Raw genomic sequence first — 57671 nt, forward strand, 5'->3', positions numbered from 1 at the left:
AAAATGCTAAGGTTTTGCGGGAAAAAATAACAACTTTAAACGGAAGCTGAGGAAAACAATGAAGAAGATTAGCACACTGGCGCTGGGGATTGCCCTGAGCCTAGGTTTAGCCGCTTGCAGCAGCGAGCCTAAAACTGAAGTCGCCGCGGTTTCTGGCATTGAATTACAAAACTTTGATGCCTCAGTTCGCCATCAAGACGATTTCTACTACAGCGTGAACGGCAAATGGTTAGCGAATACGCCCATTCCTGCCGACAAATCTAACTATGGCGCATTCTCTGTGCTGTACGATCAAAGCCAAGATGCATTGAAGAAAATCATCGATGCCGCCGCTGCGCAAAAAGATGCCGCCCCTGGCTCGAATAATCAAAAAATCGGTGACTTTAACGCCAGCTTTATGAACACCGATTTGCTCGAAACCTTAGGCGTGACCCCGCTTAATCCACTATTGGCCGATATCGCAGCGGTGAAAACCCATGGCGAATTACCTGCAGTAATGGGCAAATTACTCACCAGCGGTTCAGGCATTCCCTTTGGTTTTTACGTGAACAACGACGCTAAAAACTCTACCCAATATGCGGTGTATTTAAGCCAGTCAGGCTTAACCTTGCCAGACCGTGATTACTACTTAAAAGATGACGCTAAGTTTGTCGCTAATCGCCAAGCAATGGCGAAATATGTGACCGATATTTTGACCGAAGCGGGCTACAAGAATGCCAAGCGCGCGGCGAAAAACGTGGCCGACATCGAGATGATGATCGCTAAGAGCCAGTGGAGCCGTGTTGAATCTCGCGATGCGAACAAGGCCTACAACAAGCTGAGCCGTGCTGAGCTGCAAAAGCTAACCGGCAAGTTTGATATCGATGCCTTTGCGACCAGTGCGGGCCTTGGCGATAAAGTGACTGACATCATCGTGCGTCAGCCATCTTATTTCGAAAAATTAGGCGCTAACTTTGACGCCTTCCCCGTTTCTGCTTGGCAGGATTACTTAACGTTCCACTTAGTGGATAGCTATGCCGAGCTACTCAGCAAAAACTTTGTTGACCTAAACTTTGCCTTCAAGAGCAAAACCTTGATGGGTATCGAAGAGCAACAACCACGCTGGAAAAAGGCTGTGGATGGCGCCGACCAAGTGATTGGCGAGTTAGTGGGTGAAGAGTATGTGAAGCAATACTTCAAGCCAGAAGCGAAGGCTCGTATGGAAACCATGATCAAAAACCTGATCAAGGGCTTTGAAGTCAGCATCAATGAACTCGAGTGGATGACGCCTGAAACTAAGGTCGCCGCACAGGAAAAACTGTCTAAATTTACCTATAAAATCGGCTATCCAGACAAATGGAAAGACTACACTGCGCTAGAGATCAAGCCTGATGAGCTGGTGGGCAACTATATGCGTTATGCCCAGTTTGAATATCAAGACATGATCAACAAGCTTGGTAAGCCTATCGATCGTACCGAGTGGCATATGACGCCACAAACAGTGAACGCCTATTACAGCCCTGTAAGTAATGAAATCGTGTTCCCAGCCGCGATTCTGCAGCCACCATTCTTCAATATGGATGCCGATGATGCGGTGAACTACGGTGGTATCGGTGCTGTGATTGGCCACGAAATCAGCCATGGTTTCGACGACCAAGGCGCTAAGTACGATGGCGATGGCAACCTGCGTGACTGGTGGTCGGATAAAGACCGTGAAGAGTTCCAAAAACGTGGTAAGCAACTGTCTGCGCAGTATTCTGGCTATGAAGCCCTGCCAGGTAAGTTTGTAAACGGTGATTTAACCTTAGGCGAAAACATCGGTGACTTAGGCGGTTTAACGGTAGCGGCGCGTGCCTACGCGATGAGCTTAAATGGTAAGCCTGCACCTGTGCTGGATGGTTTAACGGGCGAGCAGCGTTTCTTCGTTGGTTGGTCACAGGTATGGCGCCGCAATTACCGTGATGAAGAGTTAGGTCGTCGTCTGTTGACTGACCCGCATTCACCTAGCCACTATCGCGCTATGGGGACGCCTCGCAATATCGAAGCCTTCTACAAAGCCTTCGAGATGAAAGAGGGCGACAAGATGTACTTAAAACCAGATGAGCGCGTTAAAATCTGGTAATCCATAGGATGAAAACGAAAAAGCCAGACGGATGTCTGGCTTTTTTTATTTGCGTCAATTGTTGCTGTGATTAGCCCAAGATAGCCGGTAAATCTAACAAGCTGTCGGCTTGGTGATGGGCTACAACCCATTTGGCCTCGCCGCGTTGCTCCGGTGCGGGAATGGCGACGGTCTGCATATTGGCGGCGCGGGCGGCGATAAGACCATTGAAAGAGTCTTCAATCGCGAGGCAATAACGCGGGTCGACTCCTAACGCGGCGGCGCAATTTAAGTAAACCTCGGGATGGGGTTTGCCATAGGTGAGGCCTTCGGCGGATTGTACCGCCATAAACTTATCACTTAGGCCGAGTTTACTGAGTACGGCTTCGATAATGGTGTAAAAAGAAGAGGTGGCTAGGCCTATCTTTAAGCCTTTGGCTTGACAGTAATCAATGGCTTGTTGAACGCCTTGCATGGCTTCGCCCGTTCGCAGGATTTCCTCTGCGACTTTATCGACGATGGCGGTGCTCACCTTGGCATTGTCGTAATCGGCCCAAGGTGCTTTGTGATACCAATAGTCGACACATTGGTCGATACGTAAACCCGTGGTTTGTTGAATCGTTTCGATAGTGACGGGCACGCCAAGTGCCGATAAGACTTCATACTCAACCCGTTGCCAAAGGGGTTCAGAATCGATTAACACACCATCCATATCAAAAATAACAGCTTGAATACTAAGGGATGTCATTACTACTCCAAGGGATGGGAAGGATTACTAAGCGCTATGCTCTGGGAACTTGAGTGTATGGTTAAGCTCGGCATCTTCAAAGTCTAAAAGCACAAAGTTTAAAAATATTTACGCTTAACCTGAGGTTGTGAGCAAAAAAATATTCGTTCGATTTTAAATTGATTAACTTATGTTAACTATTTGTCGCTTATGGTTTTTTGTCTGTTTTCAAACTATTGTCTAATTTCCCTTGTTTTATTCTTGCCGTAAGTTGAGCTGCACCTCCGGATTTAGCCCTTATTTCGTCTTTCGCCGAGTGTGACCTGATTCATACTTTTGCAAAGCTGTAGTATACTGCTGGCCGGAAATACGGGTCGATCATGTCGGACTGTCAGCTTCAATTGAGAAGACGTGCAGTTTCGTTGTTAGAGCGCCAAACAAAGAGGAATGTTGCCGTGCTAGAAGCATATCGTAAACACGTCGCAGAACGTGCTGCAGAGGGCGTAGTCCCTAAGCCATTAGATGCACATCAAGTGGCTGAACTGGTTAAATTGGTTCAAAATCCCCCCGCTGGTGAAGAAGCCGTTATTCTTGACCTGCTAGAAAATCGAATTCCCCCAGGTGTTGACGAAGCTGCTTACGTAAAAGCCGCTTTCTTAGATGCGGTTGCCAAAGGCGCTGCAACTTCACCTATCCTGTCTGCCGAACGTGCGACTGAGTTATTAGGCACTATGCAAGGTGGCTATAACATCGAGCCGCTGATCGCTCAGCTAGATAACCCAGCTCTGGCGCCTTTAGCCGCTAAAGCCTTATCTCACACGCTACTGATGTTTGATTCTTTCCACGATGTGGTTGAGAAAATGGAAGCGGGTAATGCCTATGCTAAACAAGTCGTTGAAGCTTGGGCAAATGCAGACTGGTACTTAAGCCGTCCAAAATTAGCGGACAAAGTGACCCTGACCGTATTCAAAGTCTCAGGTGAAACCAACACCGACGACCTGTCACCAGCACCTGACGCTTGGTCACGTCCAGATATCCCATTGCACGCTTTAGCTATGCTGAAAAACGCGCGTGATGGTATCGAGCCAGACGTAGCGGGCAGCGTAGGTCCAATCAAGAAATTAGAAGAGCTGAAAACCAAAGGTTTCCCATTAGTTTACGTGGGTGACGTTGTGGGTACAGGTTCATCACGTAAGTCTGCGACTAACTCAGTACTGTGGTTCATGGGCGATGATATCCCATTCGTACCTAACAAACGTGCTGGTGGTTTCTGCTTAGGTGGCAAGATTGCGCCGATTTTCTTCAACACTATGGAAGATGCGGGCGCGCTGCCAATCGAACTTGACGTCAGCAAAATGGAAATGGGCGATGTGATCGACATTTATCCATACGCTGGCCAAGTGAAGCGTCACGGCTCAGACGAAGTGATTTCTGAGTTCAGCCTGAAAACCGACGTACTGTTAGACGAAGTACGTGCTGGTGGTCGTATTCCATTGATCATCGGTCGTGGTTTAACTGACAAAGCGCGCGCAGTATTAGGTTTACCCGCTTCTGACGTATTCGTACGTCCTCAAGACGTCGCTGATAATGGCAAAGGTTATACGCTTGCACAGAAGATGGTTGGTAAAGCCTGTGGTGTTGCTGGCGTACGTCCTGGCCAATACTGTGAGCCTAAGATGACTTCTGTGGGTTCTCAGGACACGACCGGCCCTATGACCCGTGATGAGCTGAAAGACTTAGCCTGTTTAGGCTTCAGTGCTGATTTGACTATGCAGTCATTCTGCCACACTGCCGCTTATCCAAAACCAGTAGACGTTAACACTCACCACACTCTGCCAGACTTCATCATGAACCGTGGCGGTGTGTCTCTGCGTCCAGGTGACGGTGTTATCCACTCTTGGTTAAACCGTATGTTATTACCAGACACAGTTGGTACTGGTGGTGACTCACATACGCGTTTCCCAATCGGTATTTCATTCCCAGCAGGTTCTGGTCTAGTGGCATTCGCTGCCGCGACCGGTGTGATGCCTCTGGACATGCCAGAATCAGTTCTAGTGCGCTTCAAGGGCAAGATGCAACCTGGCATCACTCTACGTGACTTAGTACACGCGATTCCATTAAAAGCGATTGAAATGGGTCTGCTGACCGTTGAGAAGAAAGGCAAAGTGAACATCTTCTCTGGTCGCGTACTGGAAATCGAAGGCTTAGAAACCCTGAAAGTAGAACAGGCATTCGAACTGTCTGACGCTTCTGCAGAACGCTCTGCAGCGGGTTGTACTATCAAGTTAGACAAAGAGCCAATCATCGAGTATCTGAACTCTAACATCACTATGCTGAAGTGGATGATCGCCGAAGGTTACGGTGACCGTCGCACGATAGAGCGTCGTATCAAAGGCATGGAAGAGTGGTTAGCGAATCCTGAGCTGATGAGCGCAGACGCCGATGCTGAGTACGCTGCGGTGATTGAAATCGATCTGAACGAGATCAAAGAGCCAATCCTGTGTGCGCCAAACGATCCAGACGATGCAGTATTACTGTCATCTGTTGCGCAAACTAAGATTGACGAAGTTTTCGTAGGTTCTTGTATGACTAACATCGGCCACTTCCGTGCGACCGGTAAGATGTTAGACAAGTTCGCTAAGACACTGCCAACTCGTCTGTGGATTGCACCACCGACTAAGATGGACAAAGACCAGCTGACCGAAGAAGGTTACTACGGTATTTTCGGTCGCGTGGGTGCGCGTATCGAGATCCCAGGCTGTTCACTGTGTATGGGTAACCAAGCACGTGTGGCTGAAGGTTCTACTGTGGTATCGACTTCTACCCGTAACTTCCCGAACCGTTTAGGTACAGGCGCTAACGTTTACTTAGCCTCTGCGGAATTAGCGGCAGTAGCAGCCCTGTTAGGTCGTCTGCCATCGGTTGAAGAATACCAAGAATACGCGAAAGAGTTAGATGCAACTGCAGCTGATACTTACCGTTACTTGAACTTCGATCAAATCGATTCTTACACTCAGAAAGCATCACAAGTGATCTTTCAATCAGCTGTATAATCGATTGATATGATAATGAAAAAGCCAGCGAAAGCTGGCTTTTTTGTTTGTAAATTCTATCGCTAATAAGCTGTTGATTAAGAAGTGACTGCCAATCTCAAAAACTATCTATCAAGGGTGGCGACTTGCCCCCATTGACGCGCAATCATGCGATTCGCGGCACATAACGGTTAGCGCTAATTAGGCTTGCTGGGCGTGCTCTGAATACTGGTTATGTAACACTTCGAGCAATTTATCTTCTAACTCGAAACGGGTTTCCATGGTGTGGGCCAGTTCGGAAAGATCTTTATCGAGCTGGTATAACACTTGATCATCCTGCGCTTCGGCGTACTTATCATTAAAGTCTAACGCCGCGTTGGTCGTTGGGGTGATCTTTGGCAGTACTTGCTGGGCTAAGGTTTTGCTCGAGGCACCAAACTTTTCACAGGCATTGACCACTTGGTCATAGACTTCGAAATGGCCTTCGGAGACGTAATCGACTAATAAATCACAAAAGGATTTCACATGATCGAAGGAGGGAAGGGATTTTTCGGCTTTCCCATAGGGAGGAAGGCCTGCTATCTGGCAGTAATGCACCAAGAGTTTACGACGATTTTCTAGCCATTGATCTATAAGCTTATTTGAACCGCCCCACTTTTGTTCTGCTTTTTCGAGTTCTCTCAGCATGATGCATTCCATTTAAGTGCCAGGACATGACTCTAATGTAGGGGAGAAATAGCCCTTGGATCAACCCTTTTTATCGGGATTTGCGAGAATTGGCAGATGGACAAACCAGCTGTTTTGTATAAAAAAATGCGGAAATAAAAAGCCCAACGATAGAAACCTATCGTTGGGCGAGTAATGTATATAGCAGGCTCGATGCGACGAGCTTCTTGATTGTTCTTGCTAGCGCAAACTTTTTATACCAAAGGCAGGAAACCAGCGCAACTTTTTTCTGTCTTAGTGTGACTTTGGGTTCGATTACTAAACAGTATGTTATCTGGCTAGCATTTTGACGATAAGTGCTTAAATGGACAGCAATGATGGGGAATAGCTCACATAAATTTGCACTTAAAGGTTACATTATCCGCGTAAATGCTAAACTACCGACCCAGCGGATCTCAATAAGTCTAGGAATCAAGCCAAATGGCAGAATTAAAGAATGATCGTTATTTACGCGCCCTACTAAAACAGCCTGTTGATATGACCCCAGTGTGGATGATGCGTCAAGCTGGCCGTTATCTTCCTGAATACAAAGCGACTCGCGCTCAAGCGGGTGACTTCATGTCTTTATGTAAAAACCATGAACTGGCCTGTGAAGTAACGCTACAACCGCTGCGTCGTTACGAGCTGGATGCGGCGATTCTGTTTTCCGATATTCTGACTGTTCCCGATGCGATGGGATTAGGTCTGTATTTTGAGGCGGGCGAAGGCCCACGTTTTGAGCGCCCAACAGACACTATCGATGCCATCAAAAAATTAGCCGTTCCCGATCCAGAAGATGATCTGGGTTATGTGATGAAAGCGGTTAGCACTATTCGCCGTGAACTGAATGGTCAAGTGCCATTGATTGGTTTCTCTGGCTCTCCTTGGACACTCGCGACTTACATGGTTGAAGGTGGTTCGAGCAAAACCTTCGAAAAAATTAAGAAGATGGCCTACGCAGAGCCTGCGGCGCTGCATATGTTACTCGACAAGTTAGCCGATTCTGTGACTTTGTACCTGAATGCGCAGGTTGCTAACGGCGCTCAATCGCTGATGATCTTCGACTCATGGGGCGGCGCGTTATCGCACACGGCTTACCGTGAATTCTCACTGCGTTATATGCAGAAGATTGTCGATGGTCTGACTCGCTTTGCCGATGGCCGCCAAGTCCCTGTGACCTTATTCACTAAGGGCGGTGGCTTATGGTTAGAAGCCATGGCTGAAACTGGCTGTGATGCTTTAGGTTTAGACTGGACTGTCGATATTGCCGATGCCCGTCGCCGTGTCGGTCACAAAGTGGCGCTTCAGGGTAACATGGATCCTTCTATGCTGTATGCGCCAATCCCACGTATCGAAGAAGAAGTTGCTCAAATTCTGGCGGGTTACGGTGAAGGTACAGGCCACGTGTTTAACTTAGGCCACGGTATTCACCAGCACGTTGACCCAGAGCATGCGGGTGCCTTTATCAAGGCGGTTCATGCTCAATCTAAGCAGTATCATAAGTAAGCGATACTGAAGAAAAAACGGACCTAAGGGTCCGTTTTTTTATGCTGTAACTCCATGCTAAACAGTGCGAGCTTAACGTCAACTCGGCTCGGATTATGCCTTTCTCCCCAAACGTAAAGCCGAGGCATTACAAGGTGTTTACAAGCGGCTTTAGAACATAGGATATTGATTAACATCTAACTTTTTAAAACTTATTTAGCGAATAGCTGCGCTAAATCAAAGGCGTTTAACACAATTAAATGCATGCTATTGCTTACTTTAGCAACGGATAAAGCAAAGTGATATTTAATACTATTTGCAAATGAGATATGTTGCATGACGCTATAAGGGACTATGTAAAGCCGTTTATCTATTCAATGACAAAAGCCGTGGTAAGAGATGCGCATTGGCAACAAAATATTGGTATTTATTGCAGGATTCTGTTTACCAGCGGTTGTGCTCGTGTCCTATTGCCTCGGCTATTGGTTCGATCATAGGGTCGAATTGCTGCGCCAAGATAATGTGCAGCATGAGCTGACCAATATCCAGCAACAGTTTCTCATCGATATCGACCGTTTAAATTTTCTCACTAATATCTATGCCTCCCCGCTGTCTCGGGTCGATGGCGAACTGCTGCAATCCATCGAATCATCATGGCTTGAGAGCGCCATGTCCGCCAATTTGCATTGGTTTATTCTGCAGGGCGGGCAGCTTCAAAGTGTCCTCGCCAATACCTCCAGTATTGCCTTAGCGACACAACAGCAAATTGCCGATGCGGTACTTGCCGCTGGTAAACCTAAAGTGGCTGGGGTGTATCTTGCGGGGGATGTTGGGCTTGTTGTCACCGCCGCAGCCGTCGCCCCCGAAGAATACGTGCTCTTGGTGCGCCAGTTATCGGCGCAGGATTTATTAGAATATGCCCAAGCGCCATTAGTCACTCAGGTGCAGATGAGTCGCAGCAACACTGCGGCCGCGAAAGATCGCCTCAGCTTTGTGCCAGTCCCGAGTTTGCAGGAAAACTCGCCATTGTATCTGCAGGTACAGTTCTCCTCTGAACCCTTCCAAGAAGTAAAGCTCGACCTCGATTGGGTTTCGGTGGGGATTATTCTACTCGGCGTGTTAATTGTGGCGCTGGGGTACATTTGGCTGCGCGCAGGCCTGTTAAAACCCTTTAAAAGCATGATGAAGCAGTTGGCATTGGTCGACCCCGCGGCCAGCGTGTATCGCCCTGTGAGCGGTGAAGGTAACGTCGAGTTAGAAGTGTTAGCCAGCCGGGTTAACAGCTTACTTGCCCGTATATACCAGCAGAAAGAACGCGGTAAGACTACCCTAGAGTCGATTGCCGAGGCGGTGATCCTGACCGATATCGACGCCAAAGTGATCTATATGAATCCCAAGGCCGAATCTTTGCTCGATGTTGCCAGTTGTTACGCCGTTGGCCAGAGCCTAGCGTCGTTATTAAAAGCGGGGGAGCAGTTAAATCAAGCGGTATTCCATTGTATGCGTTTGGGGGAGACCACGCCGCAAGTCGCCAAAATCAAGCTATTAACCGCCACGCCACGGATTATTGAGCGCAGCATCAGTAACGTGTTGAATCATGATAAAGAAATTACCGGCACTGTGGTGGTGCTACGGGATATTACCCAGGAAGAGCTGCTTAAGCACCAGCTGCAAAAACGCGCCAACTTCGATAGCGTGACTGGTTTGCTCAATCGGCAAGCCTTCGAGGAGCGGTTGCCGCAGTTTGCCAGCCAGGCTAAGCGCCTCGCGGTATGTTACATGGATTTAGAGCAGTTTAAGCTGATTAACGACAGCTGTGGTCATGCCGCTGGCGATCGCATGTTGGCTATAGTGGCGCGGACGATTCAATCGTGCCTTGGGCCGCAGGCATTATTGGCTCGCTTAGGTGGCGATGAATTTGGCTTAGTTATTTGCGATAGCACTGCGTTGGCCGTGGCCCAGCAGTTAAAACAAATTATCGCTCAGGTTTCGCTGCAGGTACTGCACGATAAAAACAGTAGCTATAAAGTCGGCTTGAGTATTGGAGTCGCCTTTGGCCGTGCGCCCTATATCAATGCCTTGGAGCTACTTAAGGATGCGGATATTGCCTGTATTGCCGCTAAGGCCAAGGGAACAAACCAAATCCATTTTTATGATGATAAAGATAAAGAGCTGACCTACCAGCGCAACGCGCCCAAGTGGGCGGTGCGTATCGCGCAAGCGATTGAGGAAAATGAACTGCTGCTCTATTACCAACCGATCCGCGGTTTAGGGGCGAGTTCTAAACGGCAACGGATGGAAATCCTGCTCAGGATCCAAGAACCCTGCGGCCGTATTTTAGCGCCAGCACAGTTTATCGCAGCGGCGGAGCGTTTTAAGCTCATGCCTGAAATCGATAAAGAAGTGATACGTAAAGCCTTCTTATGGCTATCCTTAAATCCACAGTTGTGGCCAGATCACTGTATTTCAATCAACCTTTCAGGCAATAGCTTAGGTGCCGAAGGCATGGTGGAATATATCGCTTTGCAGCAACAGATTTTTGAAATCCCAAGTCAATGTGTGTGCTTTGAAATCACCGAAACCACGGCGATTCAAAATCGTCACCGTGGCATGGAAATGCTCCGGCAGCTGCGTAAACTCGGGTTCTCTTTTGCGTTGGATGATTTTGGCAGTGGCTTTGCGTCCTATGGTTATCTGCGTGAACTGCCGGTGGACTATGTCAAAATTGACGGCTGTTTCGTGAAGAACCTCGCGGTCAACGCCAAGGATTACGCCATCGTCAAATCGATTCAGGACGTATGCCGCGTCATGGGGATTGAGACTGTGGCCGAGTTTGTCGAAAACCAAGAGATTATCGATAGATTACAGGTAATTGGGATTAATTACGCGCAAGGTTATGCGATAGGACGACCGCAACCCCTGAGCAGTTATTGCGAGCCGCTTGGCGTGCCGCACGCACAACGCGCATAGGGGATTGCGCTTTTAAGATGATTATGCCAATTTACTTCGGAGCATAATTAACACATTGGTAACAAGGGAATAGTTATGGATGGACTGACGGGTAAAGTGGTCATTATTACGGGCGCTTCGGAGGGAATAGGCCGTGCGCTTGCCATCGCCATGGCACGGGTGGGTTGCCAACTGGTGCTCAGTGCCCGCAATGAAACACGTTTAGCCTCCCTTGCCCTCGAAATCGCGAACTATGGTCCGACTCCCTTTGTATTTGCCGCCGATGTCAGTAGCGCCTCCCAATGCGAAGCCTTAATTCAAGCCACTATTGCCCATTATGGTCGCCTCGATATTCTAGTGAATAACGCGGGCATGACCATGTGGTCGCGTTTCGATGAGCTTAATCAGTTGTCTGTGCTCGAAGATATCATGCGAGTCAACTACTTAGGGCCAGCGTATTTAACTCATGCCGCCTTACCCTATTTAAAGTCGAGCCAAGGTCAGGTGGTGGTGGTGGCCTCGGTAGCTGGGTTAACGGGCGTGCCGACGCGCAGTGGCTATGCTGCCTCTAAGCACGCCGTTATCGGCTTTTTTGATTCGCTGCGGATTGAACTGGCGGATGATAACGTTGCCGTGACTGTGATTTGTCCCGATTTTGTCGTATCACAAATTCATAAGCGTGCCCTCGACGGTGAGGGTAAGCCTCTGGGGAAATCTCCAATGCAGGAAGCCAAAATTATCACCGCCGAGCAATGTGCGAACATGATGCTCCCTGTGATAGCGACCCGAGGTCGGCAGCTTATTACGTCGCTACGTGGCCGACTCGGGCGCTGGCTAAAGCTGATTGCACCGGGATTAATCGATAAAATTGCCCGCAAGGCGATTGCATCGGGCCATTAATGCTTATTTGCCGCGATTAAGGTGTTTCACAATAGCTTGCTCTGCCTCGCTTTGGGTCGCCTTATCGCCATCGGCCTGAATATGGGCGGTGGCTTTGTGGCCAGTGAGATCCTCTGCGATATGTAACCAGTCTGGATGCCAGTAAAAATTCTGTCCCGATAGCGTCTGCCAATTGTGCACGCCAGACTTTTCCCCTTGATAAATAATGTCTTTGATTGAATATCCCATAAATAACCCCTGATATTTTTGTTGGGTCTAGATAGTGCGCCCGCCAAAGGGGGACTTGTGTGCGTTAGCTCACGCTTTGTAGCAAAAATAAACCCCGCATAAGCGAGGTTTATTGGGATTAGGTTGAGGCTATCGACATCTATGACCCATTAGGGTTTAGCGCATTGGCTAGGTGAGCCTGTGCCTTTCCACAGAGTGCTGCCATCGCTAACTGACAGAGGGATAAAGCTTAAGCCTTGGCTCATGTTCGCTGGCGGCAAATCGGTTTCAAGCTCATACATACCCATAGGGACCGCACCTTGGCTGGCGTTTGACGCTACCTGCGCCGCGGCGAGGCTTGAGTAACGCAGGCCCAACATATCAAAATGGCTGCGCCAATCTTTGCCTGTGAGCTTACTCAGGGATACCAGCATAAAGTCATTGCCCGGAATATCCCTCACTGTTTTGCCGCCGTAAACGCTATGGCCCTCATATGGGAAGAGTTCAAAGCCCAGTTTACTGCGGTTAGCCTCCCAATCGCTGGTATTATTGGCATATTTACCAAAGATGCGGCTGTGCTGATATAGCAGGGTGAAGATATTGAAACCATTGCTTAGGCTGGTACCGTCGTTAAGCGTCATGTCATGGGCTTTTAGCGCCATTTGGATGTAAAAGGCCATGCGATAACCGTTGTGTACCGCGTAGGCATTGCTGGCCCAAGGGGCTGTGTATCTGTCTTCGCCCACATCGAGCACTTTACAGTTGGCACCGAAGACCACGCGTTTGCCACTGGTATCCGTGGTGCCTGCCGCATCGGACATAAATACATAGAAGAGATCTTTGTGATTCATATGACCATCGGTGATGCTGCTCGTGTTGCCGTCACGCAGATAATGGGTCTTCCACAACACCACATAGGGGAAAATATTGTTGGAGTTTTCCCCCGCGCGGCTGCCATAACCAGCCCAATTATCGCGATTGGCGGCAGTAGCGTATTGCACGTTTAGGCGGTTGGTTTGCAGATTGTGGCCGAGTTCGTGGTTATCTCCCCAACCCGTGGGCGAAATATTCCAAGCCGCATCCCATGGATTACCGCTACAACCCGAGCCGCAGTGGGCGTTTTGGTCATAGTTAGCATGTTGGATGATGCTGCGGGTATGCAGGCTAGCATCGGTACAGTCTGCGCCAAACAGTGCCTGACAGCTTGCAAGCACATCCGAGGGGAGAGATTCACTTAAGCTCTTACCTTGGATTTTCAGCCCAGCGAGGGTATACACGCTGTTGATATGATCCTCGACAATGCTCTTGAGCAACGCATTGACATCCGGGATCTTACCGCCAATCGCATTCATAAAACGGTCGCGGCGCAAATGCTGTTCGGCGCCATCGGTACGAAGATCCACATGGGGTAACTCGGTATTTTGGATCTTATCGTTAAAGGTCGTGATTTCAGTAGGATTGGAAAAATCCATGATGCTGGGGTGCTTGGCCACATTCTTGGCTTGCACATCGACACTGAGCGCACCTTCGCCACCACTGATATAGAGATAAATAGGGCCGCCATAGGGGGTTGAGAATTCAAGACTTTGCCCTTTGGCGAGCTTGAGGCGTTGCTGGGCAAGTTCCAATGGCGCGCGATAAACCTTTTGCTCATAGGCGCGGTTAGTATTACGTCTATGATAATTCAGCTTAATTTCGACATTCGCATTCGTGTTATCTAAGCGGCTGAGGGTGATGGTTTGCCCAGGTAGGGCGTACCAGCCCGTAATTGTCCACTGGCCAGAGTATGGCACTGTGATTGTCTTACGTTCCGTCACTGTGGCAGGGTAAGCGTAATGGGCGTTGCAGCCCTTGCTCAGATTGGTCCTGTCGGTGACATACTCACCTAAGTCAGGTTGGGCGAGGTTGTGGGCGCGGGCGTAGCTGACAGTCCAATCGGCAAACAGGGCTTGCTGCCACTGGGCGGATTCGCTGTAGGCGATGGGATAATCGATTTCACTGCGATACTTATCGGCGAGGAGTAATCCTGCTTTCATCAAGCTAAAATTAGGGCTGTTAAAAGCATCGATATCATTGTTATCTAAGGTTTCGGCATTGCCACGATACCAATCCGCGCCCGCCTTAAAGGCCTCGACAAAGGCGCTACTGTTACAGCTTAAATAGTTGCCGCTGCAGTCATTGAGCACTTGCGTATCGAAGCGTTGTTCACGCAAATTTGCCAGCAGGGTGTCGACATCCGCGAGCGCCTTATCTTGCGCTAGGATAGTGTCGACACTCAGGTTATTGGCATTGAGTTTCGACCAGTAGTTTCCTGCAGTAGAGAGCCCCATCTCAAGGTAGAGCGGTGAGAGCATAGCGCTTTGTTCGCGTCGATAATTAGAGAGCAGCAGCGGGATCCCTGCCGCCTTGGCTTTAGTGATGGCCGCTTGAATGCCCGCGTAACCTAGGTTATCGCGGTCAATATCGCTGATAACGATTAAATCGGGTTTTAAGGTATCGATACAGCTGGCAAGGGCGGTGTAATCACAGCTATTGGCGTCGTTGATGCTGTGGGCATCGGGGTAGTACTTACTTAGCCAAGTGCGGATCCCTTCGTTATGGGGGAAATACCAACTGTCGGCGCGACTTGGCATCTGTGCCGTGACTATGCTCAAGCCATTCTGCTGATCGCCGCCTTTGGTCAGCCATCCAATGAGGTTTTTCAGCAGCTTATCACTCTGATCCGAATTATTAACCGCAAACAGGTTGCTACCCATGGCGGCATAACGCTGGCCTTGTTGTTCGCCCGCCATCACTAAACCGCGTACGGCGCTGGCGCCGCTGCCATCAACATTGGATGGCAGTAAGGTAAAAGTGTTTTCCGGCATAAAGCTCGAAAAGGTGATGGAATCGTGGGTCGGATGCCAACTGATGCTGTTACCCACACCTTGATAGAGTTCGGTGATTTTCGCTTTGCGGGCGGTCTCTATGCTCGCCAGTTCGGTGGTGCTGAAATCAATCAGTTCGTTGGCGCTGGCAAGGGTATGGTCTTGATGGCGAATGGCATTTTCAGCATTGCTGATAAAGCTTGGGGTAATTGTGCAATCGGCGCTTATCGTCGCAGTGATATAGGTCTGTTCGGTCAGCGCACCGCCACAGCCGCTAATGCTATCCAGCACGAAACCGTTGTCGGCTTGAACGCTAAAGCTGGCACTTTTACCCGCATCTACCTTCTGGCTGCTAGGGATGAGCTTGCCACCCAAGACTGAACTGGTACTCGCAGTATATTGAGTCACCGCGGGAGGTTGGACTGGCGGCTCCGGCGGGGGTGTTGTGCTACCCGAGTCCTCCGAGCCTCCGCCACAACCCGCGAGTATTAAGGCGATGGCGGCAGAAATGAGTCTAATCTCCATGGAGAATCCTTAGCATTTGTAGGTAGTTAACATTTGCGTAGCATTGTATAGGAATAATGCGGGTGAAAGTAGGTTTTGATTGTTTAAATTGATATAAATCATTAACTTAAAATTGACGTTCGTCAAATTTAAGGCATAAAAAAACCGGCGCATGGCCGGTTTTTTAAATGAATTAAAGCTTAGCCCTGTTGTTCGCGGGCAATGGCGCGATAGCCGATATCGGTGCGGAAATACACGTCATCCCAGTGGATTTCATCAACCAGCAGATAAGCAGCTTTTTGTGCTTCGGTCACAGTGTGTCCTAGGGCTGTAGCGCATAATACGCGGCCGCCGTTAGTAACTACATGACCGTCTTTCATCTCAGTGCCTGCGTGGAACACTTTGGCATCGTGATTACCTAGGCTTAAACCTTGGATCACATCGCCCTTGCGGTAGTCGTCTGGGTAACCGCCAGCGGCTAATACAACACCGACTGCGGCGCGCGAATCGTACTCGGCGGTAACTTTATCCAGCTCGCCACGGGTCGCGGCTAAACACAGCTCAACCAGATCTGACTTGAGGCGCATCATAATAGGTTGGGTTTCTGGGTCGCCAAAGCGGCAGTTGTATTCCAGTACTTTGGCGCTGCCGTCTGGTGCGATCATCAGACCCGCATACAGGAAGCCAGTGTAAACATTGCCTTCAGCGGCCATGCCATCAACCGTTGGGCGGATAACGTTAGCGATTGTCCAATCGTGCACGCTTTGGGTAACGACTGGTGCAGGGGAGTAAGCGCCCATGCCGCCAGTGTTAGGACCGTGGTCGGCATTATCACGGGCTTTATGGTCTTGGCTAGTTGCCATGGCGAGGATATTTTTACCATCGACCATAACGATAAAGCTGGCTTCTTCGCCTTTTAAGAATTCTTCGATAACCACGCGAGAACCGGCATCGCCAAACTTGTTGCCCGCGAGCATATCTTCGATGGCTGCGTCAGCTTCAGCTTGATCTTGGGCGATGATTACGCCTTTACCTGCGGCTAAACCGTCGGCCTTGATTACGACTGGGTAACCTGTCTTGCCCGTCAGTTCACGCACGAAGGCTTTAGCGTCTTGGATTTCGGTACAGTTTTTATAACCCGCCGTTGGGATATTGTGGCGTGCTAAGAAGTCTTTAGTGAACGCCTTAGAGCCTTCTAACTGTGCAGCCGCTTTGGTTGGGCCAAAAATGGGTAGACCCGCAGCGTTAAAGGCATCGACCACGCCCAATACCAGCGGCGCTTCCGGGCCAACGATGGTGAGTTCGATCTGATTGGTTTGAGCAAAATCGAGCAGGGCAGGAATGTCCGTCGCGCTGATGTTGAGGTTTTCTAACTTTGGCTCGAGGGCCGTGCCCGCGTTACCCGGTGCAACATAAACTAGCTCTACCTGGGGGGATTGTGCCGCTTTCCAAGCTAGGGCATGTTCGCGGCCGCCGCCACCAATAACTAATACTTTCATGTTAAGTCATCCCTTTGAGTTTTAAATTCTTGTGGTTAGATTTTTAGCGCTACAGAGTGCGATAAACGAAACAGCCAGCACATGGCGTGCTGGCTGTAGGTGGCATTAGTGACGGAAGTGGCGCATGCCCGTCATTACCATGGCCATGCCGTGCTCGTCGGCAGCAGCGATGATTTCAGCATCGCGCATTGAGCCACCAGGCTGGATTATGCAGCTGATGCCCGCCGCCGCTGCGGCATCGATACCGTCGCGGAATGGGAAGAAGGCATCGGACGCCATCACAGAGTTAACCACTTCTAAGCCTTCATCGGCAGCCTTGATACCCGCAATCTTAGCGCTGTAGACGCGACTCATTTGGCCGGCGCCGACACCGATTGTCATGCCGTCTTTAGCGTAAACAATGGCGTTAGATTTAACGAACTTAGCCACTTTCCAGCAGAACATTAAGTCCTTCAGCTCGCTCTCGGTCGGTTGACGCTTAGTCACGACTTTAATGTCATCTAAGCCAACCATGCCTTGGTCGCGGTCTTGCACCAGCAGACCACCGTTCACGCGCTTATAGTCTAAGGTCTTGGTCTTAGTATCCCATTGACCGCACTCTAACAGACGCACGTTGGTTTTCTTGGCCACTACATCGCGGGCACCTTGGCTCACGACTGGCGCAATAATTACTTCAACGAATTGACGCTCAACGATAGCGCTAGCGGTTGCTGCATCTAACTCGCCGTTGAAGGCGATAATGCCGCCAAAGGCTGACGTTGGGTCAGTTTGATAGGCGCGGTTATAGGCATCGAGCAGATCTTTACCCAGTGCAACACCACATGGGTTAGCGTGTTTAACGATAACGCAAGCGGGTTCGCTGAACTCTTTCACGCACTCAAGGGCGGCATCGGTATCGGCGATGTTGTTGTAAGACAGTGCTTTACCTTGCAGTTGAACTGCCGTTGCGACTGAGGCTTCGTCGATCTTAGTGTCAACATAGAAGGCTGCAGTTTGGTGGCTGTTTTCACCGTAACGCAGATCTTGCTTCTTCACTAATTGAGTGTTGAAGGTGCGTGGGAACTTTGAATCTTCGAAGCACTCATCAGTGCTATGCGCAGGAACCATAGTGCCGAAGTAATTGGCGATCATGCCATCGTAACCGGCAGTGTGTTCGAAGGCTGCAATCGCTAAATCGAAACGGGTCGCGTGAGTTGTGCTGCCATTGTTGGCGGCCATTTCGGCTAATACGCGGTTATAGTCGGCCGCATTTACCACGATAGTCACGTCTTTATGGTTTTTCGCCGCAGCGCGCACCATAGTTGGGCCACCGATGTCGATGTTTTCAATCGCATCTTCTAAGGTGCAACCGGCTTTAGCAACGGTATCGGCAAAGGGGTAGAGGTTAACCGCAACCAGATCGATTGCATTGATGTTGTTGGCAGCCATGACATTTTCATCAAGACCGCGACGCGCCAAAATGCCGCCATGCACTTTAGGGTGCAGGGTTTTAACGCGACCATCCATGATCTCAGGGTGTCCTGTATAGTCAGATACTTCGATAACAGGCACGCCGTTATCCGCTAACAAGCGAGCGGTGCCGCCCGTTGACAGCAGTTCAACGCCTTGGGCGTGTAATGCTTTGGCGAATTCGAGAATTCCGGTTTTATCTGAAACGCTTAACAGCGCGCGACGAATGGGTCTGGCATTATTTGCAACAGTCATTTGGGTACAGGGTCCAGTTATTTTAGTTTCAAGGATCTTTCGGAAAACAGAACAACTTCTATCGGATTCTGCTTTCCAAAAGCCCCTTGGTCCTACTTATATTTTTTGTCCCAGCGTCAGGCGCGCGTATTCTACCGTAAAACTGGATTTACGGGTGTTTTTTCTGCGCGATTTCACAATATTGATATCAGAACAAAGTGCCGTGGTTTTTGACTGAGGGATAAATTTAAAAATAGCCCTTGACCTTGGAGTAGGCTCTAAGGTTTATACTCGCCCTATGATGTTGATTGTCAGCGAAGGTTGGCATGGGGCAAGCTAAGCTGCAAAGGATAGAACTATGTACCGCATTGGTGAGTTAGCCGATTTATGCGAAGTGAAAGCCGATACCCTCAGATTTTATGAGAAACACGGCCTGCTTTCGCCTTCGAGCCGCACCGACTCTGGCTATCGGGTCTATACCGATGCCGATGCCGCACGGCTGCGTTTTATTCTACGGGCGAAGGCGGTGGGTTTTAGCTTGAGTGAAATTAGCGAGCTGCTTTCTATCGAGTTGGATAAATCCAATTGGGCCTGTGCCGATGTGAAGGGCATGGTCGACGTTAAGTTGGCTCAGGTGCAGACTAAGATTGCCGAGTTACTGCATTTTCAAACCAGTTTGCAAAAACTGTCGGATGCCTGCTGCGGCGGGCCGCGCAGCGCCGAACATTGCTCGATTTTAGAAGCGCTGGAGTCGAGCACAGAGCGAGTGCGTGTGGAGCACGACCATGGCCAAACTCCAGATGCGACAACCCTAGATAAGTCAGGGAATTAACTATGTTATTGAAGAATTTTATCGATATGTTTTTAGATTCCGCCCCTTGGCTGTTGCTCGGCTTGATTCTGGCGGGTCTACTCAAAGTGTTTGTGCCCATGGCTTGGATGCAAAAGCAGCTCGGCGGGCATGGCTTTAAAACCGTGGTGAAGGCGGCGTTATTGGGCGCGCCATTACCTCTGTGTTCCTGCGGGGTGATCCCCGCGGCCGTTGGGCTGCGCCGCTCTGGCGCATCGAAAGCGGCAACCACCTCCTTTTTAGTCTCGACTCCTGAAACTGGAGTCGACTCTGTAACGGTTTCCTACGTTTTGCTCGGCCCTTTTATGGCGATAGTACGGCCGATTGCGGCGATCACCAGTGCTATTGTTGCGGGCCTTTTAGTTGGGCGTGATGATGACGATGGCAAAGCTGCGGCTAAGGCCGAGGTTCTGTTAGACAAGGCCCAGTTAGACACGGCTCAGTCAGACAAGGCATTCGCTAGCGCAGCGCCTGTCACTTCATGCAGTGCTTCAAAATCTTTGTCGGCGGAGAGAGTGCTCAAAGCCGAAGCGGTAAAAAGCTGCTGTTCATCGACTAAGTCGCCCGCAATCACGCCAGTTAAGTCTTCCTGCAGCGGCAGTGAAAACGCGAAAGCGCCAGCAGCCGAGCCAAAAATCAAAATGACGCCGATGGCTACGCCAAGTCTAATGGCAACTGGCGGCTCAAGCATGGGCGCTGTCACTATGGTTCATGCTGCTAAAGCCCATTCCGTAAATGCAGAGAGTGCGGGATCATGCTGTGGCACTCAAACTGCCGCGCCTGAAAAAATAGTCGTAGTGAAGAAGGGCGCTTGTTGTGGTAGCTCAAGCGCGAAAACGGCTGATAGCCATCAAGCCGAAGGCGAGAGCTGCTGCGCATCTACACAGGATATGGCGACCGAGCTTAAGTCTGAGTCTGTGATTGCACGTGTAGGCATAGGGCTTAAATATGCGGCGACGGATCTGGTGCGTGACACCACACTCTGGTTGCTGGTGGGTTTATTCTTCGCAGCCATAGTACAAACCTATGTTCCTGCTGACTTTTTAGCTAAGTGGGGCGATGGATTGCTGGCTATGTTGGTGATGGTGCTAGTGTCTGTGCCTATGTATATCTGCGCTACAGCTTCAACGCCGATTGCAGCCGGCTTGCTACTAGCGGGTGTCTCCCCCGGCGCCGTGCTGGTGTTTATGATGGCAGGTCCTGCAACCAATATCGCGACTTTAGGCGTGGTGACTAAGGAGCTGGGTAAGCGTGCGCTCTATGGTTATCTTGGCGGCGTCTTGGGTGTTGCCTTAGTCGCTGGCGCTTTAGTGAACTATCTGGTTGCTAACTTTGGTTTTGAGGTGATGCCACAGATTGGTGAGCAACATCAAATGTTGCCAGAGTGGCTAGTCGCTACCTCAGGCATAGTGCTCGCATTGCTGATGGCGAAAGTGGTATTCGAGAAAATCCCAAGAAGTTGGCTGCGCCGCAGCGACTGCTGCTCATAGTGCTAACGCTAACTAAAAATCCCCAGCAATGACTGGGGATTTTTTTATTGTGTCACTTTAATGGTACCGCTCACGCGGCAGAGCGACGCGTGATGCTCAGTCGTTTATTAGTTCGACTTTTTAGCATCGATAAACGGCAGGGTGCCCGTCGGTAGCACTGTGGTGGGCAGCTTGCCATCCCATTTCTCTGCCTTAGTTAGTTCGACAAGGTTTTGATTTTGTGCCAGAGCCTCGGCGCGGCTCTTAATGGCAGACGCCTCTGCATCCCCTTTAATCCGAATACTTTCGGCCTCTGCCTTAGCGCGGGCGAGTTGCGAGTCGGCTTCTGCCTGGGCTTGGGTCACGGCGATTTGTGCGCTGACTCTTTCTTTCTCGAGGTTTTGCAGCTGGGTTTGTACCTCAACTTCGGCGCGCATTCTGTCTTCTACCGACTTTTCATAGGCATTGGAAAAGTCGATATTTTCAATCTGCACTGAGGTGATTTCGATGGGGCCTTTGACCGAGTTAGTGATGGCGCTGGTGACATCGATACCGAATTTGATCCGCTCCTGTACGACCGAAATCGCAGTGTATTTACCAAAAATGTTCTCAACTTGCGTTGGCACTTGGCGGTCGAGCAGACGAGCCACCATGGCATCGATACTCTTAAAGTTGGCATAGACTTCTTCGACACGATCCGGCGGCACGTTGAAGGTGACCGAAGCGTTAAGGGTCGCGGGTTGCTGATCGCGGCTATAGGCTTGTAATGAGCTGTAGCTGGTGGTGTGGGTTTGGGTTGAGATTTTCACTACTGTATCGAACAGTGGCATTTTAAATCCGAGCCCTGGCTCGGCGGTGCCGATGATCTTACCGTTACGCAGAATCACTCCGCGCTCACCTTGGTCGACCGTGTACCAACTGCCAAAGAGTGAAATAAAGAGGATCAGTAAAATCACTAGGGGGATGATTTTAGAGAGGCCAATAGAGCTTGGCAGGTTAAGTTCAGTTTTTATCATGTCGCTTCCTTTGCTGATATGTTGCGATGGCGAATTTATTGGGGCGGAATACGGTTTAGTTTTAATCACTTGGCGTTACATTTTGCAGCAAAATGTATCTTAATGGTTAACGTGAGGCAACAAGACTGCATTGGACTTGTCGATGTGTGACCCAGATGTCATTGCTTATCCTTACAGTGTAAATGTTATTGCGAACTATTCTCACCAAAGTTAGAGTCCCGAAATTAACTCAATTTTCTATCATTTCGCCCCGTTAGTGCTTGGTGGGAATCAGGCGAAAAGGCGATAGATTTCAGTGAGTTTAATTGTGCTAACACTTTGTCGTGAGAGGATAAATCCCCGTGTTGCAACTCATCTTTTTGTTGTCGACGCTGACGGCTTGCCTGTTGTGTTATTTGACCAATAAGCAGCAAAAACGATTAGCTCGCCCTTTGCCTAAGCGGCCTTGGCGGTTACTCGCCTATGGGCTTGCCCTCGCCAGCTTGATTGGTTGGCTGAGTCTGTTCACCTTCAGCGCCGCAATATTTCTCTGGATAGCCCTGTTGATGTTGCTCTCGGGCTTAGTGCCTTTTATGTCTCTTATCGGTCGGAAATAAGCCATGGCGCGTTTAGCAGAAAAGGAAAAGTTACAACCCGACTGGTGGACTAAGTCACTGGCAGGGTTAGTGTTAGGATTTACCTTAGCGCTTGGATTGGTGGGGTTATTTGCCTGGTTTGGTCCGGGCGGAATCGATGCCGATACTAAGGTGCAGGTTAACATGTGGTTGATCGCGCCCATTTGGTTATCTGTCTTAAGTTTGAGTTTTCTCTTTAAAACAGGACTCAGGGCCATTGGCTATTTAGGCCTGCTTAACATTTTGACTTATATAGTTTTATATACCTTTAGGTGATAAGGGATGAAAGTGCGCAGTGATGTGTTACGGGTGTATCAGTCTATCCATATCTGGACTGGGATCATCGCCGGAATAGTGTTGTTTATCGGTTTCTATGCCGGATCGCTCACTATGTTTAAAGGTGCGATTGACGCTTGGTCAATGCCGCCCTCTGTGACTTTGCCGCAAGTCTCTGCCGATAGGCTCGATGAGTTAGTGTCGCAGGTGTTAGCGCGGGACGATAAGGCGAAAAACGGCTTTAGTTTGCACTTGAATGATGAACATCAGTCGCCGATGACTTGGTATGAGCAGGGCTCGGAGCGTGAACTCAGCATGAGCAACCAGCTTTGGCATGCTAGCCTCGACGAGCAGGGGCAATTAGTGACTCAACTGAGTACCCCAAGCGAGCTGGCCGAGCTGATTGACCAATTACACCGCACTGCGGGGATTGCCGGTGAAGTGGGTCACGATCAAGCGGGCGTCTATGTGCTCGGCGTCGCCGCCTTCTTATACTTCTTGGCGCTGGTTTCTGGAGTGATTTTCTTACTGCCCACCTTAACTAAAAGCTTTTTCGCTCTACGTAAAGATAAGGGCGAGAGTCGTTTCTGGCTCGATGCCCACAACTTAGTCGGCATCACTAGTTTGCCATTTCATCTGGTGATCAGTTTGACCGTGATAGTGTTTGCCTTCCATGATCAGCTTTACGATGGGCTCAAGCATGTGGTTTACGGTGAAAAACCGCTGTTTGCCCAACCCGCACCCGACAGAACGCCCTATACGCTCGCCGATTTGCCCAAGGTCAGCACAGTTCTGACTAAGGTGCAGGCACTCGCCCCCGAGTATCAAGTGCATGAAATGACCTTTATGAACTTGAATAATCCCCGTGCGACCTTGCGTTTAGGCCTGTACAACCCTAACGGCTTTATGCGCGGGCCAGTTACCGATTACTTATATCTGCATCCCTATAGCCTCAAGATAACCAACAGCACCATTGACCAGAGTGACAAGGGCATTTGGGCCAGAACGGTTGCGGTATTCTTTGGACTGCACTTTGGCAGTTACGGGGGCGATCTTGGGCGCTGGGTGTATTTCTTTTTAGGCTTGAGCGGCGCTTTTTTATTTTACAGCGGTAATTTGCTGTGGCTGGAAAAGCGCCGTAAAAAACAGGCGAGTGAGCAGACGCGTGCCTGCCGCTTAATGGCTAGCGCCACCGTGGGGATTTGCTTAGGTTCGGTTGCCGCTCTGGCGGTGAGCATGCTGCTGGGGAGATGGTTCTATTCACAGGTGAGCAATATTAATCATCTCTATCTGTGGTTGTACTATGTCGTCTTCGCCGCCTTAGTGGCCTATGCCTTCTGGCGCGGCGCGGCTAGGGCGGCACTGCTGATTTTACCTCTGTGCGCCTTGGCGACTCTGGCTATGCCTATTACCTCTGTGATTGGGCTGTTAGTACCGAGTCTAGGCTTATGGGCGCCCCATTCTGGGGCAACGCTTGGGGTCGATCTCGTGGCGCTCGGCTTTAGTGGGCTGTTCTACTATGGATACCGACTCACGCGCCATCGCGTATTCAATGGCCCGCAGGACAGTGTCTGGGCGATTCCCAATAAGGATGCTGTGGTCGAGACCGCTTCAAAAACAGTTTGAAAAATGGGCGCCTTAAGGCGCCCATTTTATTCACTTGGTAATACATCTCTTAAGCTTTTGCCGTCGGCAAGCGAGGTTTGCTTCGCACCAGTAAGCGCGCGCCAAGATAACAAGATGTCAGTACAAAACTGGCGGCTAAGTAGAGTAACAAGCCATGTTCGATATGATTAAAGCGACTCGCTGTAACTGGGCCGATAACCGAACCGACGGAATAACTGAGCAACATAATCTGAGTTGCAGATACTATTTGGCTGCTAGGCAGATGATCGCAGGCCAGGCTGATGGCGATAGGGTAGAGGGCAAAGGCGCAGGCGCCCAGCAACACAAAGCCTAACCAGAGTCCAACGAGGGATTTCTGTGTCAGTAAAAAGAGTGCCGCAGCGCCAATTAAGCAGAAGGCGGCCATTAAGGCGCTCTTCTGGAAGCGTGGAGATAAATAGCTGACTAAGGGCTGGACTATCATGCCGCCCATAATGATCAGCGCCATAAATTGGCCTGTCTGCTGGGCAAATCCCATGTCCTGCGACACATAAACAGGCAATAGGCCATAAATGGGGCCGAGCAATAATCCCGAGACTAAACAGCCAACCACGGCGGGTTTACTCAGGTTTTTAAGATCCGAGAGGGCAATCGAGTGTTGCTCGCTCGATCGTGGTTGACCGCGTTTAACTAAGAGCGCGGGTAAACTGGCGGCGGCCAGTAAACCTATCACCACTAAATAGGGAAGGTTGCCCGTGGTTCCTAAGTAATCGACTGCGAGTTGTCCGATTGCCGTGCCGCCGTAGAGTGCGGTCATGTACAGGCCTAAGCGTTTGGCCCGTTGTTTTTGGGTGTCGGCCATCAGCAACCAAGATTCGACGACCACAAAAATCCCTGCCACCGCGACACCAGCAACGAGTCGCGAAGCGAGCCAGATACCGCCCTGTGGCAGCAGTACCATGACCACAACGCTGCACAATAAGATATTGAGAAATAAAATAAAGGCTTTGTTGTGGCCAATACGTGCCACGATTGGCGCGATGCAAGGTGCGCCCAGCAATAAGCCTAGGTAGAAAATACTCGCGAGCCATGGTGCGAGATCGGGGCTGAGCTCAAAGTAACTGAGTGACAGCGGGATCAAACTCATCAAATAGCCCGAGGCGAGGGCAAATAGGCTTAAGCCAGCAACAGGCACAAACAGCCCTGGCTTTTGAGTCGATTGAGTTAATGCACTATTTTCCACAAGCGGTACCAAAATGGATAAATTATTAGCGGGAGGTGAGATTACGGGCGCGACTTTAGGCCGAATTTTGTGCAGGGTAAAGTGAGTTAGATTGACTGAGATGGTGAATAATATTTGTGTTTATTATTCATAGAGATAATGAGCTTTAAATGTTACAAACTTGCGATTTTGCTGTGCGTTTTTTCGGCGTTGAATGGACGGTTATTAAACATGTCGGGTAATTATACTTGAGTGCTGTTAAACATCACTACACGATTTCTCCCCGCCAGTTTTGCCTGATACAGCGCCTTATCCGCGCGGCGCAGCAGGGATTCTGGCGCCTCGTCTAATGCACTCATCGCGGTAAAGCCGATACTGACACTGACGCTGAGCTGTACATCATCATAGTCCATGGCGGCCTTGGCAATGGCTTCCCTGATATCGTTAAAAAACTGCACTGCATCATACCCTGTTTGCTCGAGGAAGATTATCGCAAATTCCTCACCGCCGATCCGAAAGAATTTACCCGGACTCGTCATCAGGGTTTCGGTAATCGCGACAATCCGCTGTAACACATAGTCCCCTGCGGTATGGCCAAATTGGTCATTGAGCATCTTAAAATGATCTATGTCCATCAAACCAAAGTAAAAGGCTTGTCCCTGTTCATGGAACACCGCGATGGCTTGTTGGATTTTTTGGGTAAACACCCGTCGATTGGCCGCGCCTGTTAAATGATCCGTTGAGGCAAGGTATTCGAGTTCTTTCAGCTGTAGACGCAGGCTGATGTTCAGGCTAATCCAATTGGCTAAGCACTGTAATTCTAAGGCGTGTAAATCGGTGTAATAATTGGATTGTTGATGGGCGACATTAAGTGTGCCCAAACAAATATCCCCATAGAGTAATGGGGCGTCCATGCAGGTATTCATGCCGCTCTGGGCAAGCATGATGCAGTCCAGATCTGCGGATGTCGTCAGATGATCGCAAATCAGTACTGTCTTGTTAGTGAATACGCGACCAACAAAGGTGTTAGCAATCGGGACTCTAAAGTCGAGTGGAATAGCCTTATCACCACTGATGGAATAGATTTTTAGGTAGTCGGCATCGTCCTTTAAGGTGATGCTGACTCGTTGTGCATCAAAGAGTTGATAGATCCATTGGGAAACCGTATCGAGCACTTCTTGGAGGGAGGTCGCCACGGCAAGCGCCTGCACAAAGTCCACGGGGAAGCGAATCTGATGTTCCTTGGCACTATCAGATAAACTCAAGGGGTTAAAATATCTGTCCATCGCTATCCCCTCCCTAAACACCTTTGGTCATTTAAAGCAACATTTTAAATGCCTAAATAAGGTTCTAGCTGCAATATAGAGTGAGTTTGCACGCTCTGCAATCTTTGTTGGTTTTAGGTTAAAGAATCTCTTGTTTGCATTCAAGCTGACACAACTGGGTAGCGCCATTCGCAGGGGGAGATAGCTTGAAAATCGGCGTCATCTCGGGGCTCAGACGGTTGTTGTTCGGCGAGCCGTTAAATTGAGTGGTTGTTTAAATGTGAATAAATTGGAAAATATGCAGCGATTGTCTTTGGTGGGATCTCTGGTTGTAAAAGTGTAAATGATTTAGATATTTTGGTTTTAACTGCTGTTTTTAAGATTAAATTCAGCCTTTATCACTTGGCTGAAAACTAAAGTTTGATGCATGTCACAGTTTTAAGCATTTATTCAATTACAGCTTTGGCAAACTTTTGCGGTATTTTTGTGCGTTTGAAAATTTTGTACATAAGTTCAGATCAAAAACAGGTGATTTTTATCTCGAAAATGGCATTTTTGCGCCTTTTGTCGGCAGTGTTTGTGGTTGCTTAGTGGCAAAAGTACAAAATAAACTGCTTTGCCAAGTGTGACCTATGCCCTAAATTTGCCTAAAAAAATAATGGTATGAAGGTTGTCACCATGTCCTTAGAGCAATCAACGTCGGTTCCCCCCAATCATTCGCCCGCGAATGCCGGGCTTGAAAAGAAAAAAATGCTGATCTTAGTGGCGGATATTCTGCTGCTATTCGCGCTGTATTACGGTTTACCCTTTGACCAAGGTGTCAATACAGGGCTGGCTATCTTAGTGTTCGCCGCCATCTTGTGGTTAAGCGAAGCGATTCACATCAGTATCACGGCGATTTTAGTGCCGATTTTGGCGGTATTCTTTGGAGTGTTTGAAACCAAAGAAGCCATGAGTAACTTTGCCAACCCGATTATCTATCTGTTTTTCGGTGGCTTTGTATTAGCCGCGGCGCTGCACCATCAAAAGATCGATACTTTAATCGCGCAAAAATTATTGCTGGCCTCCAAGGGTAAACTCAGTATTGCCTGTTTAATGCTGTTTGGCGTGACGGCGCTGCTGTCTATGTGGATCAGTAACACAGCAACCACGGCGATGATGTTGCCACTCGCGCTGGGGATTTTGCAGCAGCTCGATCGCAAGATGTACCACAGCACTTATGTATTCTTACTGCTTGGGATTGCCTATTCTGCCAACATTGGTGGCATTGGTACCTTAGTCGGCAGCCCGCCAAACGCGATTGCCGCGGCGCAGGTGGGCCTAAGCTTTAGCGACTGGCTGAAGTTTGGTATTCCAACGGTGATCTTGATGTTACCTATGATGCTTTTGGCACTCTACTGGTACTTTAAGCCGGATCTATCAGCGCAATGTAAGTTGGATGTTGAAGAACAAAAACTGACTTTCCAAGGCAAACTCACCTTAGTTATCTTCCTCGCGACGGTTTGTTGCTGGATTTTCAGTGTGCCGCTGGCCAAAGCGCTCGGTGGGATCACGCAATTTGATACCGTCGTCGCCCTTGGCACTGTAGTGTTGCTGGCAGGACTTGGGCTCGTAGGCTGGAAGAAGATCGAATCGACCACTGATTGGGGCGTATTGATCCTGTTCGGTGGCGGTTTAACCTTGAGTGCCGTGCTGAAAAGTACCGGTACCAGCGTGTTCCTCGCGCACTGGATGACGGATATTTTTGGTAGCACCCATATGTCGCTGTTCGTGTTCGCGGTAATCGCTTTCGTGGTGATGCTGACCGAGTTTGCCAGTAATACCGCAAGTGCCGCGCTGCTAGTGCCAGTATTTGCGGCGATTGCCGAAGCATTAGGGGTATCGCCAGTGATGCTCTCAGTGCTGATTGGTATTGCGGCTTCCTGCGCCTTTATGTTGCCTGTGGCGACGCCGCCTAACGCCATTGTTTACGGCTCTGGCCATATTAAGCAGTCGGAAATGGTGCGAGTGGGCATGATAGTTAACTTCCTCAGCATGATAGTGCTGGGCATTATTGCCCACACCTTCTGGGAAGTGTAAACGCGCCTGATTCATTCAAATAAAATACCCAGCTAGGCTGGGTATTTTTATGGGCGAAACACACAGATTCTAACAATAACTCTGTAGCCATTGGTCGAGCGCCGACTTGGGTAAGGCGCCGGCTTGCTGGGCGATAAGATGCCCCTGTTTGAATATCATCAGCGTAGGGATAGAGCGGATCCCAAATTGCGCCGCCAACGCCTGTTGCTCCTCGGTATTAATCTTGCCGAAGCGAAATTGTGGTTCCCATGCTTTGGCTGCCGCCGAAAAGGTAGGCGCAAAGCTTTTGCAGGGGCCGCACCAGCTCGCCCAAAAATCAACAACGATTGGCAACTCTGACTTGTGGGCATGATTGATAAAATTGGCGCTCGTGAGCTCAATGGGCGCCGCCGCAAACAGATTCTGTTTACATTTGCCGCAGGTAGGCTGCTCAGTTAACCGCTCTTGGGGCACGCGGTTTAAGGTGTCACAGTGGGGGCAGGCGATAATCATGGAATGGCTCCTTAGCTCAATGCATGCTGTAGATATGGGGACGCCGTGGCAAATTTAAAGGGAGGTAAAGGCGTATCGAAACCTGAACCACAAAATGGGTGAGCTGCACCGACAAGCTCGGTTGGTGATGTTAGAATAGACACTTTGATGGATCACTTGTATGTAAGTGAAGACGAAGAGATTAATTAAATGACTGAATTAGAAGTTGTCGATCTGGTTATCGGCGAAGGAAAAGAGGCCGTAAAAGGCGCGTTGATCACTACTCAATACCGCGGTTTTTTGCAGGATGGCACTCAGTTTGATTCCTCCTATGACCGTGGTCAGGCATTTCAATGCGTGATTGGCACAGGCCGAGTGATTAAGGGCTGGGATCAAGGACTGATGGGCATGAAGGTTGGCGGAAAACGTAAGTTATTCGTCCCCGCGCATTTAGCCTACGGCGAGCGCCAAATTGGTGCCCATATCAAGCCTAATTCGGATCTCACCTTTGAGATTGAATTGCTTGAAGTGCTCACCCGCGATTAAGCGTCAGCTTGATGGGGTCAGCATCTGGCTGACTCCTTTGTGCGGCTTGCCAGCTCCCTTTGGCTTTATCCTTTTTACTATGTCCCTTCTGCATTAACTGTTTTACACTGGACAAAAATCCCACAACCTAACAACAGAGACTTTTCGTGGTAGCGGATTCTGCAGCACAAATAAAGCAACTTCAGGCCGAAATTGCCGAGCTTAAACGTGAAAATGCGCGGTTAACGGCGCTCAATAATCGCGCCGAAGAAAAACTCTTTGCCGCCCTCGATGGCAATGGCTTGTGTTTGTGGGAGCAGCATGTTCCCAGTGGCAATCTCACCCTGTTCAATGTGAAGTGGGGCGAACTGCTCGGCTTTAGCCGCGAGGAGCTTCGCGCCCATGTCGACAGCTGGAAAAGTAAACTTCATCCAGAGGATAAAGACTGGGTAATCAAAGCCTTTGAAGATCATGTGAATGGCAAGGCCGATTATTATCAGGTCGTACATCGCATGCTGCACAAAGATGGCAGCATCACTTGGGTGTCGGATCGTGGCCGCATTGTTGAGCGTCTACCCGATGGTACGCCGCTGAGGATGATGGGCAGCCATATCGATATCACTCAAGAAAAGCGCTACGAGCTGGATTTAGCTCGGTTAGCTCATAGCGATCCTCTCACCAACTTGATGAACCGCCAAGCTATCACTAAGGCCTTCGATGAGTTATTGCAACCCGGCCAGCGTGGGGCGTTATTCTTTATCGATCTTGATGGTTTTAAAGCCTTAAATGATCACCATGGCCACAAGTTTGGCGATAACTTATTGGTGCATGTGGCGCATTCCTTAGTGGAGCACTCGGGCGTGCAGGCGAAGATCGCGCGGCTCGGCGGGGACGAGTTTGTGATTGTCCTGCCCACTTCGGATATCGAAACCTTAGGTATGCTCGCGCAATCCTTATTGGATGTTTATCGACAACGTTTCTTACTCGATGGTTGCGAGGTGGCGATTAGCCTGAGTATTGGTATCGATATTTTTGAGTACGGTGATCGTTTTGCTCAAAGCTGCGATCGCGCCGATGCCGCTATGTATCGTATTAAACACCAAGGGAAAAACGGCTACAGTTTCTCTCGGAATGAGAGCGCTATTGACCGTTAATCGGCGGCAGATGCGCCTAGCTTGCGCGTCTCTATAAAGTGATATTTCACAGCTGACAGCCCCACACCTCAACGGCGGCATCGTGTTTGTTCGGTGGGCCAATCCAATGAGTCATGGCTTGGCACTGCGCCTCTCCCGAAGCCTGAGTGAAGCACAGCTCAAAATCCCCTGCCTCGGGTGTGCGCCCTAAGCGTAATTTCGGCAGCACGGGCAACTTAGGTTGATAATGCCAACTGCCATTGCTAAATACTGCATCATCGGGGATTTCCATTCCCGCACCCGTGCCTTTGACTCTGGCCTCAGTGAGGCGTAATCCTTGAGTGGTGACTTGATAGTCTTCTTCCCAGCGGATTTTTTCTATGCTGTGGTTCCACGCGAGGGTGAATTGCTCTGTGGGCACTTGTGCCCACAGAGTGCCCGCTAGGCCTAAACATAGACCTAGCATCTTATTGCCTTACCTTTGCATACACTCAAAACCTTACCCCTGCTCGGCAAGACGTTTCAGTTTGCGTGCTCTTAGGCTGTGCTGCACGATAAAGAGTAGCGCCAGACCAAAGCCGATTTCATCACTGAGTGGTGTGGCAAGGATTAAACTGGCTCCGGCGAGGAAGCCGATAACCCGTTCCCACCAATAGAGTTTTTGCAGTAAGAAACCGGTAAAGATCACGCCCCAGATACCAATGCCCACGGTGGCTTTTAACATCACAAAGCCGATGGCAAGCCAGCTATCGCTTTGTAGCATAAGCGCCGGATCGTAAACCGCCATAAAGGGGATCACAAAGCCTGCTATAGCGATGCGAATCGCCCATAGACTGATCTTCAGCCCCGATTCTTTTGCGATTGGCGCGGCGGCAAAGCAGGCCAAGGCGACGGGAGGCGTGAGGTCAGCCATAATCCCAAAGTAAAACACAAACATATGGGAGACGATCAGCGGCACACCTAAGTCCAGCAGGGCGGGTGCGGCAATCGAGCTAGTAATAATGTAGTTAGGGATACTCGGGATGCCCATGCCCAACACCATGCAGGTGAGCATAGTTAACACCAGCGAGAGGAAGAGGTTATCTTGACCCACGGCGAGGATGTAACTGGCGAAGGTTGAGGCTATCCCCGTCAGCGAGACGATACCGATAATCACCCCTACTAGGGCGCAGGCAATCCCCACGGGCACCGCATGGCGAGCGCCATCGACTAAGGCGTGCAGGCAGATGGTCAGGGTATCTTTGCCCCCTTTGATAAACCAGCAGACGGCGACGAGTAAGGCGATGACCCCAAAGACGACGGCGATACCCATCTGGAAGAAACCAGCACACAACACCCCAAGGGCAATCCAAAAGGCGAAGCGCATCGCATTAGAAGGTAGGCGCAGCACAATCGCAGAGCCTAAGATCACAATCGAAGTCAGTGCTAAACCGACCATGCCGGAGAACAGTGGCGTGCGTCCTGAAAACAGCAAGTAAATCAAAATAAACAGTGGGATAAGCAGATACCAGCGCTCCTTCACTGCCGCCCAAGGATCGGGGCATTGATCCTTAGGTAAACCGCAGAGATTGGCGCGTTTGGCCTCCAGATGCACCATCCAGAACACTGAACTGAAATACAACAGAGCGGGGATTAACGCCGCTTTGGCGATTTCAATAAACGGCACGTTAATAGTTTCGGCCATGATAAAGGCCACCGCGCCCATGATGGGCGGCATAATTTGGCTGCCCATACTGGAAGTGGCTTCTACACCGCCGGCAAAGGCGGGGCGGTAGCCGAAGCGCTTCATCAAGGGGATGGTAAATTGCCCCGTGGTCACCACGTTGGCAACGCCTGAGCCCGTAATTGTGCCCATCATCGCCGAAGAAACCACGGCCACTTTCGCCGGGCCGCCGAGCTTATGGCCGAATAAGCCCATGGCAAAATCGGTAAACAGACGGATCATCCCCGCTTGTTCTAAAAAGGCACCAAAGAGAATAAACAGGAAGATATAGGTGGCCGACACATAGGTTGGTGTGCCGTAGAGCCCTTCGGTACCGAAGGATAACTGATTGATAATTTGGTCAACGCCGTAGCCACGGTGCATTAAGTCACCGGGGAGATATTGGCCGAATAAGCCGTAGGCCAAGAAAATACAGCAGATAATCGGCAGCGCCCAGCCCATCACCCGCCGCGCGGCTTCAAACACTAAGATAATCAACACTACGCCAATTACCATATCGGCATCGGTGAGTTCACCGGAACGCTGGATCAAGTCGGCCTCAAAAAACCATTGATAGGCGGCCGTTGCCATGCCCGCAAGGCCAAGCACCCAGGCTAAGGGTTGCCAAGGGCGAGACTTGCCCACCGCCGGATAGCTTAAAAATACGATTAACAGTAAAAAGCCTACGTGAGTTGCCCGCAAAACTTGGGTCGATACGGGATGAAAGGCGGCGGTAATGATTTGAAAAATAGAGAAAAGTAGCGCGGTGTAAAACAGCGCCTTGGGCCAGTCACTGGTCTTAGCGCCTAGTCCTTGTTCGGAATCGCTCATATTTATGCCTCACAGCATTAGACTACAGAGGGCGACGCAGCACTTGAGTGACGCTATCACTCAAGTGCTTAGGTCAAAAACGGGTCGCACAGATTGAGGTTACACCCTTAGAGTGCGCCAACTTCTTTGAAATAACGCTCAGCACCTGGGTGCAGTGGCGCAGGCAGGTTTTTGGTTGCCTTATCTAATTGAATGGCTTTCGCCGCTGAGTGGGCGTTGCCTAGGCGGTCTAAATGCTCAAACATCAGTTTAGTCATCTGATAGGCTAAATCGTCAGACACACCGGCTTGAGTCACAAAGAGGTTTTGAATCGCAACCGTAGAGACATCGGCGGTTTGGCCTTCGTAGGTGGCTGCTGGGATCACCCCATGTTGATAGGCTGGGTTATTGATTTTGCCGATCACATCTTCGGGAATTTCCACAAAGTTGATTGGCATAGTCGCGGCTAAATCGCGGATAGCTGCCATACCTAAGCCCGAAGATTGTAAGGTCGCATCTAACTGACGGTTTTTAATCAGCTCGACCGATTCGGCATAGGGTAAAAACTCCACTTTGCCCATGTCTTCGTAGCTTAAACCCGCGGCTTTAAAAATGGCGCGCGCGTTGAGTTCAGTACCCGACTTAGGCGCACCGACAGAAATACGTTTACCTTTCAAATCGGCTAAGGTTTTGATGCCAGATTCCTTATTGGCCACAATTTGAATGTAGTTAGGGTAAGCGGCTGCGAGTACGCGTACCTTATCTAATGGCTTTTTAAAGCCTGCATCGGCATCGCCTTGATAGGCTGCTGCCACAGAATCGCCTAAGGCTAAGGCCAATTCACCACGGCCCGCTTGTAGCAAGTTGAGGTTTTCAACCGAGGCTTTAGTGGCTTGCACTGAGGTTTTGGCGCCTTCAATGCCTGAGCCATAGAGCTGCGACAGTGCCACACCAATGGGGTAATACACGCCACTGGTGCCGCCAGTTAAGATATTGATAAAGGCAGGTGCGGCCGACATTGAGGCAGCGCTGAGTGAGAGCGTTAATGCTGCGCCAACGGCGATAAAACGTTTGTTGATTTTCATGCTGAAATATCCTTATTTTTTATTGTGTTATATAGGGTAAGGTAAATCGGACTGTTTGATTGCTACTTTAGTATCACTACTTATATACCCAAATCTGCTCAAAATACAGGCTTTGTCACGAGTTTATATGCAGTCTAAATCGTGATTTATTAGGCGTATAACCAATATTCCAGTAGGGCTAGCGAGCGTCGGGTGCTGTGATGGCTAAAATGGAATAAGCTGATAAATCGGTAACTTAGCTGCGATTGTGGTTCTGGGTGATCTAGGTAAATAAAACCTTAGCAAAAGACTCAAGCAATGTGCATGTTGCTTTAGTCTAGGTGACATTTTCAGTTAAGGGCTTAGGCTAATTAAATCATCACCTTATTGATAACTTAATCTGTGTTGTTTGCGGGATAAATAACCAAAAACCGAGAGCGAGCCAATAAAAAGGGCTAACCGCAGTTAACCCTTAATTGTCGATATTGGAGGCGCACCCTAAAGTGCCACAATATTATTTAACGTTATCGAGGAGACCTTTAGACGCGTTTTTGGCGTGTTTTGCGGCACGTTTTTCCTTCATCGTCATTAACGGCTTTTTCTTGGCCTCTTTGCGATTTTTTTGCTCTTTACTCATAGTTAACTCCATGTACTTTCAGTGGTTGTTCATCAGGCTAATCATGTAAGCCATTTGCGTAAAACCCGTTCCATGATGTCCTGATTAAAGCGAAACGATTAAACTCGAATTACACCATTTTTAAATCACAACTATTTAAAACTATTGGTAAATTACTTGAATTTATTTGCCTCTCTGAGCGGTACTCGCAAAATAATCTTATCACCTAAATCCTAACTAAGATCCACCCACTACTTAGAATAATTCACGCTAATGGTAGTGCCAATTTGTATATAAAATATGCGGTTTAGCGCACGGTTTTAGCCCTGCGCCATTACCTGCGGGTCGACTTGCCGAGTATGCCGCCGAGTAGTCCGCGCAATATTTGTTTACCGAGTTGATTACCCACGGTTCGCGCCGCTTGTTTGGAGAGTGTCTCGGCCAATCCTTGGCGGCGTTTATTGCCAAAGATCAGTTCGCTAAACCAGCCTTGCTCTGCTTCTTGGGCGGCGGGCGTATTTGCCGTTTTGGTGCTAGCGGCGCCATTGGCCGCTTCGGCGTGTCGTTGATTGAGCCGTTCGTAGGCGGACTCTCGGTTGATTAAAGTGTCGTACTTGCCGCCAATGGGACTCTTGGCGCGAATGGCGTTTAACTCCTCCGCACTTGCTTGCCCCATACGACAGCGGGGCGGCGCAATCAGAGCACGTTCCACCATAGTGGGCACGCCTTTCTCGGCGAGTGTCGAGACTAAAGCTTCGCCCACGGCGAGTTGTGAAATCACCTCGCTGACCACCAATTTAGGGTTGGGCACAAAGGTCTCCGCCGCAGTTTTAACGGCTTTTTGATCCCTTGGGGTGTACGCCCTGAGGGCGTGCTGAATCCTATTACCGAGCTGACCTAAGATCTCGTTGGGAATATCGTCAGGAAACTGCGAGCAAAAATACACCCCGACGCCTTTGGAGCGGATAAGCCGCATAATCTGCTCTATGCGTTTAAGCAAACTTGCTGGGCAGCCTTCAAATAATAAGTGTGCCTCATCGATAAAGAAGACTAACTTGGGTTTATCGAGATCGCCGACTTCAGGTAGGTTTTCAAAGAGTTCAGATAGCAGCCAGAGTAAGAAACTCGAATAGAGGTTAGGGGTCAGGATTAACTTATTAGCGGCTAACAGGTTGATAATCCCGCGCCCTTGCAAGTTAGTGCGCATCAAGTCTTCGAGTTGTAGCGCAGGTTCGCCGAAAAAGTCTTTGCCGCCATCGCGCTCCAAGCCGAGGACCGAGCGTTGAATAGCGGCGAGGGACTGGGCGCTAATAAGCCCATACTTGGCGGAGATATCTTTGCGCTCATCGGCGACTAAGTTCAGCATGGCGCGAAGATCGTCGAGATCGAGTAACAATAAACCCTGGTCGTCAGCCAGTTGAAACACTATGTCTAAAATACTGCTTTGGGTGTCATTGAGTTCGAGAATGCGCCCGAGCAGGGTGGGCCCAATCTCGCTCACGGTTGTGCGTAAGGGGTGCCCTTGCTCTCCAGCCAAATCCCAGAAAACCACAGGGTTGGCCTCGGTTTGATATTCCTCAATCCCGATTTGGGCGGCCCGCTGGAAGAGTTTGTCGTTTGGTGTGCCCGCGACGCCAAGCCCAGAAATATCACCTTTAATGTCGGTGATAAATACCGGCACTCCTTGGCGGGAGAAGCCTTCGGCGAGGGTCATCAGCGAAACGGTTTTCCCCGTCCCTGTGGCGCCTGCGATCAGTCCGTGGCGGTTGGCATATTTAAGATTTAAGTGAACCTGTTGCTCACCTTTACCTAAGAGTAGAGTATTCAAGCGCAGTCCTTGTCTTAATTAGCCCCGTGATCAACCTATGGGGCGTCGGTCATGGGTGGATAAAAAAACATCACTCAGTGTTTGCCTTTCGTGGATCTGTGTCAATATCGTTGAGCACATAATCGATACAGCTCAAGTAAAGCTTGCCAATGTTAGCTTGGTTAAGTGTAGCTATTTTGTTGAGGAGCCTAAGATGAAAACCCCTTTGATTATGTTAGTCTTGTCCGCATCACTGTTGACCTCCGCCTGTGCCGAGTTAGCCTGTTCTGCCCGGACGGATGTCGACCCCTATGAGCCCATGCTAGATAAACAGCGCTGTGTGGCCGAGGCGGATAAACAGTTGGCAGCCCACGAGAAAGCCAAAAAGGCTGCAGAGGACCAACAGCTTAAAGAAGCTGTCGATAGAGCGATTCAACAACGTCAATAGAAAGGATTGGTATGAAGGGAGCGGGAGGAACACAGGGCGGTATTGGCCAATTTTTTATTGGGCTTGCCATGATGTGTGCAGGATTTTATCTGTTATTCAATGCGATACAGGTAAGTTCCAGTTTTGGACTGGGTTATGGACTCTACCGCATGAATGCCTTTGGGCAGGGATTTTCTATCACCACAGGTATGGTGATGCTGCCGTTTATCCTCGGGATAGTGATGGTGTTTTTTGATGCCAAGACCAAGCTCGGTTGGCTGCTTACCTTAGGCTCCTTAGTCGCTTTAATTGTCGGCGTGATAAGCTCGATTCAGTTTCACTTTAGGGCCATGTCGGCCTTCGATTTGATCGTGATTTTAGTGTTAGCCTTTGGTGGGCTAGGGCTGTTTTTGCGTTCGTTAAAAGCGGCGCCCGCCGAGCAGAATGATCCCAAATAACGGCTACACTGAAATCTAGCTCCCATACCCATAGTCTAGGAAATCCAATGCGTTGGCGTGACAGTGACCGAAGCTCCAATATCGAAGACAGACGTGACCAACAGATGGCGTCGGCGGGCGTGCCCAGCGCGCTCCTGCTGCGCTTGCTGCCTTTTCTACTTCGTACCAAAATCGGCCGAGTGATATTGCTGCTAGGCGGATTGTATTTTGCGTTTCAATATTTTACCGGCGGATTATCCCTAGACCCGAGCAATCAATCGGGGTTCAGCCAATCACAATCGGCCAGCAATACGGCCGCTCAAGATGAAAATGCCCAGTTTGTGGCGGCGATCCTCGGCACCACCGAAACCGTCTGGAATCAATTGCTGCAGGGGCGATATGTCGAGCCCAAACTGGTGCTTTATCGCAATATGACCTCAACGGGATGCGGTATGGGACAGGCGCAATCTGGGCCTTTCTATTGCCCCGCTGATAGCAAAGTTTATATCGACTTGAGTTTTCTCGAGGAGCTGAAAAAACTCGGTGCGCCGGGAGATTTCGCCTTCGCCTATGTGATTGCTCACGAGGTGGGCCACCATGTGCAGAACCTACTCGGGACCAGCACTAAAGTGCGTCAGGCGCAGCAAGCCGCAGGCAAGGCGCAGGCCAATCAATTGAGTGTTGCCCTCGAATTGCAAGCCGACTGTTATGCTGGCGTGTGGGGGCATTATGTCGACAGGCAGCTCAATCTGCTCGAAGCCGGAGATGTAGAAGAGGGCATCGCTGCTGCGAGTGCCGTGGGGGATGATCGCTTGCAAAAAATGGCTGGCCGAGCCGTACAACCCGAAGCCTTTACCCATGGCAGTTCGGCTGACAGGGTAAAATGGTTTAAGACGGGTTTTGCCTCAGGCAAGCTTGCCAGCTGCAATACATTTAATGGCAAATAGCTAATCAGTAATCGCGCCAACGTAGGATGGGCAGATGGCATTTGAAGATAGATTTCGGCTCAGTAGCCATGGAGTGATCACTAACGATGCGGGCCAAGTGTTACTCCTCAAGGCAAATTACGGCAATTGCGCCTGGGGCCTACCCGGCGGCGCTTTAGAGCCCGGCGAAACGATTCACGAAGCCCTGCTGCGTGAATGCCAAGAGGAACTGGGGCTAGCGGTGAACGTCCACTACCTAAGCGGCGTGTATTATCACAGCGCCTATCAATCCCAAGCCTTTATCTTTCGTTGTGAGTTTGCATCTGCCGATGCGGTGATTCGCTTGAGTCATGAACACTCAGAGTTTGCCTTCCATGATATCGACACGCTTAGCTCGGTCCAGCAGCAAAGAGTTAAAGATTGTCTTAATTTCAACGGTGTTGTGATAAGTGGGAAGTTTTAAGGTGTTGCCAGTAAGTATCTACAACAATAAAAAGAGACAGCAATGAAACTCGGTCGTAACGATCCTTGCCATTGTGGCAGTGGTAAAAAGTTTAAACGTTGTTGTATGAGGAGCGTTTTCCAGCAACATGCCCAAGTGTTCGATGATGTTGAGGTCATGTTGGCAATGAACCCAAATCTGAGCCTTGATGAACTTAACGCAGCTTTACAACACAAAGTTCAGGATCGCAATAATCAACCTCATCCCGATTTTTGTGGCGTAACACCAACGCAAATGGCTAATTGGCTATATGCGCCGTTTGAGCAGTTACAGTGGGTGAAAATCAGCACACCAGACGATCTTTCAACCAGTCCGGTGATGCGTTATCTAGCGCTAATTCTTGATGAGGCCATGGCGCAAGAAGGCTCCTTCAAAGCCACAAGTAAAGGCAACTTACCGACTAAGTTGGTTAAACAGGCCAGTGAGTTATTACCTGAGTTTGCCGTTGCTCAGTTTCCAATAAATATTAGCAGCAGTGAGTTTGCGGGCAGTAACGAAGAGAAATTCAATGCCTTGCACTACACCCGAGTGTTAGCCGACATTTGCGGTATTATTTACCTTCGTAGTGGCCGTTATCACGTTAAAAAGTCAGCGCAAAAGCAGTATCAAGCTCTAGGCATACAGGCATTTTTGAAACCTATGTTAGAGGCCGCCATCGGCAAATATAACTGGGGATATTTGGACGGTTTTGAATACGATATCGACTTGCGACCCTTTTGGCTGTTTATGCTGTGGCGCCTACAAGCTCATCACAGTGTAGAAAAGCTGGTGAAAGAGGTGATGACAGCTTTCCCCGATTTATTGCTGGCATTCCCTACGGATGATTACTTCTCGCCAGAAAGAAGTTTAAGCATGCTCATCGAATCAAGATTTATTGAGCGATTTTTACAGTTTTGGGGATTTTTGATCATTGAGCCAAGGCGTTACAAAGACGCTGAACCAGTCGCCAGAGTTGTTAAGGTACAGCCTTTGTTAAAACAAACTTTTCAATTCACCATTAACGCATAGCAAGGTCATCGTGAGCGAATATCAATACTATAAATTCGAGCGTCTGGACGGTTACTTAGATGCTAAGGCGCGCCAAGCACTCAGAACCATTTCAAGCCGTGCGGACATCACTGCTACGTCCTTTCAGGTGTATTACACCTACAGTGACTTAAAGGCGGAACCTTCTACGCTGATGTTAAAATACTTCGATATCGGGTTTTACTATGCCGATTGGGGTTCAATCGATGTATACATCAAGTTACCTGCCGGAACGATCCCTGAAGCGTTGCTTGGCTTTTCAAGCGATGGGCTTCATGTACATCAAAGCGATGAGTGGCAGTTGCTGATTTTTTCCCTTGAGAAATATGACGAATATTTTGACGATGAACAGGCTGACGACTTTTTCCAGCATTTAGCTGGGTTACGCAGCGAGTTAATCCAAGGGAATTGGCGTCTTGTGTACTTTATGTGGCTCAAAGCATTTGATTGTAATGACGAACTTGAAGAAATACCGTTAATTCAATACGATTTTGAGCACCTCAGTGAAGAGGTGCAGACGTTTACGGCGCTGTATGATATTCCCTTAGCATGGGTTAAGGCACTTGCGATGGTGCTGAACGAACAACTAAGTCACCAAGCCAAACAAGCCCAATTTCAGTTTGATGCGTGGCTGCATAATCTTACGGATGCGGAGAAAGACACGCTATTACGCACGCTGTTTGAGCAAGGCCAGCTAACTCGTCACCAAGCCTTAGCGCTGACGCGAAAAGAATCGGCCAACACAGACGAAACCTATCAGTATTGGTTAACGCCTGACCTGATTACCCCTTACATTCAACAAGCGCAAAGCCAATTACAGCAAGAGCAAGCTGAGGCGCTCGCAAAAAAATTAGCCATCGAAAAAGCGGAAAAAGAGAAGATGTTGACGGATATCTACAATCTGCGTGAGCACAGCTGGCAGCAAGCACAAGAGCAAGCGAATCGCACTTGCGCCAGTGGCTATGATGAGGCAGCACGCTATTTGCGTCAGCTGCACGAAGCCTATCAGTTTAAAGCGGATAACGTGGCGTTTGAGCAACGTTTTAAGCGATTTGTTGTGACTAATAATAGCCGTAAAGCGCTCTTAAACCGGTTAAGTGATTTGCTTTAAATGATGGGGTTACAGACAGGCCAAGCGTTGTTAGCAAAAAATATCGTTCAGTTTTGATTGGCTGAAAGCTTGTATGCTCCTTAGGTCTACAGATTGTTACTCATAAAGTCACTTTGTGTAGACCTCGGGATGCTAAGCAACTCTCTTTACCATCTCTGAGGTAAATACTGGGTGAAATACAAAGGCATCACGATATTGGTTTGTTCTAACGCCGATGAGCCTTGTGTGCCCGTTAACTTAAAGGTTTTACTTGGAGTACATTTTTCAACGTAGGATGCCAACGATTTAGCTCTGGTACGTTTGCCACTTTTGACTTCAACAGGGACGATATTGCCTTCATCGGTTGCCAAAATAAATTCGATTTCGGCGCGGGCGTCATTCCATGAATAGCTTGGGTCAACGCCAATAGCAGTGAGCTCTTGCTGCACAAAGTTTTCAGCCACATAGCCTTTGTATTCGTAATTTTGTTGCTTAATCTCTTTATAACTGCTGCCCAGCATATGATTGAGCAGTCCCACATCAAATAGAAACAGTTTAACCATATTTTCTTTTTTGTAGGCCGCCAGCGGTGATTTTGGTATCCCTTCAATAGGGTAGTTTGGCAAGGCTAAGCGGCAGCAGTTAAGCCAATGGATCGCGGTCTCAAAATCGCTATAACGAGATTTGCGCTCATGCACATGTTTAAATTTAAAGCGTTTAACGGACTCATCACTGACAAGTGATAGCTGCGCTGGAATACTGTTAAACACAGATTCAATCAGTGTGGCATCGACCTTGCCCGCGTACTTGCCAAAATCGCGGCGATAACCTTCAACTAAGTCGGCATGGATTTTTGTGACTTTTTCAACCCGCTCTAAAATGCTCGCATCTTTAAACCTATACCAAGCGGAAACGGCTTCTGGCATACCACCGGTAAAAAAGTAATCTGTAAGTTTATCCATCAATTTAGTGTGCACCGCCGGTGTGCTTGCTTGGGCTTCAAACGCTTTGATCAGTGCTTGCTCGTTGGATGCGTAAATAAATTCTTGGAAGGTCAGAGGTCGTAAATTGTATTGTTCTACCTTACCTACAGGGAAGGTGTTGAGCAAACCAATGTTCGAGCCGCTTGCCGCGACAAAATAGGACGGTGCTTTTTCAGCAAAATACTTTAGTGAGGTAACGGCACGCTCACATTCGCCAATTTCATCTAATATCAGCAGATCGGTTTCTGGGTTGAACGCCTGATTGGTCAACAGCTCAATGTTCATTATTAGCTCGTCAGGTGACAGTGAGCCATCGAATGCTTGTTTGTAGGCGGGATTTTCAAGAAAGTCGATACGCAGGATGTTGGCAAAGGTGTTACCAAACAACTCTTGCAGCAGATAGGTTTTACCCGTTTGCCTTGCGCCATCGATCAATAATGGCTTGCGCACAGGTTGGTTTTTCCATGCTATTAAGGCGTTGAGTAGGTTGCGCTGCATTGTCATTTCCCGTCAATTAAGATTGTTAACGGCCTATACTATAACTCACTCTACACTTTTACGCGCATAAAAGTGCGGAATTTTACATTTTTATGCGCATAAAAGTGATAATTCGATCTGTTTCATGCATGTTACTCTTTATTTAATTCAAAATTAACGAGTTACCGATTGTTAAATTTATAAAATCAAAGTCAAAGTCGTGGGGTTTCACCCCCCTGATTTTTAATCAAGAGTCGACCAAGGAGGACTGCTCGTCCTATCTTCCTTGCCTATTGTTTTCACATTAGCCAAGACGCCCCTAACGGAGTTGAAAGCCCCTTTGGCATTAAGCGTTCTTGCTATCGCGTCAGACACTCAGTCCCTGATTCTACTGACGCTATCTCGGCATCTGATAGGCAGGATGCCTGAATGTCGTGAAGTGCATGGTCAATGATGTTCCATACATCATTCTGACATTTTCCATTTCCCTATGGGTCTGATGCACGAGAACGGCCATGCCGAGACTCTCGCAATTTGTCTATTCGCCCTGCGGCAACTCCGAGGGGATGGCATATTCCTTTGATTGTTGAGTTGTCTGTTGGTCACTTAAAGCATTGAAGAGCTGTGGATACCTTGTTTCACCTTGTGCCTACGATTGTGAGATAGGCCCTTCTACCCACCAACCAAACTTATAACTTTGTGTACGAAACCAAAAACAAACAACGCTAGAACCATTAACACCAACACCACGGGAACTCCAACGATAATACGCAGCCCACTTGGCATGCGCTTAAAGAATGACGCATCCAATACCAATTCGCCTGTAAACTCCAGTATCACCCAAGCCGGAATACCTAAAAAGAATAAAGCGACCCAACCTAAAAATGATCGGGGAATTGTGGGGTAAAAATGCATCACTAGCAGGATGGAAATAAATCCAGTTATTCCAACGAAACTCAGTATACCCTTGACATTCATATTAGCTCTCATGCCTCACACATTGGTTTGGTGTCTCGTTAAACTCTCTCACGCAACGAACGCAAATGCCCTGCGGCAACTCCGAGGGGATGGCGTATTCCTTTGATTGTTGAGTTGTCTGTTGGTCACTAAAAGCATTAAAGAGTTGTGTATTTCCTGTTTCACCATCTTATGTGTTTTAGATCTATAGATTATGTTTTCTGAAAATGATTTGTTGTTTAGATTGTGGAATTACGAAGTTTACTCCTTGGGAGCGAATATTGTTATAGTTTGAGACTATTCTAGAAAATGATTCATGATATATACTTGGAATTTCTGAATTTTTATATAACCAGCCATTTATATATCTGCTCATAAAGCCAGCTATAAGATCAGCGATTTGTATACCAACATGCGACTTGGAATCTAAAAAGTCTAAATTTGCCTTTTTTGTAAAATTATAATCAGAGTTAAATACTGGAGGGCCATTATAAGATGTTGTTTTTTGTTCAATGATATTTTTAGAGTATAAAATTATTCTTTCGAATTCATTTTGTAAATCATGATGGAGATTTACTTCATTCATATTCTTGTTGTGAAGTTGATTTAGCCTAGCTAGAATGTTAAAGACAGAATGTACGTGGGGTAATATATTAATTTTCTGACCAGTTTTTGTTTTCTCGGGTATAGGTGAAAACTTCTCTATAGCAACGGTCTCGCCATATTCTTCTTTGGCTTCAAAATATCCATCAATGGTTAAATTTATCGATTTTACCGTTAATTCTGCAAAATCTAATTCAGGTACTTTTTGAGAAAAAAAGTCTCGTGTTGTCTCCAAGGCAGCTATGATGCTAGTCTCGGATGGCTGATTGCAAGCTGAAAAAAAAGCCAAGAAACACTCATTGGGTAAGTGATGTGTTATGTAGTCAGCGATACGATTTCTTATCAATTGTGCTATCCCATTTGACTCATCAGCCATGGGAGGGATGATATAGTAATTAACAATATGTGTTGCAAGGCAATATTTTTTATCAACAAGCTCAACTAGTATTGGATACTGTTTGTCATTTAAGTAAGTAAAGATGTCAGAGAACAGTTCTGGGCACTGAAAATAAAGTGTTGATGATTTTAATTCGACATCAGAAATAGAATGTTTAATTCTTATATTATTAATGTCACTTTTTGTTTTTTCTACATCAAGTATGCCGACACAAGCTAAAGTGAAAATTGGCTGATTGCCAAAATTGAGATCTAATTTTTTATTAATGAGATCACCAGAATTTCCACTTTCATCAAGATAATAATGATAATTCATGCCTATCCTTACATATAAAGTCTTAGTATTTATGCGCTACGCTGTTTGCGAGGCATAAATCGCTTGTTGGACTTGGCCGCTGTCGCATCCATGTCAATTAGTAGAAATGATGCTATAGGAATTTGTTTTTTTACGGTAGCGGTTTTTTATACGGTTCGGTGGGTAATCACTTGATATTGTTTTAGCTTTATCAGTCTTTGCTGGCTGGCAGAGATACGCAAAGGTTAATGGGATTAAGCACTGACATGGAGGTGACCGTCCGTGACATGGATGTCACGGTCGAGCACACATGGATGTGCTTGCTGCGTGTCACTGGAATGAAAGTGCTTAATCATTATTTACAGCTTTTGGAATCACACAAGGTTCAGGTGGTGATAGAAAATAAATTAGCTATAAATGGCTCGATTTCAAACGGTTCTATAGGCAATTACGGTCTTCGCTAGACTTCATGGTTTTTAGAATAAAAAAATGCCGGGCTACGGAAGAACATAGCCCGGCAAAGGGAAGATAGCGTTAGCTATAGGGCGGCAGGGGTTAACTCGACTAACCAAAGCGATTGGTTATTGCTGGTATCGGTTAAACTCACTAAGGCGCGTTGATTGCCTTGGCAAGATTTGCCTAACAAGGGGCTGATAGTCATCGTCTGACTGCCACTAAAGGCAAAGTGCAGTGTGCCAGCGGTCGTCATATAAAAATCGCTGTTCACTTGGGCATTGCTGGTGACTTCGTTCAGACTGATTTCACCAATCACATCCCCCATATCATTCTCGGACACATTCTGCACCAGCATGTTGTAACGTGCGCCGCATTGGCCATTGGCGAACTCAGTGGTGCAGCGGTTTTGTGTGTCCGTGGCAAAGGTTAAGTCGAATTGCAGCAGGCGATTGACGGTAGCGTCGTAGCTAAAGCCTTCGATATCCCGTACCGAGGTGATGCGTCCAAGGCTGGTACCTGCGGCGGCAGAAGGCTTATCGACCAACTCAGTCACAAAACTGCCGACCTTATCTAAGGTAAAAGTACCGCCGTCTGGGCCATTTTCAGTTGCCATCATCTCGCCCCATTGGCTGGTGCTGATGGATGAAAACTGATGGGCGTCAGCCGACTGGGCATCATAGAGACCATTCGGGCCGTCGGACTCGACACTGGCGGTAAACTTATAGCCACTGGCATCTTTGACATAATGACCAAATTCTCCCGATTGTGCTTGGGGGGATTGACCCTCATAGCTGTCGGAGTTGGCGGTATGCACAATGGCATAGGCTTGATTGGGCAGGAAAGTCACAAAGCTGTCGTTCTCGGTTTCGGGGTCGTACACATGCCAAGTACCGATTAACGCATCGCTAGCATCTTCGATACGAGTGAGCGTGATATTGCTTGCGCCATTATCCGTGAGGGTCAGTTTGAGGGTGGTTAAACTGACCTCTGCCTTATTGACGACACTACTGCCATCGTACAGGCCGCCGGAGCCGTCAGATTGGCCGATAAGGCTGACACTGAAGCTGCCTGTCACACTGTCCCAAGTGTAATTGCCGTATTCGACCGAGGCCGCCGCTTGGCCACCATCGCCAGAACTTTCGTGGATCAATAGGTAACGGTTATGGTCGATAAAGGTCAGAATATTGCTTTGGCCTGCTCCCTCCGACAGCAGCCAGCTACCCAGCAACAGATTACGATTCGAATTATCGAAATGGCTGAGGGCCTGGGCTTCACCGATGAGACTCAAGCCCGAGCCGAGACTGGCAAAGGCGGTGTTGAGTTGGGAGTCAAAATCGGCACTGCTGATATCCAGTACGGTATTGGCGAGCAGATCATGGTGTGAGCTTTTGATCTGAATGCCATTTTCGACATCGCAGTCCTGATCTAAAGTCTGCAGCAATTGCAGGATATTTACCTTTGTAACCTCATTGCCCGCTGCAATTTCGGTGGGAGTGACGAGTGTGCTGGCAGCTGTGCTGGGAAACTGAATCGCGCCGACCGAAAAGGTGACTTGTTCCCCCTGTAAGTATTGAAACTCACCAATATCGCTGGTGGTGCCATCGGTTTGGCTGTCGGTTTGATAATGGATCCCGGCTACTGGGCTGTCCCTAAAGATCCCTGTTAATTCGGCATTAGCATTGGTTTCACAGGTGACTAGGGCGGTTTCGGCATTGCTCTGGCTTAAGGTGCCGCTGCCATTGGTGACGGTACAGGTTTGTGCCGTTGGCTGCGTATTAACGGTAATGGCAAAGCTAACGCCTTCATTCTGCATATTCGAAAATGCAAAGGCCTTATCTGTGCCATCACTTTGAACAGAAAGCGTTTCTACTGTCTGGCCATTGGTTTGTAGGGTGAGTTTTAGGGTGTTGGTTAGCCCTTTTACTGTCCCTTTAATGGCAAACTGCTGGGATTCAATGGGGCTAGGATCTTCATCGTCATCATCACTGCCGCCACAGGCGCCGAGCGTGAGACCTAAGAGAATGGGAACCGTAAGTCGATAGATTGGCTTCATTATGTAAATTCCTTTTAGGCTACTGAGCAAATATCAGCAACAACTCGCTATCCCACATAGCGGGATGGTCGTTAGTCATCATTGGGGCACGGGCGATAGCGATCGGCAGAAGGGTTCAGGTGCTGAACCCTGAACAAGATATAAATCCTCGGGAGGGATTTTGTCTTTGAAACTTATTGAATGTTTTTGAAAATGAATAATATCAATAGATTGAAGCAAAATTTGTTGAGGTTGAGCGCGGCTTTACTCCATGCCTTCGTCGGCATAACGGATGAGTGGCATCAAGTGTTGATATAAGTCTTCGGCTTCGACGGCGATGTCCTGCGCGCCATGTTCTTGGGCTTTTTGCCTCAGCGCCTCGGAGGGCATGATGGTGTAGAGGTAAATGGGCGTGCTGATGCCGCGCTCGCGGATTGCCTGCATCAATTTCAGGCCGGCGAGGGGATCCGTGCCCCGGCCCATGTCGGTAATAATGGCATCGTAGCTATACAAACTCAGCAGTGTGAGTGCATCGCTGCTGGTTTTGGTGGTGTAAACTCCAATCTTTTTTTGCTCTAAAAACTGGCGCTCGGCCTGATTATTTTCTGGGTGATCATCGACCCACAATATGCGTGCTTTTACGTTTTGCGGCTCGGCCAACACTAATTGGCCGTTACGTTCGGCTTGATTGTGATAGAGCAGGGCAAGCACTGCGCTCGACAAGATCCCAATCAAGACTAATCCCGGCAGGGTGAAATAGGGCTTTTTTTGCGCGGGTTGAAGTGTATTCGAGTTGGCTGCGCTGGTGGCGTTATCTGTTATTGCGAGTGAGTGGTCTTGAGCGGCAAAACTGTTAGCGACGGCATCGGAGCGAATAATGGCGGCGATATCGGGGGAGAGCCGATACCCTCGGCCATGCAAGGTTTGAATAATGGGCACCTTAAGGCCCGCTGCCTCAAATAATTTACGGGTATCAGAGATTAATCTTGCGACGGACCAACTGCTCACCACAGTATTGGGCCAAATATGTTCGAGCAAGCAGGCCTGATCGCAATGGGCGGGATAGGCGTCGATTAGCTTTGCGAGTAACAGGATAACGCGCTCGTCGCAGTGGAGCCTTTGGTTGTTGCAGAATAGGGTTCGGTTCTGGGTATCCAACACAAAAGCGTTAAAACAATAATGCATTCAGGTCCCTTGGCATCGAGTCATACTTTAGTTGTTAATAAATTGTATAAATCAATTCAAGCCAAACTTGGCCCTTGAGTCAAATGAATTGTCTGTGATTGAGCTCAAACTCGTGGCATGCCTTGGGCGCTTCTTCTGTTATACTGCCCCCTCGATTTTTTGGAGGCGAGAATGGACGTATCTTCTTTACTAGACGGCCTGAATGATAAACAGCGCGAGGCTGTCGCGGCACCGCAATCCAGCATGTTAGTGCTTGCGGGCGCAGGCAGTGGTAAAACGCGAGTATTAACTCACCGTATCGCGTGGTTAATGCAGGTCGAACAGCAGAGCCCTTACTCAATTTTAGCCGTGACGTTTACCAATAAAGCCGCGGCCGAGATGCGTGAGCGGGTGGAGAAGGTCGCGGGCACCAATATGGGGCGGATGTGGATTGGTACCTTCCACGGGCTGGCGCATCGTCTGTTACGCACTCACTTCCAAGATGCGGGTTTGCCGCAAAGCTTCCAAATTCTCGATTCGGACGATCAGGTGCGCTTGCTAAAACGCATCCTGAAAAGTTTGAATCTGGATGAAAAACAATATCCTCCCCGTCAGGCGCAGGCCTATATCAATGGCAAGAAAGACCAAGGTCTTCGGCCCAAGCATATCGATGCGGGCGGTTTCCCGATTGAGCAAAACCTGCTGAAGATTTATCAGGTTTATCAAGAGTCTTGCGATCGCGCTGGTTTAGTCGACTTTGCCGAAATCCTGCTGCGTGCCCATGAGCTGTGGCTCAATAAACCGCATCTGCTGGCGCATTATCAAGAGCGTTTTAAGCATATTCTGGTGGACGAGTTCCAGGATACTAACGCCATTCAATATGCGTGGATTAGAGTGCTTGCCGGGCAAACCGCCAACGTGATGATAGTGGGTGACGATGACCAATCCATTTACGGTTGGCGCGGCGCTCAGGTTGAAAACCTGCACCGCTTCCTGCGGGATTTCCCGACGGCGACTACGATTCGCCTCGAACAAAACTACCGCTCCAAGGGCAATATTTTGAAGGCGTCGAACGCCCTTATCGCCAATAACCCCGAGCGTTTAGGTAAAGAGCTGTGGACCGACGAAGCCGATGGTGAGCCGATTTCCCTCTACTGTGCCTTTAACGAAATGGACGAGGCGCGCTTTATTGTCGGCCGGATCAATGATTGGTACGAAAAAGGCGGCAATTTAAGTGATTGCGCGATTTTATATCGCTCGAATGCCCAATCACGCGTGCTCGAAGAAGCCTTATTACACAAAGGCTTAGCCTATCGTATTTACGGTGGCCTGCGCTTTTTCGAACGCCAAGAAATTAAAGACGCTATGGGTTATATGCGTCTTATCAGCAATAAAAATGACGATGCCGCCTTCGAGCGCGTGGTTAATACGCCGCCCCGTGGCATTGGCGACAGAACCTTAGATATTCTGCGTTCGACCGCCCGTCAGCAGGAACTCACCCTATGGCAGGCCTGTTTACGTCTGCTGGATGAAAAAGTGCTGGCTGGCCGCGCCGCCTCTGCGGTACGTGGTTTTATGGATCTTATCGTCACCCTGCAGGAAGAAACTCAGGATATGGCGTTGTATCGGATGACGGACACAGTGATCCAAGCCTCTGGGCTTAAGGCCATGTACGAGGCGGAGAAAGGCGAAAAGGCCCACGCCCGTATCGAAAACTTAGAGGAACTCGTTACCGCAGCGCGCACCTTCGAAATGCCAGAGGAGCTTGAGGATATGGGCGAGCTGAATGCCTTCTTATCCCATGCAGCCTTAGAGGCGGGTGAGGGTCAGGCCGACGCCTTTACCGATGCGGTGCAGTTAATGACACTGCACTCAGCCAAGGGGCTGGAGTTTACTATGGTGTTTATGGCGGGCGTCGAGGAGGGGATTTTCCCGAGTAAGATGGCACTCGAAGAGGGCGATAGACTCGATGAAGAACGCCGTCTCTGTTACGTGGGCATGACCCGCGCGATGGAAAAACTCTATATCACCTATGCCGAATCCCGCCGTATTTATGGCCGCGAAGATTATGCCCGTCCATCGCGCTTTATTAAGGAAATTCCGCCGCAATATGTGGATGAAATTCGCTTAAAGGCGCAGGTGTCGACGCCGATGGCGAATAATCGCTTCAGTGCCCAAAAGTCGGCGGTCGCCAACGATACCGGCTTTAGCGTCGGCCAAAGAGTGCATCATCCCAAGTTTGGTGACGGCAAAGTGACTAACTTTGAAGGCAGTGGCGCGCAGGCGCGGGTGCAGGTGAATTTTAGTGATTTTGGCAGTAAGTGGCTGGTGGTCGCCTACGCGCGTTTAGAGGCGCGTTGATTGGCATGAATGTCATGATTTTGTGACAGTTTAAGCCTGCGCAAATTCGCTTAAAAGGGGGCTAGGGTATATGATGCTTACCCTAGCAACCGAGATAAAAAATTAGGTTAGGGAGTAGCTAGTTAATGAATCTAAAGCAGAAGTGGGACGTGTATTCCCGCCTGACTCGACTCGACCGTCCTATCGGCACCTTGTTATTGCTCTGGCCCTGTTTAATGGCGCTGGTACTCGCAGCGGGTGGAATGCCCGATATCAAAGTGTTGATTATCTTTATTATCGGTGTAGTGATCATGCGTGCCTGTGGCTGCATTATTAACGACTATGCCGACCGCGACCTCGACTCCCACGTAGAACGCACTAAATCCCGTCCCCTCGCCAGTGGCGAAATCAGCACCAAAGAAGCGCTATTACTGTTTGTAATCTTAGGCTTAGCGGCTTTTGGTTTGGTCTTACTGCTCAATGGCTTAGTGGTTAAGCTCTCTGTTGTCGGTATTATCCTCACCATTATCTACCCCTTTACTAAGCGGGTGACGAACATGCCGCAGATGTTTTTGGGTGTGGTTTGGAGTTGGTCTATTCCCATGGCCTATGCGGCGCAAACCGGTGAAGTGCCCATCGAAGCTTGGTGGTTATTTGCCGCCAATTGGTTTTGGACTGTGGCCTACGACACCATGTACGCCATGGTCGATAGGGATGATGATTTAAAAGTCGGTATCAAATCAACCGCCATTCTTTTTGGCCAATACGACCGTCAAATCATTGGATTATTTCAACTGGCTGCACTGCTGTGTTTTATTGCTGCCGGTTGGAGTGCCGACCGTGGTCTGCTTTATGGTCTAGGACTGCTTACCTTTGTTGGTTTTAGCACTTACCAGCAGATGCTGATTTTTGACCGCGAAAGAGCCCCTTGCTTTAAAGCCTTCCTTAACAATAACTGGGCGGGATTAGCCCTGTTTGTTAGCTTAGGTGCCGATTACCTGTTCTGAGTTTTTCCGTTCCTTTGTATGAGAGCTATCAGGTGTATCGCCTGATAGCCGCTCAAAACTCATTGAAAGTCTGCTCAACGCTCAACTTATTGACTTGAAACGCTATTTATCTGCGACGGCAAACTTGTCGAATCTAGAGTTTCAGAGGCTTTATCCTCAGAAGCTTGAGTCTCTGCACATTGGTAAGCATTACCCATCATGGTCACTGAGCCTAAAAACTTAAGCGGTTGATAGAGATAAACCGTATCGGCGCCGAGCGCATGGCCTTTGATGCGTAACTCGTTGAGTGTACCCCACACCATATCCCTATCACTGTGTAACCAATAGTCATAGAAATGTCCCTGTGAACCAATGACAGTGCCTTTATAGGTACAGTTTTCAATAGCGACAGAGTTTTCCCATAATATTTTAACCTGTGCCGACTCCTCGGTTGGAAAAGTCACACATGCGGTCAAATTAATACCGAGTAATAACAATAATATTGCACGAAAATTCATTGATATATGCCCAATTCCACAATTGAATAAAGATGGAATAATTAAATAGGTAAGTCTTACTTACGACCTAATACTTTAATGCCCGCTTTACTGCGGTCAGAATTACCATACACTTCAATTTTTTTTACGCAGCGACGGGCACCGAGTGATTTCCATTCGCTGTGCTCATCCTTTCCTAGCTCAGTATCAAAGCGGACGGTACGAGTTTTATCATCCCCATAGGTGACTACAACACGATCGATACTCACATCTCTTTCTGCTTTGATTCTAATGTGTTTGGCTTGGCGGCAAATGATAAGTGGGATGATTGCTGGGTGGTCGCCAATTCCGAGTAATAGGGTGCGGCCTAAGGTGATCTCATCGTCCTTATCATCATTTTTTGCATAGGCAACTGACGTGGTAAACATCAGTAGTAAACAGATAATAAGTTGGTTGATTATTTTTTTCGAAAATAGACAGTTTTTTAATAGCATATAGCCTCCAAAAAATGGGGCCGAATCATAAGTGATTTAAATATTCCTAAATAGTTTTTTAATTGGTGAATGCGGCGAGTATCACGGGATTTTTTATAAATTATCAGTAAGTGTTTTTTATCTTGATACAAATGTAATTTCAATTTTGACGATATTATTTTTGTTTTTAATTAGGCTGAAATATCCATTAAATGATGACAATTTATCATCTGCTTAACACTGCCAAGTTTTGCTGCTTGGTTAAATGCTGTAATTGGGATGCATTTTTCTGGTAGATTGTAACAACTCGCACTCGGCTCGGTCGCTTATCGCCGCATTAGCTGTAAGCAAGATAAGCGCGAGTCGCTACAGGATTTATTCAATGGAGGTGAAGTATGCCGTGCCGACTAACACAATTGTTTGGGATCCAATTTCCAATTATTCAAGCGCCGATGGCGGGCGTGCAGGGCAGTGCACTGGCGATTGAAGTATCGCAGGCAGGTGGATTGGGCTCCTTGCCCTGTGCCATGTTATCCCTCGAGGCGCTCGAGGCTGAGTTAACCGAAATCCGCAGCAATACCACTAAACCTATCAATGTGAACTTCTTTTGCCATAGTGAGCCTTTACCGCAGGCGGCCAAGCAAGCGGCTTGGCTCGAACAGTTAGTACCCTATTTTGCGGAATTTAATCTCGACCCAAATGCACAGCCCGCTGGCGCCCAGCGCACACCCTACAGCAAGGCGCAGGCTGAGGTGTTAGCCAAATTTAAGCCCGAGGTGGTGAGTTTTCATTTTGGTCTGCCTGACGAAGAATTGCTGCTGGAAATCAAGTCCTGGGGCTCAAAAGTTATCTCCACGGCGACCACAGTCGAGGAGGCGCTCTGGCTCGAAGCCCGCGGCGCCGATGCGATTATTGCCCAGGGCTTGGAGGCGGGTGGGCACAGAGGACACTTTTTATCCGAGGATTTAACCGAGCAGCTCGGCACTTTTAGTCTATTACCGCAGGTGATTGCGGCGGTGGATATTCCGGTAATCGCCGCTGGCGGGATAGTCGATGCCACCACAGTGCGTGCCGCCATGGCAATGGGGGCTTCGGCGGTGCAGGTGGGGACGGCTTATTTACTCTGCCCCGAGTGCAATACCAGCAGCATTCATCGTGAGGCGCTGCAAAGCGACGCCGCGCAGCATACGGCGCTGACTAATTTATTTTCTGGTCGACCCGCCCGCGGCATAGTGAACCGCTTTATGGCCGAAATGGGACCGATAAATGATGCTGTGCCAGATTTTCCCTTGGCATCCTCGGCGGTTGCAGGCTTAAGAGCGGCGGCGGAGCGACAAGGATTTGGAGATTTTAGCCCGCTATGGTGTGGGCAGAATGCCAGTGGTTGCCAAGCGATTCCCGCCGCTGAACTAACAAGGCAATTGGCTTTAGGCTTGATGGGTTAATGTTTGAAATGTCTATTCTATGACTATAAAAAAAGGATATTTATGATGGATGCATTAGATAAACTTGCAGCAAAAAATGCCCAACATGACAGTGCCGTAAAAGCAGAAAGATTGATTATTCTACTGGTAAGTTTAGGTCTGTTACCTTTTTATATTGATATCGGATATGCGGTTTGGACAGATTTGACTTTTCCTGAACGCCATTTCTATTTGCTAATATCTGGCGTTAGTTGTTTTTTCTTTTCTGGTTTGCTTATGGCTTTCGGTGAGCTAATGAGAATGCGTCAGTGGCTAAAATGGGTGTTATTTTTGATTTCGCTAACATGGTTTAGTACTTTTTGGATTTTTGGTAATCATGATCCTATTGCTTTTATGCCTTTAATTCCCGCATTCATCTTGATAAAGTTAAAGCTTTGATTTTATTTGTTAAATTTAAATTATTTTCTATCTTTGAAGTTTTACGTGCATGTGCATCGAGAGTGCAATGGTTCATCTGAAATATTGACCCTAGATCGTAGTGAGACTAATGTGCAGTTGATATTTAGGCTGTCTAAAGTGTATTAGGATAATAAGATGATTTATAGGCTTATCTAAGTTAGTCTGCACAGGGAAAATAGGCGCTATTTTTATGTAGGTTGTAAAGTCTTTTTAGTCGAGGAGCAGTTTGACTATGGCACAGATTATCAGTAATGCTGCGGTGGGTCGCACCCTATTGATTTTATTGCTGTGTGCTGGTGTTTTCTTTTTTATCGATTTTTTAGTTCCCGCCTTGGCCGCTCTGATCGTCTGCTTCTCCAGTTGGCCGCTGTACCAAAAATTAATGGTTAAATGCGGTGGTCGCTCGGCGCTGTCTGCCACCATCGCGTTAGTCTTGATTATTGTTGGGCTTATCACGCCGCTGATTTTTGTATTTTCCTATGCTTTACAAGAGATTAGAGCCTGGGTGGAGTGGCTAGTGTATGCTAACCAGCATGGCGCCCCCGTGCCGCTGTGGATTAAGGATTTACCTTGGATTGGCGAGTGGCTCACCCTGCAATGGCAGCAGTTTATCGGTGAACCCCATGAGCTAGGCAAGATAGTTAGCGCGATTAGCGGTCAGAATCTGAGTGGTATTTCCCGCTGGGTACTGCAACTGGGTTGGAATACCTTAGGTCTGTTGTTGACCCTGCTGTTTATGCTGATCACCTTGTTTTTCTTATATAAAGATGGCGAGTCGGTCGCCAAACAGCTCGATATAGTTGGCGAGCGCATTCTTCCCGCCCGCTGGCATCGATTCTCCCGCGTGGTGCCTGCGACTGTGAGTTCAACCGTTATCGGCATGACGCTTATCGCCATCGGCGAGGGCATAGTGTTGGGGATTGCTTACTGGATTGCTGGCGTACCTTCGGCCGTGGCCTTTGGGGTGTTGACCGCATTTATGGCCTTAGTGCCCGGCGGCGCGCCAACCATGTTCACTTTGATCTCATTGTATTTAGTCGGCACCGGCGATATGACGGCGGGTGTGGGCTTATTTCTCTGGGGCAGTATCGAGCTGTTTATTGTCGATAAAACCCTAAGACCTAATCTGGTGGGCGGGCCAATCAAATTACCCTTCCTGCCGACCTTCTTCGGGTTGATTGGCGGGGTGAAAACCATGGGGTTCGTTGGCCTGTTTGTTGGCCCAGTATTGATGGCGTTGCTGATTGCCATTTGGCGCGAGTGGTTAAGGGATGAGTCCAGAACTGAATCGGATTCGCCAGAGGCTTTGAGAGCAGCATACCAAGAGACAAAGCTCCTAGATTAAAGCTGGCCGTATGTCTGTTTGCGCTCTTCGGTGTAATACCACCAAGGTTTAGGGTCATCACCGGCCATAAAGCGGGTGATAGACAGAAACACATCCAGCATGCAGGGATCGTGTCTTTGGCCGGTTTTGTCACACAGAGTGCGATACATTTGGTAGGGATTTTGCCCTAGCAATTGTACTGGCGTCTCTATGCCGAGCAGACGTAAATCCGCCGCGCTCGCTTTACCAATATTGGGTAAATCCGTTAATTGTTTGACCTTGGCACGTACCACTTTTGCTGGATTCATTCTTTATCCCTAACTAAATGAAATCTATTTATTATTGCGGTTTTTGCTCGTTATCCTGCACTCTCTATCTTGAGAGTTGAAGGTGAGCGTATGTATAAAAGCTAGGCTAGTTTGCCGCCTTTCCCTTCCTTGGTAAAGGCGGTAAAAGTTTAGAGTTTACTGATATCGACGTTTAAACCGTCCAAGTGTTTTAGGATTTCAGGGTTTACATTGGTGTCGACACGCCCGCCTAAGTGCTCAGCAAAAAACTGTTCGGTGGCGACAATCGAGGCCAGTTTGTTGGCACGTTTACTAAAGCCATGTCCTTCGTCTTTTGCCAGTATGTACTTAACGGGTAAAGACTTTTGATACATTTTCTTCGCGATATTGTCCGATTCTATTTGGGTGACGCGTGGATCGTTCGCCCCTTGGATCAGCATCAATGGCGCCTTGATATTATCGACATAGTTAATTGGCGAGCGTTTTTCCATATCTTGCTTCTGCTCGGCAATTTGCGGATCGCCAACCGACTCAAACCATTGGCCTAAATAGGGGCGCCAGTAGTCGGGGAAGGAATTCATCAGTGTCACTAGGCTCGATGGCCCCACATAGGCGATCACCGCATGGTACAAGTCAGGCGTAAAGGTCGCGCCAGACAGCGCCGCATAACCACCGTAGGAGGCGCCGAAGATCCCTAAACGTTGTTTATCGGCAATACCTTGTTCGACTAAGTAATTGGCACCATCGGTGAGATCGTGCTGCATGCTGCCAATGCCCCAGTTACGGTTGCCTAGGTTTAAGAATTTCTTACCGAAACCCGTCGAGGCGCGGAAGTTAGGTTGCAATACCGCATAACCACGGTTGGCATAAAATTGGGCAATCGCGTGGAAATAACCCGAGTCGAGTGTCCAAAAATCCCGTGCCCAAGGGCCGCCATGGGGCAGGATA

General features: G+C 48.6%; 48 protein-coding genes (1 of these 48 only partly in view). 24 read left to right on the forward strand and 24 right to left on the reverse strand.

The annotated features are described in order from the left end of the window. Positions 1 to 58: 58 nt before the first annotated feature. On the forward strand, positions 59 to 2101 hold the full coding sequence (locus CBX96_RS11730) for a M13 family metallopeptidase (RefSeq protein WP_109286820.1): 2043 nt from the start codon (positions 59 to 61) through the stop codon (positions 2099 to 2101). A gap of 70 nt (positions 2102 to 2171) precedes the next feature. On the opposite strand, the gene hxpB is transcribed toward CBX96_RS11730, so the two are convergent. Then, the gene (hxpB, locus tag CBX96_RS11735; protein ID WP_109286821.1) at positions 2172 to 2828 is read right to left on the reverse strand and encodes a hexitol phosphatase HxpB; all 657 of its coding nucleotides are present in this window, start codon (positions 2826 to 2828) and stop codon (positions 2172 to 2174) included. Positions 2829 to 3262: 434 nt separating this feature from the next. Between hxpB and acnB the strand changes: the two genes are divergently transcribed. Then, complete coding sequence (gene acnB, locus CBX96_RS11740; protein WP_109286822.1) at positions 3263 to 5860, forward strand: bifunctional aconitate hydratase 2/2-methylisocitrate dehydratase; 2598 nt, start codon at positions 3263 to 3265, stop codon at positions 5858 to 5860. A 180-nt stretch (positions 5861 to 6040) separates the two neighbouring features. On the opposite strand, the gene rsd is transcribed toward acnB, so the two are convergent. Continuing rightward, positions 6041 to 6526: a sigma D regulator gene (gene rsd, locus CBX96_RS11745; RefSeq protein WP_086017236.1), complete on the reverse strand. Its 486-nt coding sequence runs from the start codon at positions 6524 to 6526 to the stop codon at positions 6041 to 6043. Positions 6527 to 6985: 459 nt separating this feature from the next. On the opposite strand from rsd, the gene hemE reads away from it, so the two are divergent. The 3 genes from hemE (at position 6986) to CBX96_RS11765 (ending at position 11878) form a co-directional block, all read left to right on the forward strand. Then, complete coding sequence (gene hemE, locus CBX96_RS11755) at positions 6986 to 8050, forward strand: uroporphyrinogen decarboxylase (protein WP_011621241.1); 1065 nt, start codon at positions 6986 to 6988, stop codon at positions 8048 to 8050. A 378-nt stretch (positions 8051 to 8428) separates the two neighbouring features. Then, positions 8429 to 10999, forward strand: coding sequence for a bifunctional diguanylate cyclase/phosphodiesterase (locus tag CBX96_RS11760; RefSeq protein ID WP_109286823.1), 2571 nt, complete (start codon positions 8429 to 8431; stop codon positions 10997 to 10999). Positions 11000 to 11074: 75 nt separating this feature from the next. Continuing rightward, positions 11075 to 11878 carry an SDR family oxidoreductase gene (locus CBX96_RS11765; RefSeq protein WP_086903796.1) on the forward strand — a complete coding sequence of 268 codons (804 nt, stop codon included), beginning with the start codon at positions 11075 to 11077 and terminating at the stop codon, positions 11876 to 11878. 3 nt (positions 11879 to 11881) lie between these two features. Here the strand turns inward: CBX96_RS11765 and CBX96_RS11770 are convergent, their stop codons facing one another. The 4 genes from CBX96_RS11770 to purH all read right to left on the reverse strand — a co-directional run bounded on the left by CBX96_RS11770 (position 11882) and on the right by purH (position 18659). Beyond that, positions 11882 to 12106 carry a hypothetical protein gene (locus CBX96_RS11770; RefSeq protein WP_088211897.1) on the reverse strand — a complete coding sequence of 75 codons (225 nt, stop codon included), beginning with the start codon at positions 12104 to 12106 and terminating at the stop codon, positions 11882 to 11884. Positions 12107 to 12255: 149 nt separating this feature from the next. Next, positions 12256 to 15477 (reverse strand): ImpA family metalloprotease, encoded by a 3222-nt coding sequence (locus CBX96_RS11775; RefSeq protein WP_109286824.1) that lies wholly within the window; start codon positions 15475 to 15477, stop codon positions 12256 to 12258. A gap of 179 nt (positions 15478 to 15656) precedes the next feature. Continuing rightward, positions 15657 to 16955, reverse strand: coding sequence for a phosphoribosylamine--glycine ligase (gene purD / locus CBX96_RS11780; protein WP_011715652.1), 1299 nt, complete (start codon positions 16953 to 16955; stop codon positions 15657 to 15659). Between the two features lie 105 nt (positions 16956 to 17060). Further along, positions 17061 to 18659, reverse strand: coding sequence for a bifunctional phosphoribosylaminoimidazolecarboxamide formyltransferase/IMP cyclohydrolase (purH, locus tag CBX96_RS11785; protein WP_023268923.1), 1599 nt, complete (start codon positions 18657 to 18659; stop codon positions 17061 to 17063). A 337-nt stretch (positions 18660 to 18996) separates the two neighbouring features. On the opposite strand from purH, the gene zntR reads away from it, so the two are divergent. Then, positions 18997 to 19470: a Zn(2+)-responsive transcriptional regulator gene (gene zntR, locus CBX96_RS11790; protein WP_011621248.1), complete on the forward strand. Its 474-nt coding sequence runs from the start codon at positions 18997 to 18999 to the stop codon at positions 19468 to 19470. Positions 19471 to 19472: 2 nt separating this feature from the next. Further along, positions 19473 to 20978 carry an SO_0444 family Cu/Zn efflux transporter gene (locus CBX96_RS11795; protein ID WP_109286825.1) on the forward strand — a complete coding sequence of 502 codons (1506 nt, stop codon included), beginning with the start codon at positions 19473 to 19475 and terminating at the stop codon, positions 20976 to 20978. Positions 20979 to 21085: 107 nt separating this feature from the next. On the opposite strand, the gene CBX96_RS11800 is transcribed toward CBX96_RS11795, so the two are convergent. Further along, positions 21086 to 21973, reverse strand: coding sequence for a prohibitin family protein (locus tag CBX96_RS11800; RefSeq protein WP_086903802.1), 888 nt, complete (start codon positions 21971 to 21973; stop codon positions 21086 to 21088). A gap of 341 nt (positions 21974 to 22314) precedes the next feature. Between CBX96_RS11800 and CBX96_RS11805 the strand changes: the two genes are divergently transcribed. The 3 genes from CBX96_RS11805 to CBX96_RS11815 are packed head-to-tail and all read left to right on the forward strand — an operon-like array spanning position 22315 to position 24489. Then, positions 22315 to 22569: a hypothetical protein gene (locus CBX96_RS11805; RefSeq protein ID WP_109286826.1), complete on the forward strand. Its 255-nt coding sequence runs from the start codon at positions 22315 to 22317 to the stop codon at positions 22567 to 22569. A gap of 3 nt (positions 22570 to 22572) precedes the next feature. Beyond that, a complete protein-coding gene (locus CBX96_RS11810; protein WP_109286827.1) occupies positions 22573 to 22863 on the forward strand; it encodes a hypothetical protein in 291 nt (96 codons plus the stop codon). Positions 22864 to 22869: 6 nt separating this feature from the next. Next, a complete protein-coding gene (locus CBX96_RS11815) occupies positions 22870 to 24489 on the forward strand; it encodes a PepSY domain-containing protein (RefSeq protein WP_109286828.1) in 1620 nt (539 codons plus the stop codon). Between the two features lie 49 nt (positions 24490 to 24538). On the opposite strand, the gene CBX96_RS11820 is transcribed toward CBX96_RS11815, so the two are convergent. Then, positions 24539 to 25711: an MFS transporter gene (locus tag CBX96_RS11820; RefSeq protein WP_109286829.1), complete on the reverse strand. Its 1173-nt coding sequence runs from the start codon at positions 25709 to 25711 to the stop codon at positions 24539 to 24541. 221 nt (positions 25712 to 25932) lie between these two features. After that, positions 25933 to 26976 (reverse strand): sensor domain-containing diguanylate cyclase, encoded by a 1044-nt coding sequence (locus CBX96_RS11825; protein ID WP_109286830.1) that lies wholly within the window; start codon positions 26974 to 26976, stop codon positions 25933 to 25935. Between the two features lie 657 nt (positions 26977 to 27633). Between CBX96_RS11825 and CBX96_RS11835 the strand changes: the two genes are divergently transcribed. Continuing rightward, positions 27634 to 29034, forward strand: coding sequence for a DASS family sodium-coupled anion symporter (locus tag CBX96_RS11835; RefSeq protein WP_109286831.1), 1401 nt, complete (start codon positions 27634 to 27636; stop codon positions 29032 to 29034). A 69-nt stretch (positions 29035 to 29103) separates the two neighbouring features. On the opposite strand, the gene trxC is transcribed toward CBX96_RS11835, so the two are convergent. Continuing rightward, entirely contained in the window at positions 29104 to 29526 is a 423-nt protein-coding gene (gene trxC, locus CBX96_RS11840; protein ID WP_109286832.1) for a thioredoxin TrxC, read from the reverse strand. Positions 29527 to 29715: 189 nt separating this feature from the next. On the opposite strand from trxC, the gene CBX96_RS11845 reads away from it, so the two are divergent. Continuing rightward, positions 29716 to 30051 (forward strand): FKBP-type peptidyl-prolyl cis-trans isomerase, encoded by a 336-nt coding sequence (locus CBX96_RS11845; RefSeq protein WP_011621259.1) that lies wholly within the window; start codon positions 29716 to 29718, stop codon positions 30049 to 30051. A gap of 146 nt (positions 30052 to 30197) precedes the next feature. Continuing rightward, the gene (locus tag CBX96_RS11850; RefSeq protein ID WP_109286833.1) at positions 30198 to 31184 is read left to right on the forward strand and encodes a sensor domain-containing diguanylate cyclase; all 987 of its coding nucleotides are present in this window, start codon (positions 30198 to 30200) and stop codon (positions 31182 to 31184) included. A gap of 46 nt (positions 31185 to 31230) precedes the next feature. Here CBX96_RS11850 and CBX96_RS11855 read toward each other — a convergent pair whose 3' ends face one another. From CBX96_RS11855 to CBX96_RS11875, 5 genes are all read right to left on the reverse strand, one after another. Further along, complete coding sequence (locus tag CBX96_RS11855) at positions 31231 to 31629, reverse strand: DUF1850 domain-containing protein (RefSeq protein WP_109286834.1); 399 nt, start codon at positions 31627 to 31629, stop codon at positions 31231 to 31233. 33 nt (positions 31630 to 31662) lie between these two features. Beyond that, positions 31663 to 33696, reverse strand: coding sequence for a TRAP transporter permease (locus tag CBX96_RS11860; RefSeq protein WP_088211884.1), 2034 nt, complete (start codon positions 33694 to 33696; stop codon positions 31663 to 31665). Between the two features lie 107 nt (positions 33697 to 33803). Next, a complete protein-coding gene (locus CBX96_RS11865; RefSeq protein ID WP_109286835.1) occupies positions 33804 to 34760 on the reverse strand; it encodes a TAXI family TRAP transporter solute-binding subunit in 957 nt (318 codons plus the stop codon). A 493-nt stretch (positions 34761 to 35253) separates the two neighbouring features. Then, positions 35254 to 35376 carry a hypothetical protein gene (locus CBX96_RS21690; protein ID WP_039978852.1) on the reverse strand — a complete coding sequence of 41 codons (123 nt, stop codon included), beginning with the start codon at positions 35374 to 35376 and terminating at the stop codon, positions 35254 to 35256. A 313-nt stretch (positions 35377 to 35689) separates the two neighbouring features. Further along, on the reverse strand, positions 35690 to 37183 hold the full coding sequence (locus CBX96_RS11875; protein ID WP_109286836.1) for a helicase HerA-like domain-containing protein: 1494 nt from the start codon (positions 37181 to 37183) through the stop codon (positions 35690 to 35692). Positions 37184 to 37376: 193 nt separating this feature from the next. On the opposite strand from CBX96_RS11875, the gene CBX96_RS11880 reads away from it, so the two are divergent. Genes CBX96_RS11880 through CBX96_RS11905 form a run of 6 tightly spaced genes read left to right on the forward strand, consistent with a single transcriptional unit; the run spans position 37377 to position 41591 of the window. Then, positions 37377 to 37610 (forward strand): hypothetical protein, encoded by a 234-nt coding sequence (locus CBX96_RS11880; RefSeq protein WP_109286837.1) that lies wholly within the window; start codon positions 37377 to 37379, stop codon positions 37608 to 37610. 11 nt (positions 37611 to 37621) lie between these two features. Next, on the forward strand, positions 37622 to 38047 hold the full coding sequence (locus tag CBX96_RS11885; protein WP_089068603.1) for a hypothetical protein: 426 nt from the start codon (positions 37622 to 37624) through the stop codon (positions 38045 to 38047). Positions 38048 to 38094: 47 nt separating this feature from the next. Continuing rightward, complete coding sequence (locus CBX96_RS11890; protein WP_109286838.1) at positions 38095 to 38973, forward strand: neutral zinc metallopeptidase; 879 nt, start codon at positions 38095 to 38097, stop codon at positions 38971 to 38973. Positions 38974 to 39007: 34 nt separating this feature from the next. Beyond that, positions 39008 to 39415: an NUDIX hydrolase gene (locus CBX96_RS11895; RefSeq protein ID WP_109286839.1), complete on the forward strand. Its 408-nt coding sequence runs from the start codon at positions 39008 to 39010 to the stop codon at positions 39413 to 39415. A 42-nt stretch (positions 39416 to 39457) separates the two neighbouring features. Continuing rightward, the gene (locus CBX96_RS11900; protein WP_109286840.1) at positions 39458 to 40462 is read left to right on the forward strand and encodes a YecA family protein; all 1005 of its coding nucleotides are present in this window, start codon (positions 39458 to 39460) and stop codon (positions 40460 to 40462) included. A 10-nt stretch (positions 40463 to 40472) separates the two neighbouring features. Then, positions 40473 to 41591, forward strand: coding sequence for a hypothetical protein (locus CBX96_RS11905; protein ID WP_109286841.1), 1119 nt, complete (start codon positions 40473 to 40475; stop codon positions 41589 to 41591). A 146-nt stretch (positions 41592 to 41737) separates the two neighbouring features. Here CBX96_RS11905 and CBX96_RS11910 read toward each other — a convergent pair whose 3' ends face one another. The 5 genes from CBX96_RS11910 to CBX96_RS11940 form a co-directional block, all read right to left on the reverse strand. Next, positions 41738 to 43051, reverse strand: a complete 1314-nt coding sequence (locus tag CBX96_RS11910; RefSeq protein WP_109286842.1) for an ATP-binding protein — start codon at positions 43049 to 43051, stop codon at positions 41738 to 41740. A 651-nt stretch (positions 43052 to 43702) separates the two neighbouring features. Beyond that, on the reverse strand, positions 43703 to 44008 hold the full coding sequence (locus tag CBX96_RS11915) for a hypothetical protein (RefSeq protein WP_146194342.1): 306 nt from the start codon (positions 44006 to 44008) through the stop codon (positions 43703 to 43705). A 184-nt stretch (positions 44009 to 44192) separates the two neighbouring features. Beyond that, entirely contained in the window at positions 44193 to 45302 is a 1110-nt protein-coding gene (locus CBX96_RS11920) for a DUF3800 domain-containing protein (protein WP_109286843.1), read from the reverse strand. Positions 45303 to 45819: 517 nt separating this feature from the next. Continuing rightward, positions 45820 to 47790, reverse strand: coding sequence for a hypothetical protein (locus tag CBX96_RS11935; protein ID WP_109286845.1), 1971 nt, complete (start codon positions 47788 to 47790; stop codon positions 45820 to 45822). A gap of 243 nt (positions 47791 to 48033) precedes the next feature. Next, complete coding sequence (locus CBX96_RS11940) at positions 48034 to 48954, reverse strand: response regulator (RefSeq protein ID WP_109286846.1); 921 nt, start codon at positions 48952 to 48954, stop codon at positions 48034 to 48036. Positions 48955 to 49125: 171 nt separating this feature from the next. Here CBX96_RS11940 and uvrD point away from each other — a divergent pair, with 171 nt between their 5' ends. Together uvrD and ubiA are read left to right on the forward strand one after the other, a co-directional pair. Further along, complete coding sequence (gene uvrD / locus CBX96_RS11945) at positions 49126 to 51294, forward strand: DNA helicase II (RefSeq protein ID WP_011715677.1); 2169 nt, start codon at positions 49126 to 49128, stop codon at positions 51292 to 51294. A gap of 125 nt (positions 51295 to 51419) precedes the next feature. Next, entirely contained in the window at positions 51420 to 52280 is an 861-nt protein-coding gene (gene ubiA / locus CBX96_RS11950; protein ID WP_109286847.1) for a 4-hydroxybenzoate octaprenyltransferase, read from the forward strand. A gap of 86 nt (positions 52281 to 52366) precedes the next feature. On the opposite strand, the gene CBX96_RS11955 is transcribed toward ubiA, so the two are convergent. Beyond that, positions 52367 to 52777 carry a DUF4156 domain-containing protein gene (locus CBX96_RS11955; RefSeq protein WP_109286848.1) on the reverse strand — a complete coding sequence of 137 codons (411 nt, stop codon included), beginning with the start codon at positions 52775 to 52777 and terminating at the stop codon, positions 52367 to 52369. Between the two features lie 56 nt (positions 52778 to 52833). Then, the gene (locus tag CBX96_RS11960; protein WP_109286849.1) at positions 52834 to 53250 is read right to left on the reverse strand and encodes a DUF2541 family protein; all 417 of its coding nucleotides are present in this window, start codon (positions 53248 to 53250) and stop codon (positions 52834 to 52836) included. A 374-nt stretch (positions 53251 to 53624) separates the two neighbouring features. On the opposite strand from CBX96_RS11960, the gene CBX96_RS11965 reads away from it, so the two are divergent. From CBX96_RS11965 to CBX96_RS11975, 3 genes are all read left to right on the forward strand, one after another. Then, positions 53625 to 54674: a nitronate monooxygenase family protein gene (locus tag CBX96_RS11965; protein ID WP_109286850.1), complete on the forward strand. Its 1050-nt coding sequence runs from the start codon at positions 53625 to 53627 to the stop codon at positions 54672 to 54674. A 42-nt stretch (positions 54675 to 54716) separates the two neighbouring features. After that, positions 54717 to 55091 carry a hypothetical protein gene (locus CBX96_RS11970; RefSeq protein WP_146194343.1) on the forward strand — a complete coding sequence of 125 codons (375 nt, stop codon included), beginning with the start codon at positions 54717 to 54719 and terminating at the stop codon, positions 55089 to 55091. A gap of 253 nt (positions 55092 to 55344) precedes the next feature. Continuing rightward, positions 55345 to 56457, forward strand: a complete 1113-nt coding sequence (locus tag CBX96_RS11975) for an AI-2E family transporter (protein ID WP_109286852.1) — start codon at positions 55345 to 55347, stop codon at positions 56455 to 56457. Here CBX96_RS11975 and CBX96_RS11980 read toward each other — a convergent pair. Together CBX96_RS11980 and CBX96_RS11985 are read right to left on the reverse strand one after the other, a co-directional pair. Then, entirely contained in the window at positions 56454 to 56744 is a 291-nt protein-coding gene (locus tag CBX96_RS11980; RefSeq protein WP_109286853.1) for a helix-hairpin-helix domain-containing protein, read from the reverse strand. The genes CBX96_RS11975 and CBX96_RS11980 overlap by 4 nt on opposite strands. A 149-nt stretch (positions 56745 to 56893) precedes the next feature. Continuing rightward, positions 56894 to 57671: the end of a prolyl oligopeptidase family serine peptidase gene (locus CBX96_RS11985; RefSeq protein WP_109286854.1), read on the reverse strand. Its footprint extends 1283 nt past the window's final position; only the last 778 of its 2061 coding nucleotides appear in the window; its start codon lies off the right edge, out of view; its stop codon occupies positions 56894 to 56896.

It is taken from the genome of Shewanella sp. BC20 (assembly GCF_003129585.1).
Classification (GTDB): domain Bacteria; phylum Pseudomonadota; class Gammaproteobacteria; order Enterobacterales; family Shewanellaceae; genus Shewanella; species Shewanella seohaensis.

Bases quoted from the DNA above. Each gene is read 5' to 3' on its own strand.
- CBX96_RS11825 (WP_109286830.1), bottom strand. From the start codon at position 26,976: ATGGACAGATATTTTAACCCCTTGAGTTTATCTGATAGTGCCAAGGAA.
- CBX96_RS11865 (WP_109286835.1), bottom strand. From the start codon at position 34,760: ATGAAAATCAACAAACGTTTTATCGCCGTTGGCGCAGCATTAACGCTC.
- CBX96_RS11730 (WP_109286820.1), top strand. From the start codon at position 59: ATGAAGAAGATTAGCACACTGGCGCTGGGGATTGCCCTGAGCCTAGGT.
- CBX96_RS11920 (WP_109286843.1), bottom strand. From the start codon at position 45,302: ATGAATTATCATTATTATCTTGATGAAAGTGGAAATTCTGGTGATCTC.
- CBX96_RS11815 (WP_109286828.1), top strand. From the start codon at position 22,870: ATGAAAGTGCGCAGTGATGTGTTACGGGTGTATCAGTCTATCCATATC.
- purD (WP_011715652.1), bottom strand. From the start codon at position 16,955: ATGAAAGTATTAGTTATTGGTGGCGGCGGCCGCGAACATGCCCTAGCT.
- CBX96_RS11885 (WP_089068603.1), top strand. From the start codon at position 37,622: ATGAAGGGAGCGGGAGGAACACAGGGCGGTATTGGCCAATTTTTTATT.
- CBX96_RS11975 (WP_109286852.1), top strand. From the start codon at position 55,345: ATGGCACAGATTATCAGTAATGCTGCGGTGGGTCGCACCCTATTGATT.
- CBX96_RS11800 (WP_086903802.1), bottom strand. From the start codon at position 21,973: ATGATAAAAACTGAACTTAACCTGCCAAGCTCTATTGGCCTCTCTAAA.
- ubiA (WP_109286847.1), top strand. From the start codon at position 51,420: ATGAATCTAAAGCAGAAGTGGGACGTGTATTCCCGCCTGACTCGACTC.
- hemE (WP_011621241.1), top strand. From the start codon at position 6,986: ATGGCAGAATTAAAGAATGATCGTTATTTACGCGCCCTACTAAAACAG.
- CBX96_RS11760 (WP_109286823.1), top strand. From the start codon at position 8,429: ATGCGCATTGGCAACAAAATATTGGTATTTATTGCAGGATTCTGTTTA.
- rsd (WP_086017236.1), bottom strand. From the start codon at position 6,526: ATGCTGAGAGAACTCGAAAAAGCAGAACAAAAGTGGGGCGGTTCAAAT.
- CBX96_RS11965 (WP_109286850.1), top strand. From the start codon at position 53,625: ATGCCGTGCCGACTAACACAATTGTTTGGGATCCAATTTCCAATTATT.
- uvrD (WP_011715677.1), top strand. From the start codon at position 49,126: ATGGACGTATCTTCTTTACTAGACGGCCTGAATGATAAACAGCGCGAG.
- CBX96_RS11940 (WP_109286846.1), bottom strand. From the start codon at position 48,954: ATGCATTATTGTTTTAACGCTTTTGTGTTGGATACCCAGAACCGAACC.
- CBX96_RS11980 (WP_109286853.1), bottom strand. From the start codon at position 56,744: ATGAATCCAGCAAAAGTGGTACGTGCCAAGGTCAAACAATTAACGGAT.
- CBX96_RS11955 (WP_109286848.1), bottom strand. From the start codon at position 52,777: ATGAATTTTCGTGCAATATTATTGTTATTACTCGGTATTAATTTGACC.
- CBX96_RS11845 (WP_011621259.1), top strand. From the start codon at position 29,716: ATGACTGAATTAGAAGTTGTCGATCTGGTTATCGGCGAAGGAAAAGAG.
- zntR (WP_011621248.1), top strand. From the start codon at position 18,997: ATGTACCGCATTGGTGAGTTAGCCGATTTATGCGAAGTGAAAGCCGAT.
- trxC (WP_109286832.1), bottom strand. From the start codon at position 29,526: ATGATTATCGCCTGCCCCCACTGTGACACCTTAAACCGCGTGCCCCAA.
- CBX96_RS11835 (WP_109286831.1), top strand. From the start codon at position 27,634: ATGTCCTTAGAGCAATCAACGTCGGTTCCCCCCAATCATTCGCCCGCG.
- CBX96_RS11810 (WP_109286827.1), top strand. From the start codon at position 22,573: ATGGCGCGTTTAGCAGAAAAGGAAAAGTTACAACCCGACTGGTGGACT.
- hxpB (WP_109286821.1), bottom strand. From the start codon at position 2,828: ATGACATCCCTTAGTATTCAAGCTGTTATTTTTGATATGGATGGTGTG.
- CBX96_RS11860 (WP_088211884.1), bottom strand. From the start codon at position 33,696: ATGAGCGATTCCGAACAAGGACTAGGCGCTAAGACCAGTGACTGGCCC.
- CBX96_RS11910 (WP_109286842.1), bottom strand. From the start codon at position 43,051: ATGCAGCGCAACCTACTCAACGCCTTAATAGCATGGAAAAACCAACCT.
- CBX96_RS11890 (WP_109286838.1), top strand. From the start codon at position 38,095: ATGCGTTGGCGTGACAGTGACCGAAGCTCCAATATCGAAGACAGACGT.
- CBX96_RS11970 (WP_146194343.1), top strand. From the start codon at position 54,717: ATGATGGATGCATTAGATAAACTTGCAGCAAAAAATGCCCAACATGAC.
- CBX96_RS11795 (WP_109286825.1), top strand. From the start codon at position 19,473: ATGTTATTGAAGAATTTTATCGATATGTTTTTAGATTCCGCCCCTTGG.
- CBX96_RS11900 (WP_109286840.1), top strand. From the start codon at position 39,458: ATGAAACTCGGTCGTAACGATCCTTGCCATTGTGGCAGTGGTAAAAAG.
- CBX96_RS11935 (WP_109286845.1), bottom strand. From the start codon at position 47,790: ATGAAGCCAATCTATCGACTTACGGTTCCCATTCTCTTAGGTCTCACG.
- CBX96_RS11895 (WP_109286839.1), top strand. From the start codon at position 39,008: ATGGCATTTGAAGATAGATTTCGGCTCAGTAGCCATGGAGTGATCACT.
- CBX96_RS11775 (WP_109286824.1), bottom strand. From the start codon at position 15,477: ATGGAGATTAGACTCATTTCTGCCGCCATCGCCTTAATACTCGCGGGT.
- CBX96_RS11915 (WP_146194342.1), bottom strand. From the start codon at position 44,008: ATGAATGTCAAGGGTATACTGAGTTTCGTTGGAATAACTGGATTTATT.
- CBX96_RS11770 (WP_088211897.1), bottom strand. From the start codon at position 12,106: ATGGGATATTCAATCAAAGACATTATTTATCAAGGGGAAAAGTCTGGC.
- CBX96_RS21690 (WP_039978852.1), bottom strand. From the start codon at position 35,376: ATGAGTAAAGAGCAAAAAAATCGCAAAGAGGCCAAGAAAAAGCCGTTA.
- CBX96_RS11880 (WP_109286837.1), top strand. From the start codon at position 37,377: ATGAAAACCCCTTTGATTATGTTAGTCTTGTCCGCATCACTGTTGACC.
- CBX96_RS11765 (WP_086903796.1), top strand. From the start codon at position 11,075: ATGGATGGACTGACGGGTAAAGTGGTCATTATTACGGGCGCTTCGGAG.
- purH (WP_023268923.1), bottom strand. From the start codon at position 18,659: ATGACTGTTGCAAATAATGCCAGACCCATTCGTCGCGCGCTGTTAAGC.
- CBX96_RS11855 (WP_109286834.1), bottom strand. From the start codon at position 31,629: ATGCTAGGTCTATGTTTAGGCCTAGCGGGCACTCTGTGGGCACAAGTG.
- CBX96_RS11960 (WP_109286849.1), bottom strand. From the start codon at position 53,250: ATGCTATTAAAAAACTGTCTATTTTCGAAAAAAATAATCAACCAACTT.